51 protein-coding genes (2 of these 51 only partly in view) are annotated in these 57,671 nt (G+C 51.9%); 14 read left to right on the top strand and 37 right to left on the bottom strand.

Annotated features, from left to right (window positions below; genetic code table 11):
- Window positions 1-362, bottom strand: the 5' portion of a protein-coding gene (gene sucC, locus BBD41_RS24785; RefSeq protein WP_077567133.1) for an ADP-forming succinate--CoA ligase subunit beta. 799 nt of this gene lie to the left of the window's left edge; only the first 362 of its 1,161 coding nucleotides appear in the window; the start codon lies at window positions 360-362; its stop codon lies beyond the left edge, outside the window.
- An 841-nt stretch (window positions 363-1,203) separates the two neighbouring features.
- Between sucC and BBD41_RS24780 the strand changes: the two genes are divergently transcribed.
- Complete coding sequence (locus BBD41_RS24780) at window positions 1,204-3,450, top strand: helix-turn-helix domain-containing protein (protein ID WP_099479211.1); 2,247 nt, start codon at window positions 1,204-1,206, stop codon at window positions 3,448-3,450.
- Between the two features lie 20 nt (window positions 3,451-3,470).
- Here BBD41_RS24780 and BBD41_RS24775 read toward each other — a convergent pair whose 3' ends face one another.
- From BBD41_RS24775 to BBD41_RS24765, 3 genes are all read right to left on the bottom strand, one after another.
- The gene (locus BBD41_RS24775) at window positions 3,471-4,334 is read right to left on the bottom strand and encodes a carbohydrate ABC transporter permease (protein ID WP_099479209.1); all 864 of its coding nucleotides are present in this window, start codon (window positions 4,332-4,334) and stop codon (window positions 3,471-3,473) included.
- Between the two features lie 15 nt (window positions 4,335-4,349).
- A complete protein-coding gene (locus tag BBD41_RS24770; protein WP_099479208.1) occupies window positions 4,350-5,273 on the bottom strand; it encodes an ABC transporter permease in 924 nt (307 codons plus the stop codon).
- 151 nt (window positions 5,274-5,424) lie between these two features.
- Window positions 5,425-6,957 carry an ABC transporter substrate-binding protein gene (locus tag BBD41_RS24765; protein WP_099479205.1) on the bottom strand — a complete coding sequence of 511 codons (1,533 nt, stop codon included), beginning with the start codon at window positions 6,955-6,957 and terminating at the stop codon, window positions 5,425-5,427.
- Between the two features lie 396 nt (window positions 6,958-7,353).
- Here BBD41_RS24765 and BBD41_RS24755 point away from each other — a divergent pair, with 396 nt between their 5' ends.
- The 3 genes from BBD41_RS24755 (at window position 7,354) to BBD41_RS24745 (ending at window position 11,997) form a co-directional block, all read left to right on the top strand.
- A complete protein-coding gene (locus BBD41_RS24755; protein ID WP_099479203.1) occupies window positions 7,354-8,961 on the top strand; it encodes a YifB family Mg chelatase-like AAA ATPase in 1,608 nt (535 codons plus the stop codon).
- A 1,577-nt stretch (window positions 8,962-10,538) separates the two neighbouring features.
- Window positions 10,539-11,459, top strand: a complete 921-nt coding sequence (locus BBD41_RS24750) for a matrixin family metalloprotease (RefSeq protein WP_157929335.1) — start codon at window positions 10,539-10,541, stop codon at window positions 11,457-11,459.
- Between the two features lie 184 nt (window positions 11,460-11,643).
- The gene (locus tag BBD41_RS24745; RefSeq protein ID WP_077567141.1) at window positions 11,644-11,997 is read left to right on the top strand and encodes a hypothetical protein; all 354 of its coding nucleotides are present in this window, start codon (window positions 11,644-11,646) and stop codon (window positions 11,995-11,997) included.
- A 658-nt stretch (window positions 11,998-12,655) separates the two neighbouring features.
- On the opposite strand, the gene BBD41_RS24740 is transcribed toward BBD41_RS24745, so the two are convergent.
- The 3 genes from BBD41_RS24740 to BBD41_RS24735 form a co-directional block, all read right to left on the bottom strand.
- Window positions 12,656-13,414, bottom strand: coding sequence for an AIPR family protein (locus BBD41_RS24740; RefSeq protein WP_206098262.1), 759 nt, complete (start codon window positions 13,412-13,414; stop codon window positions 12,656-12,658).
- Window positions 13,323-13,712, bottom strand: a complete 390-nt coding sequence (locus BBD41_RS30720) for an AIPR family protein (RefSeq protein WP_397311288.1) — start codon at window positions 13,710-13,712, stop codon at window positions 13,323-13,325. Before BBD41_RS30720 ends, BBD41_RS24740 begins: the two co-directional genes overlap by 92 nt.
- Window positions 13,713-14,124: 412 nt before the next feature.
- Window positions 14,125-14,673 (bottom strand): hypothetical protein, encoded by a 549-nt coding sequence (locus BBD41_RS24735; protein WP_099479200.1) that lies wholly within the window; start codon window positions 14,671-14,673, stop codon window positions 14,125-14,127.
- A gap of 329 nt (window positions 14,674-15,002) precedes the next feature.
- Between BBD41_RS24735 and BBD41_RS30375 the strand changes: the two genes are divergently transcribed.
- Together BBD41_RS30375 and BBD41_RS24725 are read left to right on the top strand one after the other, a co-directional pair.
- The gene (locus BBD41_RS30375) at window positions 15,003-17,132 is read left to right on the top strand and encodes a winged helix-turn-helix domain-containing protein (protein ID WP_237086910.1); all 2,130 of its coding nucleotides are present in this window, start codon (window positions 15,003-15,005) and stop codon (window positions 17,130-17,132) included.
- A gap of 66 nt (window positions 17,133-17,198) precedes the next feature.
- Window positions 17,199-17,855 carry a DUF4386 domain-containing protein gene (locus tag BBD41_RS24725; protein ID WP_099479198.1) on the top strand — a complete coding sequence of 219 codons (657 nt, stop codon included), beginning with the start codon at window positions 17,199-17,201 and terminating at the stop codon, window positions 17,853-17,855.
- A 216-nt stretch (window positions 17,856-18,071) separates the two neighbouring features.
- Here BBD41_RS24725 and BBD41_RS24720 read toward each other — a convergent pair whose 3' ends face one another.
- From BBD41_RS24720 to BBD41_RS24700, 5 genes are all read right to left on the bottom strand, one after another.
- Window positions 18,072-18,620 (bottom strand): hypothetical protein, encoded by a 549-nt coding sequence (locus tag BBD41_RS24720; RefSeq protein ID WP_099479197.1) that lies wholly within the window; start codon window positions 18,618-18,620, stop codon window positions 18,072-18,074.
- A 396-nt stretch (window positions 18,621-19,016) separates the two neighbouring features.
- Window positions 19,017-19,394, bottom strand: a complete 378-nt coding sequence (locus tag BBD41_RS24715; protein ID WP_099479194.1) for a YraN family protein — start codon at window positions 19,392-19,394, stop codon at window positions 19,017-19,019.
- Window positions 19,394-19,696 carry an EscU/YscU/HrcU family type III secretion system export apparatus switch protein gene (locus BBD41_RS24710; RefSeq protein ID WP_077567149.1) on the bottom strand — a complete coding sequence of 101 codons (303 nt, stop codon included), beginning with the start codon at window positions 19,694-19,696 and terminating at the stop codon, window positions 19,394-19,396. The genes BBD41_RS24715 and BBD41_RS24710 overlap by 1 nt, the downstream gene beginning before the upstream one ends.
- Complete coding sequence (locus BBD41_RS24705; RefSeq protein ID WP_099480782.1) at window positions 19,693-21,744, bottom strand: hypothetical protein; 2,052 nt, start codon at window positions 21,742-21,744, stop codon at window positions 19,693-19,695. Before BBD41_RS24705 ends, BBD41_RS24710 begins: the two co-directional genes overlap by 4 nt.
- Before the next feature lie 85 nt (window positions 21,745-21,829).
- Complete coding sequence (locus BBD41_RS24700; protein ID WP_077567151.1) at window positions 21,830-22,447, bottom strand: ribonuclease HII; 618 nt, start codon at window positions 22,445-22,447, stop codon at window positions 21,830-21,832.
- A 286-nt stretch (window positions 22,448-22,733) separates the two neighbouring features.
- Between BBD41_RS24700 and BBD41_RS30370 the strand changes: the two genes are divergently transcribed.
- Both BBD41_RS30370 and BBD41_RS24695 read left to right on the top strand, forming a co-directional pair.
- Complete coding sequence (locus BBD41_RS30370) at window positions 22,734-22,889, top strand: hypothetical protein (protein WP_237086908.1); 156 nt, start codon at window positions 22,734-22,736, stop codon at window positions 22,887-22,889.
- Complete coding sequence (locus BBD41_RS24695) at window positions 22,886-23,773, top strand: RNA polymerase sigma factor (protein ID WP_237086906.1); 888 nt, start codon at window positions 22,886-22,888, stop codon at window positions 23,771-23,773. Before BBD41_RS30370 ends, BBD41_RS24695 begins: the two co-directional genes overlap by 4 nt.
- 303 nt (window positions 23,774-24,076) lie before the next feature.
- Here the strand turns inward: BBD41_RS24695 and BBD41_RS24690 are convergent, their stop codons facing one another.
- From BBD41_RS24690 to BBD41_RS24660, 7 genes are all read right to left on the bottom strand, one after another.
- Window positions 24,077-24,646, bottom strand: coding sequence for a YdcF family protein (locus tag BBD41_RS24690; RefSeq protein ID WP_077567153.1), 570 nt, complete (start codon window positions 24,644-24,646; stop codon window positions 24,077-24,079).
- Between the two features lie 154 nt (window positions 24,647-24,800).
- Complete coding sequence (locus tag BBD41_RS24685) at window positions 24,801-28,619, bottom strand: GH32 C-terminal domain-containing protein (protein WP_099479192.1); 3,819 nt, start codon at window positions 28,617-28,619, stop codon at window positions 24,801-24,803.
- A 152-nt stretch (window positions 28,620-28,771) separates the two neighbouring features.
- Window positions 28,772-29,662: an ROK family protein gene (locus BBD41_RS24680; protein ID WP_099479190.1), complete on the bottom strand. Its 891-nt coding sequence runs from the start codon at window positions 29,660-29,662 to the stop codon at window positions 28,772-28,774.
- A gap of 38 nt (window positions 29,663-29,700) precedes the next feature.
- The gene (locus BBD41_RS24675) at window positions 29,701-31,164 is read right to left on the bottom strand and encodes a glycoside hydrolase family 32 protein (protein WP_099479188.1); all 1,464 of its coding nucleotides are present in this window, start codon (window positions 31,162-31,164) and stop codon (window positions 29,701-29,703) included.
- 78 nt (window positions 31,165-31,242) lie between these two features.
- Window positions 31,243-32,841, bottom strand: a complete 1,599-nt coding sequence (locus BBD41_RS24670; RefSeq protein WP_099479186.1) for an ABC transporter substrate-binding protein — start codon at window positions 32,839-32,841, stop codon at window positions 31,243-31,245.
- 43 nt (window positions 32,842-32,884) lie between these two features.
- Window positions 32,885-33,766 (bottom strand): carbohydrate ABC transporter permease, encoded by an 882-nt coding sequence (locus tag BBD41_RS24665; protein ID WP_099479184.1) that lies wholly within the window; start codon window positions 33,764-33,766, stop codon window positions 32,885-32,887.
- Between the two features lie 15 nt (window positions 33,767-33,781).
- Window positions 33,782-34,711 (bottom strand): ABC transporter permease, encoded by a 930-nt coding sequence (locus BBD41_RS24660; RefSeq protein WP_099480780.1) that lies wholly within the window; start codon window positions 34,709-34,711, stop codon window positions 33,782-33,784.
- A 490-nt stretch (window positions 34,712-35,201) separates the two neighbouring features.
- Here BBD41_RS24660 and BBD41_RS24655 point away from each other — a divergent pair, with 490 nt between their 5' ends.
- On the top strand, window positions 35,202-36,236 hold the full coding sequence (locus BBD41_RS24655) for a LacI family DNA-binding transcriptional regulator (protein WP_077567159.1): 1,035 nt from the start codon (window positions 35,202-35,204) through the stop codon (window positions 36,234-36,236).
- 116 nt (window positions 36,237-36,352) lie between these two features.
- On the opposite strand, the gene ylqF is transcribed toward BBD41_RS24655, so the two are convergent.
- From ylqF to wecB, 13 genes are all read right to left on the bottom strand, one after another.
- Window positions 36,353-37,219 carry a ribosome biogenesis GTPase YlqF gene (ylqF, locus tag BBD41_RS24650; protein ID WP_077567160.1) on the bottom strand — a complete coding sequence of 289 codons (867 nt, stop codon included), beginning with the start codon at window positions 37,217-37,219 and terminating at the stop codon, window positions 36,353-36,355.
- A 59-nt stretch (window positions 37,220-37,278) separates the two neighbouring features.
- Window positions 37,279-37,890 (bottom strand): signal peptidase I, encoded by a 612-nt coding sequence (lepB, locus tag BBD41_RS24645; protein WP_007132094.1) that lies wholly within the window; start codon window positions 37,888-37,890, stop codon window positions 37,279-37,281.
- Window positions 37,891-37,991: 101 nt separating this feature from the next.
- Window positions 37,992-38,336, bottom strand: a complete 345-nt coding sequence (rplS, locus tag BBD41_RS24640; RefSeq protein ID WP_007132095.1) for a 50S ribosomal protein L19 — start codon at window positions 38,334-38,336, stop codon at window positions 37,992-37,994.
- A gap of 228 nt (window positions 38,337-38,564) precedes the next feature.
- Window positions 38,565-38,708 carry a hypothetical protein gene (locus BBD41_RS30055; RefSeq protein WP_167392991.1) on the bottom strand — a complete coding sequence of 48 codons (144 nt, stop codon included), beginning with the start codon at window positions 38,706-38,708 and terminating at the stop codon, window positions 38,565-38,567.
- Window positions 38,709-38,783: 75 nt separating this feature from the next.
- On the bottom strand, window positions 38,784-40,403 hold the full coding sequence (locus BBD41_RS24635; protein ID WP_099479182.1) for a collagen-like repeat preface domain-containing protein: 1,620 nt from the start codon (window positions 40,401-40,403) through the stop codon (window positions 38,784-38,786).
- A gap of 238 nt (window positions 40,404-40,641) precedes the next feature.
- Window positions 40,642-41,457, bottom strand: coding sequence for a tRNA (guanosine(37)-N1)-methyltransferase TrmD (gene trmD, locus BBD41_RS24630; protein ID WP_077567162.1), 816 nt, complete (start codon window positions 41,455-41,457; stop codon window positions 40,642-40,644).
- A gap of 3 nt (window positions 41,458-41,460) precedes the next feature.
- Window positions 41,461-41,982, bottom strand: a complete 522-nt coding sequence (rimM, locus tag BBD41_RS24625) for a ribosome maturation factor RimM (RefSeq protein ID WP_077567163.1) — start codon at window positions 41,980-41,982, stop codon at window positions 41,461-41,463.
- Between the two features lie 112 nt (window positions 41,983-42,094).
- Window positions 42,095-42,325 carry a KH domain-containing protein gene (locus tag BBD41_RS24620; protein WP_007132100.1) on the bottom strand — a complete coding sequence of 77 codons (231 nt, stop codon included), beginning with the start codon at window positions 42,323-42,325 and terminating at the stop codon, window positions 42,095-42,097.
- Window positions 42,326-42,346: 21 nt separating this feature from the next.
- Window positions 42,347-42,619, bottom strand: a complete 273-nt coding sequence (gene rpsP, locus BBD41_RS24615; RefSeq protein ID WP_007132101.1) for a 30S ribosomal protein S16 — start codon at window positions 42,617-42,619, stop codon at window positions 42,347-42,349.
- 45 nt (window positions 42,620-42,664) lie between these two features.
- Window positions 42,665-44,044: a signal recognition particle protein gene (gene ffh, locus BBD41_RS24610; RefSeq protein ID WP_077567164.1), complete on the bottom strand. Its 1,380-nt coding sequence runs from the start codon at window positions 44,042-44,044 to the stop codon at window positions 42,665-42,667.
- Between the two features lie 21 nt (window positions 44,045-44,065).
- Window positions 44,066-44,422, bottom strand: coding sequence for a putative DNA-binding protein (locus BBD41_RS24605; RefSeq protein ID WP_007132103.1), 357 nt, complete (start codon window positions 44,420-44,422; stop codon window positions 44,066-44,068).
- Window positions 44,423-44,557: 135 nt separating this feature from the next.
- Window positions 44,558-45,205, bottom strand: coding sequence for a PAQR family membrane homeostasis protein TrhA (gene trhA / locus BBD41_RS24600; protein WP_077567165.1), 648 nt, complete (start codon window positions 45,203-45,205; stop codon window positions 44,558-44,560).
- Between the two features lie 81 nt (window positions 45,206-45,286).
- On the bottom strand, window positions 45,287-46,402 hold the full coding sequence (gene wecB, locus BBD41_RS24595; RefSeq protein WP_077567166.1) for a non-hydrolyzing UDP-N-acetylglucosamine 2-epimerase: 1,116 nt from the start codon (window positions 46,400-46,402) through the stop codon (window positions 45,287-45,289).
- Between the two features lie 195 nt (window positions 46,403-46,597).
- Between wecB and BBD41_RS24590 the strand changes: the two genes are divergently transcribed.
- The 5 genes from BBD41_RS24590 to BBD41_RS24570 all read left to right on the top strand — a co-directional run bounded on the left by BBD41_RS24590 (window position 46,598) and on the right by BBD41_RS24570 (window position 50,520).
- Complete coding sequence (locus tag BBD41_RS24590; RefSeq protein ID WP_099479180.1) at window positions 46,598-47,626, top strand: glycosyltransferase family protein; 1,029 nt, start codon at window positions 46,598-46,600, stop codon at window positions 47,624-47,626.
- Window positions 47,623-48,840, top strand: coding sequence for a glycosyltransferase family 2 protein (locus tag BBD41_RS24585; RefSeq protein WP_099479178.1), 1,218 nt, complete (start codon window positions 47,623-47,625; stop codon window positions 48,838-48,840). Before BBD41_RS24590 ends, BBD41_RS24585 begins: the two co-directional genes overlap by 4 nt.
- Before the next feature lie 42 nt (window positions 48,841-48,882).
- A complete protein-coding gene (locus tag BBD41_RS24580; RefSeq protein ID WP_099479176.1) occupies window positions 48,883-49,890 on the top strand; it encodes a polysaccharide pyruvyl transferase family protein in 1,008 nt (335 codons plus the stop codon).
- 18 nt (window positions 49,891-49,908) lie between these two features.
- Entirely contained in the window at window positions 49,909-50,229 is a 321-nt protein-coding gene (locus tag BBD41_RS24575) for a hypothetical protein (RefSeq protein WP_077567170.1), read from the top strand.
- 87 nt (window positions 50,230-50,316) lie between these two features.
- Complete coding sequence (locus BBD41_RS24570; protein ID WP_077567171.1) at window positions 50,317-50,520, top strand: hypothetical protein; 204 nt, start codon at window positions 50,317-50,319, stop codon at window positions 50,518-50,520.
- A 152-nt stretch (window positions 50,521-50,672) separates the two neighbouring features.
- Here BBD41_RS24570 and ftsY read toward each other — a convergent pair whose 3' ends face one another.
- The 5 genes from ftsY to acpP all read right to left on the bottom strand — a co-directional run.
- Window positions 50,673-51,671, bottom strand: a complete 999-nt coding sequence (gene ftsY / locus BBD41_RS24565; protein ID WP_077567172.1) for a signal recognition particle-docking protein FtsY — start codon at window positions 51,669-51,671, stop codon at window positions 50,673-50,675.
- Window positions 51,672-51,700: 29 nt separating this feature from the next.
- On the bottom strand, window positions 51,701-55,270 hold the full coding sequence (gene smc, locus BBD41_RS24560; protein ID WP_099479174.1) for a chromosome segregation protein SMC: 3,570 nt from the start codon (window positions 55,268-55,270) through the stop codon (window positions 51,701-51,703).
- A 210-nt stretch (window positions 55,271-55,480) separates the two neighbouring features.
- Window positions 55,481-56,179, bottom strand: a complete 699-nt coding sequence (rnc, locus tag BBD41_RS24555; protein ID WP_077567174.1) for a ribonuclease III — start codon at window positions 56,177-56,179, stop codon at window positions 55,481-55,483.
- Window positions 56,180-56,191: 12 nt separating this feature from the next.
- Window positions 56,192-57,430: a beta-ketoacyl-ACP synthase II gene (gene fabF / locus BBD41_RS24550; RefSeq protein ID WP_099479172.1), complete on the bottom strand. Its 1,239-nt coding sequence runs from the start codon at window positions 57,428-57,430 to the stop codon at window positions 56,192-56,194.
- A gap of 161 nt (window positions 57,431-57,591) precedes the next feature.
- A protein-coding gene (gene acpP, locus BBD41_RS24545) for an acyl carrier protein (RefSeq protein WP_007132116.1) crosses the window boundary here: on the bottom strand, window positions 57,592-57,671 show its 3' portion. 154 nt of this gene lie beyond the right edge of the window; the window shows 80 of its 234 coding nt (coding positions 155-234); its start codon lies beyond the right edge, outside the window; the stop codon is at window positions 57,592-57,594.

Genomic DNA, 57,671 nt, shown 5'->3' with positions numbered 1-57,671 from the left:
ACACGCCCTGTAGCGCGGTCTACAACGACACCGATGTAATACTCTTTGCGAATATCGCAGCCTTCTTCAATAAGGAGACGTTTGACTTCCTTGCCTTCCGGACCGGTCTGGTGAGTCACCAGCACTTTGCCCAGAATTTCTTCAGCATAGGCGCGAACCTCTTCAAGGCTCTTGGCCACCTTGACGCCGCCGGCTTTACCGCGGCCGCCTGCGTGGATCTGTGCCTTTACAACGGTTACGGGACTTCCCAGGGATTTGGCAGCTTCAACTGCTTCATCCACCGTAAACGCAACCTTGCCGTTCGGAACAGCAACTCCATATTGCTTCAGTACTTGTTTTCCTTGATATTCATGGATATTCATTCTCGAATCCTCCTATCAACATGACTGGAACAAGGCGGGCTGCATGGGAGCGCTTCAATGACGCCGCTGCCCCTGTCAACCTTTTATATAGTAAACCCAAGCTATTGTAACATGTTTTTAAAACGCTTACCTTAAAAATGTTCACAGATTCTCCACTCTATTTGATATAGGTATGATTCCTCCTGGAGAATAATTGGAAATTAAAGGTTAAACAAACCGTTATTTTTTGAAAATGCTTTGAATACTTTGACAGCAACAAATCCGATCACAAATCCGATAACAGCGAGAATCAACAATAGCACAACCAATGTAATGATAATGTTCTCCCACAATATAGTCATAATGACCTCCTATTCAATATTTTTTCCAATCTCATCTAAATATGGATTATAGCATAATCCCCTAAGGGAATCGCTTCCATTTCGCTCTATTCTTTGAATTATTTCACTAACCTATTATAAGCAGTACAAGGGGATTCCTCCTTCTAACTCTCAGTTTGGGGTCTGAAGTTGAATAAGTGGGAGGTTGGGCGTTTTCGGTGGACGATTTGGAGGACTCTTTTCGGCGGCTTTGGAGGTAACTTTTCATTGGCGTTGGGCGCGCACACGTTCCTTTTCGGGTCTGCTCCGGGCTTGGCGCTGTTTTGGGCACTCACACGGCCCTTTTAGGGACTTGCTCTGAGCTTGGAGCTGCTTTTGACGCGCACACGTCCCTTTTCGGGACCTGCTCTGAGCTTGGAGCTGCTTTTGGCTCAAAACTCTTTATCCCGAATGGTTGATCCTGTACAATGGATGACGGTACATAGAAGGTAAGCGGATTCAAACATAAAGGAGATTGCGGCATGCAGTGGTTGACGTCCCGTTTTTCGGTCCATTCTCTATTCTTCAAAATGCTCGTTTATTTTCTGATCGTCATCAGCCTGCTTTCCTCCTACAACATCTGGTCAATGACGTTTTATACGCGGAATGTCCACAACGAGATCGTAAAATACAATTTAACGCTGATCCGGAATACCGTGGACAGCTTCGAGAAGCAGTATACGACTTGGAAGAGCCTGCTCCTCAGCCTTCAGCACGATGAATTCGTAGGAAATATTAGCCGGCAAGCCGACAAAGGCGGCAAGCAAGCGATCGATTACCTGCAGGTGGACTTGGTGATGGATCAAATCCGCACGCTGGTGACGCAGCCGTTTTACCATTTGCAAAACGTGATGATCTATTACCGAAGCCACTCCTTTCTGCTGGAACTCGACGGGATGGTAGATGATGACCGAATGTTTAGGCATTATTACGTCAGCGAAGCGTATCCGTACGAGTTTTGGTTGAAGGAGGCAGACAGGTCCGGCGCTTTCCTGCAGGCCCTTCCGAGCAGCAGCTTCACCATTGAACCCAAAAGCAGCGAGGTGGAACTTCTCCCGCTGGTCAGCCATGTCCCTGGAAGCCCGTGGGAAATCATCGCATTCGTCAATATGAAGAGCTGGTATGAATCCTATAAAGGCATGGCCGGCTCCCGTTTACTGCTGCTTGATCAGGACGGGACGCCATTGTTTCAATCGGATCCTTCCGCTAAGGATGGCCAGCTGCCTGCATGGAATGGAAAATCCGAATGGATTAAGGACAAGGGAACGTACTATTTTTTTGAAAAAGGGGACCGCTCGGGTCTTACATACGTATCCATCATTCCCCATAATGAGCTGAACCGCAGCATCAGCCGCATGAATTGGATCGCGGTGCTCCTGTTTGCCGCGACGCTGCTGATCGGAACGGTGGCATCCTGGTTCTTTACCCGCAACATTAATCAGCCTTTAAAGCGGATGATCACAGGCCTTGGCAAAACCGAACAGCATCTATACGAGGGCACCATTTCCGAATTCAACGCGATCGCCAGCCACCTGCAGGGATTGCATCATGAGCGCAAGGAAATCAAGGCATGGATGGACCAAGTCAAGCCGCTCCTGACAAGCTATCATTATATGGCTCGCTTCAAAAACATCAACATCGACGAAGCCGCCGCAGCGGAGCTGCCGGTAAGCGAGGGCGCCTTTATGATCGTCGTATTCCAGCTAAGGTACAGGCATACTCCCTCGGAACGGCTCGAGGATATGCTGACCAAGGCCACCGGCAAAATCAAAGAGATAATCAGTCTGCAGGTGCAGGAGGCCTTCCCGTTATCCCATACGCTCCAAATGGACAGCAGGGAGATCCTGTCGATCGTATATACGCAAGAGAGGTCGGAGCGTCTGCTTGCCTGCCTGAACGAATTGAAGCGGATTTTCGATCACGACCAAGGCACTTATCTGATCACGATAGCCGTGTCGTCCGTGTTCCAGCACACCTCGCACTTCGATCAGGCCTACGCCGAAGCCATGTCGCTCCTGCTTCAAGCGATGCCGTTGGAAGAAACCCAGATTATATGGGAAAAGGCCCTGCGGGAAGAAGTGAGCGGTTTTACGGCTGAGCAGGAGCATGAATTTTACGTAAACCTGCAGGCGGGCAACGAAAGCAGCTGCCAGGAGCTCCTTGATCGGGCATTCGATTCGCTTCACCGCCGGGGCGCGACAGCGGATCAGCTGCATCAATTCGCCCATGCCGTTCTCAGTCGTATCCGAAAAACGATGGATTTGCTGAACATCGAATCAAGTCCGCTTCAATCCGATCACCAGCCGCTTGCGCACTGCGTCACACCCGAACACTATCAGCAAGCGCTGCTGAGCGAGCTTGCCCGTGCAGCTGAAGCGATCCGACGAAAACGCGAAGAAAATTACGATATCATTCAGTTTATTGCCCAGTTTATGGAAAACCATATTTCCGAGGAAATATCACTGGAGCTATTGGCGGATAAGCTCAACATGTCGCCGACGTATCTGTCCGGCTATATTAAAGAAAAAACCGGCAGCAACTTCAGCGATCATCTACATGCGATCCGCATCCGGAAAGCGAAGGAGCTTCTCGTAACGACAAATATGCCGGTCCAGGAAGTTGGCGCGCAAATCGGGTATCGTAATGTCACATCCTTTATCCGCATGTTCAAAAAATTAACCGGCCAGCCGCCCGGCGATTACCGGAAAACCCATTGGATCCGGAATTAGCAGGCGGCCGTGCCGGCCGTTTAACCTTTAACGGAGCCGATCAACGCTCCTTTTACGAAATATTTCTGGATGAACGGGTATACCAGCAGGATCGGCACGGTGGACACCATGATGGTGGCAAATTTCAGACCATCCTCAACGACGACGATATCGCCGACCACCGGGCCGTCGGTTCCCGTGAATTGCCCGGATAGCACGATGTTTCTCAAGATGACCTGAAGCGGCTGCATATCGGCATCCCGCAGATAAAGCAGCGGGCCCATAAAATTATTCCACATGCCGACGGCGTAATACAATCCGATCGTCGCCAGCACCGGCTTGGAAAGCGGCAGCACGATCCGGAAGAAAATACCGACCTCGGATAAGCCGTCGATTTTGCCCGACTCCTCCAGCTCTTGCGGCATTCCCATGAAGAAGGTTCTCATGATCAGCAGGTTCCAGGTGCCGACGGCCCCTGGCAGAACCATGCCCCACACCGTATTGACAAAGCCGAGCTCTTTGACCACAAGAAACGTCGGGATCATTCCGCCGTTAAAAAACATCGTGAACACGATCATCATAAGAATCGGCTTGCCCATAACCATTTTGGTCTTGGACAATGAGTATGCGCCGAGCGCGGTTACCATCAGGGAAATCGCGGTTCCCAGCACGACATAGATGAAGGTATTTTGGTAACCCTTCAGTACCCTTCCATCTTCAAATACATACCGGTACATATCCAAATTAAAGCCTTTTGGCCACAGCCATACGGTGCCTGACGCAATCGCTGCCGAATCGCTGAGCGAGACGGCCAGCATATAAATGAACGGATACAGACATGCGGTTACTACGCCGAGCAAAATCAATGCGTTTAAGACATCGAACCAGTTCCACTTCCATTTCACATTCCATTCCTCCCTCTACCAGATGCTGCTGCCGCTGACCCTGCGGCTGAACCCGTTGGCTGCAATGATGAAGATAAAGCTGATGATTCCGGTAAACAGATCAATTGCCGTGGCGTAACTGTAATTGCCTTGGGTCAAACCGACGCGATAGACATAGGTGGAAATGATGTCAGCGGTTTCATACGTGGCCGGGGTTGCAAGCAAATATACTTTTTCAAAGCCGATCTCGAGAATTTTTCCGATATCCAGAATCAGAATGATGACGATCGCCGGTGCGATTCCGGGAAGCGTTATGTTCAGCGTCTGCTTCCAGCGATTCGCCCCGTCCATGCGTGCGGCTTCGTATAATTGCGGATCAATCGCCGTCAAGGCCGCCAAATAAATAATGGTCCCCCAGCCGATATGCTGCCACACGTCCGTCGTTACATAGATGGTTCTGAACCAGGAGGCCTCCACCAGAAAATTAATGCGTTCAAGACCCAAGGCGCTCAGAAGCTGGTTCACCATCCCTCCGGTAGGCGACAGGAACATGACCGCGATACCCGCCACCACCACATTGGATATGAAATGGGGAAGATAGCTGACGGTCTGGACGAACCGCTTCATGAAGGATCTTCGTACCTCATTGATCAGCAGGGCCAAAATAATCGGTGCCGGAAACCCGAATAACAGCTTATAGAACCCGAGCAGGAACGTGTTTCTCAGCACGGGCCAAAAGTCGGGGGTATGAAAGAACATACTGAAATACTTGAAGCCGACCCAATCGCTCTCGGTGATGCCCTTGAACAAATTGTAATCCATGAAGGCGATCGAGACGCCGAAGATGGGAACGTATTTAAAAATGACGTAATACAGAACGCATGGGAGCAGCAATAACAGCAAATATTTATCCCGTTTCACTTTGCGCAGAAAGCCCGGGCGGCGGGATGCTTGCAACATGAAATCCTCCTTCGTCACGCTTGATCTAGCTAAGTTGAGCTTGGAAAGCATGGATTCCATGGACCGGGAGGATACCGATAGCGCCTCAAACGCACAGCCGGAACGCCGGCCCAGTGGAAGCTACCCAAGTCGATCCAAAACTTAGGATTTGTTATTTTCCTTCATTCACGAATTTTTGCGTCCGCTCGTAAGCGCTCTTGTGCACATCCAGCACTTGCTGCACGCCCAGCCGGTTCACCTCGGCCACGTAGGCGTCCCATTCGTCCATCTTTTTCTGTCCCAAAATAAATTTTGCTATTTGCTCTTCATGGTACTTCTTGACGGTTTCTCCCACCATGCTAAGCACTTCATTCTCTTCATTGGTATAGGCCAGCCTCGGCTGCGGTTTCGTTTCATGCTCCGGCGCGATTTTCATCGCTGCCTGCATTTTGGGTGAATACATCGATTCAAATGCGCTCATATCCAGCACCGTATGGGCGCCGATGGTGGCAATGCCCGTCTTCGTACGCAAGTCGCCGAATTCTTTGTAGTCGTCTTTAAACTTACGGACGCCGTTCTGGGTCGTGTAGGTTTCCCCTTCTTTCCCCCAGGTAGCCAGCTCGATTCCTTCCGGCGAGTACAGGAAATCCAAATACTGCAGCAGCGTATCCCGCTCCTTCGAATTGGCCGCTACGGCGAACCCGTCGGTCTGGAGTCCTGCAAACACGTTGTGGGATTTACCGTCCGGCGTTCCGACAGGCGGCAACATGTAATCGAGGCTGAATTCGGATGCCTTGTCGCCCAGCATGAGCGGCAGCTCGTCCATAATGCCGATATAATCGCTTGCGATAAACGCTTTATTCTGAAGAAGCAGATCGTTAAACTGCTTGCGCTTATGCGCCATGAAATCCGGTGCGATCAAGCCCTCGGTATAAAACTTGTTCATGTACTCGACCATGATCCGATAATTGTCCTCCGTCGGTCCGTAGCGCCATTCTTCCTTCTCGTAATCGTAATAATAGCTGCTGCTCGTATTAAACGCCGGCGCCATGTTGACCAGTGGGCTTAAACCGTTGAACACGGCGATCGGGAAGCTGTCCGGATACAGCTCTTTCAGTTTTTTGGCAACCGTATAGAGCTCGTCATAGGTCGTAGGCGGGGTCAAATCATGCTTTTTGAAAATATCATCCCGGTACAGCCAGGATCGCCTGGACTGCTGTTCGAGCCCATACAGCGGCATAAAATAGTTTTTTCCCTCCGGAGACAGGATCGCTGCCTTGACCTCCGGGTGATCCTCGAGAAACTTCTTGTAATTCGGCATCTTATCCAAATGCTCGAAATAATCGACGAACGCTCCGCTGGCACCATGGGTATTCGCGGCGTTCAGGCTGTTGACCATCATCAAATCGGGAATTTCGCCGGATGAAATCGCCAGATTCATCGTCGTTGTATAATCGCTCATGACAGGCTGAACTTTAAACGAAATGCCGGTTGCTTCCTTCAAATATTGATAAATCGGCCAATTTTCTTTATAGGGCCAGTTCGTATGGGAGAAGGTCATCATGTCCAGCGTAATCTCCTTCGTCCCCAGCGCTCCTGCATTTCCCTCCTTTCCTGCTTCACCTTTCGCGCAGCCGCTCAGCAATGCACCGGTCAGTACCGCGGCGAGTGCGACCCTCCCCCATTTCCGGTTCCAAAATTTCATGTAACCCTCTCCTTCATTTCATATGATCTGCCACGCTCGCCCCCGCCACCATTTCAGCTTGCAGCTTGGGGCGTTCGTTTACGAGCTTGATTCTATCCGCTGTTTCTCTATTCTGGCTACTTACATTCTTTCCTCTTGTTGCCCGAACCTGCGATTCTGAAAAAGTGGCAATGATCTGAAATCCGGTCAACTCATCGTCGGCAGCCCGCTTCACGACTGGATTCTTTAGACCAATCCGCCTTCATCGAGGAGCTTCTGAATTGACATGTGCCAGGTAAACTTTTACAATACGGACTATACTCGATTGACGAAAATGAGGAAGCACCCTTTTCGTGTGTACATGATGACCGCACATTATCATTTACCTAATACGCGAAAGTGAGGTGCTTCTTATTTATGTATGGAAAGCTGCACAGCGCCTGCCTGCACGGCATCGACGGCGTCGTTATTCAGGTGGAAGTCGATCTGGCCAACGGACTTCCGCAAACCAGCATTATCGGACTTCCGGATTCCTCCATCCGTGAATCGGTGGAACGGGTCCGGGCCGCGATCAAAAACTGCGGGTTCGAATATCCTTTGAAGCGGATCACGATTAATCTCGCTCCGGCTGATCTTCGTAAAGAAGGCTCCTCCTTTGACCTGGCTGTCGCCCTCGGCATATTAATCACTAGTGAACAGCTGGAGTTCAAGGATGCCGCCTCGCTCTTAATCATCGGCGAGCTGGCGCTGGACGGAGCGCTTAGACCCGTAACCGGCGTGCTGCCGATGGTAGAGCAGGCGAAGCGGGACGGCTTCCGCGGCGTTCTCTTACCGATGGAGAACGTGCAAGAAGCCTCCTTAATCGGCGGCATCGAGGTGTACGGCTTGCCGCATTTGAAGGAGCTCGCCGGGGATGATGGGCCAATGCGGTCAAGCCCTTCCCGCGCTTCGAAGCTCCCGATCGCAGCCGTTTCGCTCTCGCGGCTCCGGTATACCGGGCGCTTAGAACACTCGAACGAGGCGGCTGACCGGAGCCGGGAGGAGCCGCTGGAGGATTACAAGGATGTGCTCGGCCACCAGCATATCAAGCGGGCGCTCACCATCGCGGCGGCAGGCATGCACAATATTATGCTGATCGGGCCGCCCGGCACGGGAAAGACAATGCTTATGAAGCGGCTGCCAACCATCCTTCCTCCGTTAGCGGAGGAGGAAGCCCTGACGACTACGAAAATTTTCAGCGCTGCCGGTAAGCTGAAGAAGACTGAGGGCCTCATGACGAAGCGACCGTTTCGCTCTCCCCATCATACGATATCCGCCGCCGGGCTTATCGGAGGCGGAACGATCCCAAAGCCCGGCGAGGTCAGTCTTGCCCACAAAGGCATTCTGTTCCTCGATGAGCTGCCCGAGTTCTCCCGGCATGTGCTGGAGGTTCTCCGCCAGCCGCTCGAGGATCGGGAGGTGACGATCAGCCGGGCACGGGCCGTATTTACCTTTCCCGCGCATTTTATGCTCGCTTGCTCGATGAATCCGTGTCCGTGCGGCTATTACGGCAGCGACCATCCGGCACAGCAATGCACCTGCAGCGTGGCGAGGATCGCCCAATACCGCGCGCGGATATCCGGCCCCTTAATGGACCGGATCGATCTGCAGGTTGACGTGCCAAGGCCCAAAGAATGGCCGGGAAGCACGCCGCCGCTGTCCTCGAAGGCGATGCGCGACCAGGTTTATGCCGCCCAGACCATTCAGCTGGAGCGATACCGCCGCCTTCCGATCCGCTGGAACAGCGAATTGTTCGGCAGCTATTTAAGAACCCACGCTGCACTCGATAAAGCTTCAGCGGAGCTGCTGCAGGTGACGCTCGATTCCCTGGGGCTCAGCATGCGGGCATATGACCGGATATTGAAGCTGGCACGGACGATTGCGGATCTGGAGGCTTCCGCCGACATCCAGAGCCGCCATGTTGCCGAAGCCATTCAATACCGCCAGCTGGATCGGCAGTACATCGTTACGGAGGAGCCGGGCTGAGGGTGTATGACAACCAATTAAAGCTTGGCGAATTATATCCCGTAACGGCATCGATTTGGCTGAGGAAACAACCGACGAGTCGACCGGACTTGCTGAGCACGTGAAGGTCAGGCAACAGCAGTGGCCGGCAAGATAGCTGTACTATCTAAAATAAATCAACCCATAGCAACGCCAATCTGAATAATTTTATTGATGATCGTTTATATCATTTGTGTATCGAGTAGAAGGGGCGATTCCCCCCCGGCCTCTCATACAACCGTACATACGAGTTAACATCCAGCCTGAAGACGTAACTATACAATGAGAAATGTCGCAAAAATCGTGTCACTCCCCTTATTCCGTATAGTAGTACCTGCAAAGCAAGCGGTCCATGATGATCGGGATTCAAAGCAACAGCATCCCGATTCATGGTTTGGGGATTCAACCCGTTGTTCAGCAGTCAAGGGGGCTCTATGTACTAAAACGAAGTCCGATTTTCAACGTCTTATAGATTTGCTACGGTTACGCCTATCACTACACAGGTAGGAGCTCCTTGGTTTTGGCTCTGATTGTAGGCGATTCAAAGCTCAGAGCGTCATCTGTCTACCAATAACCAACGGAGTTTATAGAAGATGTACTTGATTTCTAATGATCTCGCTGTTTTCGGGTTCCTAATCCGCTAGAGTGTTATCGATAGTTGCAAGCAATCCCCTTCCTCGGAACTCTCAACTAGAAATGCCCCCCATGATTGACGTAATAAGGAAAGTCACTTTCTTAGCAGAAAGTGACTTTCCTTATTATTTGATTTCGCTTCACATGCACATTCTAATATAAAAAAACAGTGCAGCAAAAGAGGAATGTACATTCTTTTTAATCGTGAAAATTTTACACTGACCTCGAAAAAAAAAGCTTCATCGAATTATTACAATCCTTCAAAATGATCACACTATGGCTCCAAACTATACCTCATTCATTGCTAAAAACAACGCCCCTCTAAAAGTTAAAAGACGTGTTGTGTCTTGATAAAATATACAAATGATGGATATTAATTCTAATACTAAAGAAGTAAATGATACTTAAACAAAACTTGAAGATCATAATAGCAATCCAGCTGTGAATACAACTAAAGGTGAAATGCAGACGTCACTCGTTATTGTTTTGTATCGTGCTTACAATTCTAGTATATAATTAATATTTTCTTTAAAGCATAATTGAAGTAAAAAAGAATAAATCGAGCATTTCTAGACGGAATACCCGTACTACACCTGCACTCTGTTAAGCAAAACTCATTTTTTATCCTCCAACTTCTCTTGAGATAATATGCATGTGATAGAACTCATTAATTTGTTTCAAAGCTTTAAGACTATTAAGTGCTTATATATATCATCATTCGTTGTTTAGTTATAAGAACTATTTCCTCTGTATCTCCTACGCTGAATATGCTAAGACCTCTTTATTAGGTAAATCGTCGTTTATAGAAAAAGTAATAAAACCAAAAATATTAATAGTTGACAAATCTATCTTGTCACCTTTATACTCATAATATGGAAATTATAACCAATGGAGGGATCATATGAAAAAAAATCAAAAGGATTTTGGTGTTAGGCGGAATAATCGGATTTTTATTCAGCAGTATTCCAACATATGCGACACCTGTAACTGGACATACTTGGTCAAGTAGGAATATAACATATCAAAACAATGGATCTAATGATTTCTATAAAAACATTTGGACTAATGCTAGAGATGAGTGGAACTTATCTACTGACATCTTTCTGCAAGCTGGTACTAATTCTAATTTTACCGCTGGGAATAAAAATGACAGTAGTGTTACATGGGACGGACGGGCAGATTGGACATTTAGTATTATAACTGGATACTATTCCACCATGAAGACATGGGTTAATACTTACTACACAACACAAAGTCATTATAAGACAGCAAATATTGAGGGAATAGCAACACATGAATTTGGTCATGCTCTTGGTTTGGATCATGCTCCTTTTGGTAACCCAACAGTTATGACTCCAAGTACATTTGAAAAAACTTCTTCTGGAGCTTTAATAGACGGTCGACCAAATAAGTCGCCAACTTCATGGGACATTAATACCATTAACGTTCTCTATGACAAAAACTTTGCTAAGGGTCAGAGCCATGAACCAGTGTTAGATGTTCCCGAAAATCTTCTAAAAAAAGCTCAAATTACACAAAAAGACTTGATAATAAAACATTATTCCTGGGCTTACGGCTATAGCACACTCGAAGCTCGTGCAGATGATGCCGATCTTATAGTAAGTGGGACTGTTAAAAATAAACTTAGTCCTCTCGTTAAAAATGATGGAGAAACCGAAGAAGCATTTTTGCAATCAGAGATAGTTATAGAAAAAGTCATCAAAGGAGTTATTTCCGAGGGAAATTTAATTAATCTACTACAAATGGCGGAGAAACAGACACCTCAATTATTTACCATGAGAATTCAACCGAACTCCAAGAAGGTACAGAAGTCTTACTCTATCTAAAAAAGATTGATGATAATGTATACATCCCTATTAATGAGGATGAGAGTATCTTTATTAAACAGGATGAAAAATCTTTTAAAAACCTTTACGATAATAGTCTAGTAACTCTTGAGGAAGCTTCGACTTCTATTAATTAAAAGTTCAAGGCCCCATGTAGGGGCCTTAGTCTATCCGTGGAGGCAATATGAAAAAAAATTGGCTTTTTATACCGATCATTTCTTTGATTATACTTTTGTTTGGGTGCTCATCGTCCTCTGGAAGTTTTCCATCAAATAAAATGATAAAATTAAATAAAGAAATTTACATTACAAGTAACGACTCTATCTCCAAGGATAAATTAGCGGATCAAATAGGTGAGATAGAAGTTTCCTCTACAGATGTAAGTGATCATGATGATGATAGTATAATAAGTTCCAACTCATATGAAGTAGGAACAAAACTATTCAAAATCAAAAATGAAAACAGTACGGATATGATTGCCGTAGAAGACTCTACTGATAAATATCTAATTGCGTATAATAACAAATATAAAAATTGAGTAAGTAGGTAAAAGAAAAAATGAATGCCCCTCTTAAGGATAAATTTCTTTTGCGGGGCAATCTTACTCTCTATGTGCTAAATGGTCATTGTCGAGTCAATTAAATCATACTGACAATGTGTTACATTATGAACGTTATCGAACTGCTGAGATCCTCCATCTGTGAATCGGTAGGATGAGTCGGAGCCCCGATCAACAACAGAGTTACAAATATTCTCTAAAGCCGATCACCATAAATCTCGCACCGGCCGATCTTCGCAATGAGGCTCCTACCTTGACCTGTCTGTCACCCTCGGCATATTAATCACGAGTAAACAGCTGGACTTCAAGGGAGCTGCTTCTCACTTTATTATCGGCGAGCTGGCTGGACGGAGCGCTTAGACCGGCAACCGGGCTTGCTGTCGATGGTGGAGCAGGCGAAGCGGGACGGCTTCCGCGGCGTTCACATATCTATTGAGAACCCTCAGGAAGCCCCCCTGATCGGCAGCATCAAGTTTTACTTCCGCATTTGAGGGGCTTGCCGGGGAATGATGGGATTTTGCGATCGGGTTTATCCCGCTTCTCGAAGCTCCCGGGCGATCCGAACACTCGAAGAGACGGCTGACAGGAGTCAAGGGGAGTCGCAGGAGGATTACCAGAACGTGCTCGGTCACCAGCATTACCCACTTTTATGGCAACCCTCGAGATTAGAATTTGCATCTATTATGATCTCAAGTTCACTTTTTAATTTTTCTAAAAACTCTGACCCTTTTGCTACCTTATCCGTAGCACCTAATCTATCAAATATTCCTCTAGTTAACTCAATACACTGAGTTATAAGGTCATCTGATAAATCTTCAATATCTAGATCGAAAATTTTCTTGTTCGTTGGATAAAGTGTTTCTGTGGCTAACACAAAAACTGCGTAGACCACATAGAATTTTAGATTCGTTACAAGTGATGGAGAAAACCCTTTTTCTTTAAGAGAGATTTCTGCTTTTCTTCCTCCATATGCCAATAAATAATATGTCACAAGATCATTATTCTTATGATATAGCTTCTTATAAGCACTATTGTCTTCCAGCAATGTTGAAGGTCTAGCACGGGCTGAATCAGGTCTTTGCATTAAGACTGACATCAAACATTGAGCTAAGAACGAAACGCTAATAATATCTTTTGGTTTCTTACCCTCATTCTTATAATAATTTTTACGGCGGTCATAATACAAGTCACGTGTCTTTAGATAATCCTCAATCTGCCTATGAATAGGGTCGGTTACGCGTAATGAAGATTTAGGGATAGGAGTTTGACTGTTTGTTGCCTTTATAATTTTATCTCTAGCCTCCTCAGTTTCTGGAACAATTATCCTTACAAGAAGATTTCTTCGTTCTTTCTGTAATCTCTCGGGATTGACTGAAAAGTGGCGGAAAATTTCCATCGATGTTTGACAGACCATTTACTATCTCAGGGTTCGTAATTGTAATCTCTTTCCCTCCAGGTGCCGAGGCTTCTGTTGCAATTATAGTTACTCCGTTATTCAACCACCAAAATTCTTCACTACTTTCACTTTTCTCTAGTGTTTCCTGGATCTCATTATTAACAGTTGTTTTTCCTTGATAATCTCGAACGTTCGATTCGAAAATATATTTTATCAAATTCCGATTTTCATCGGTAATAAATTTATAGTAATCGCCCAAATTCACCAGTGCTATAAAGACTTGACCAGAGGAAGACATTGGGTTCTCTGAGACTTTTAATCTAAACACACTATTGGTTACCCTTTACCTCCTGATTAATGGAAGAATTATAAAAAAAGGAACGTCAGTATTTTAATCACTCATGAAGGGGTTCACCTCAAGGTCTTAAAGCAATAGGTTTAGAACACGCTGGAGTTTCTATTATGAATAAGTAAAAAGAGATCATGGTGAGAATGCTCCTGAACCCGGAATTTCTGGGGTATAAAGGTGTTCTATACGATCATCCGAATCTAACGTAGCTAGCATTTCAGAAATACGTTAAATCAGCTAAGCAAACAGTGCTTGCAGTTCATAAAAGATAACTTTCAAAATCCGGCCGCCTCACGCAGTTTTCGACTACTCGACAACCTCGAATATCCCATCCTGAAACAAGGCCACACTTTTCTATTATTTAATTCATTCTAATCAGTTCGTTAATCCATCTGATCGTTATTTCATCTTTGACTTCTCTGCTTAAATCGGAAGGAAATTGCAAATATTGCTCGTCCTCAGGCATTTTATGCAGCTGACTATGCACAATAGGATCAGCATTACTGTCAGCAGAATAATACTGAGGAAAGCGGTAATCTTGTCCATCTAGTGATCGATAAACATAAAAATTAAACTCGATCCCATCCACTACGCAAAATGCATGGCCTTGAATTCGCGGGTCACACCATACATGAGTCCCTTTTAGCTTTTTCAATGATAGTAAAAAGCCGTTCTTCTGGGCTTCCGTAATATGAAAATCATCCAAATAATACTTTGATGAAATGCGATCAAAGTTCGTATCAATTATCTGGTAGTTTAGAATCACTTCTGCCCCTTTATGAAGAACGGGGTTAAAATAATCCTTCTGGATCCCGCCCTTATATTTTGATAATCGGCTCTTTACCAAGTAATCGATATTACTATGGTCTAAATTACGACCAAACGTTAATAAAAATCGTCGTTTTTCCAATTTTACTCTGACCCCCATTTTGAAGTGAATTATGGTATAAATCAATATTTCCTTTATGGTCGTCCAACTATCTTTTGTATGATAGTGTCACCGAGTATGAATTCTAGATTGGGAAGTTCTGCCTTAAATTAAATGTTCGGGTCTTTGTAAAACATCTAGCCTCAAACTTTCCCCGCCAACTGCCTCAGCTAAGAGACCGAGTGTCCGAATGTTCTCCGGCAGTATCCCGATCACTTGTCTTATTTCTTGAGAGGATTCTGCACGAAACGATTTACCCCATTGATGGTAAAAATCGTTCGGAGTAGTATGAAGCTATGAGTACACCTAATATGACCAAATTTTATATCCCCACGCCCCGGCCGAATGCGGTTCACCGGCGGCGATTGACCGAGAGGCTCAGCAAGGGGTGTTACCGCAAGTTAACCCTGATTTCCGCACCCGCGGGCTATGGCAAAACGACGTTAGTCAGTGAATGGCTCACCAGCTGCGGGCGGGCGGCCGCATGGATGTCGCTCGAAGAAGGGGACAGCGAACTTACACGCTTTTTAAACTGCTGGATCACTTCATTACAGACACTTCAGGAAAATATAGGGGAGGGCATACTTGCTGTGCTTCAAACTCCCCAACCGCCGCCGATCGAGTGGATCCTGACCGCTCTCCTCCATGAAATCTCTGCGATTTCATCTCCGTTCATCCTTGTTCTAGACGATTATCACGCAGTGAAATCGGAGGCAGTCGATGCTGCTTTGCTCTTCATGCTGAACCATTTTCCTTCACAAATGCACCTTGTCATAACCACCCGCGAAGACCCAAACATCCCGCTGGCTCGATTACGGGTTCGGGACCAATTGAACGAGCTGCGTGCAGCCGATTTAAAATTTACGTTCTCCGAATCCGAGGATTTTTTGAACAATGGCATGAGCCTTGAATTATCCGGGGATCAAATAGCCTCATTGGAATCGCGTACCGAAGGCTGGATAGCCGGTCTGCATTTGGCAGCGCTCTCCATCCAGGGAGATCGTGACGCCGTTCGGCTCATCCCGTCTTTTAACGGCCGCCATCATTTCGTCCTCGATTATCTGGTAGAAGAAGTCCTGGATCGGCAGCCGATGGCCGTTCAAGCCTTTTTGCTGCGAACATCCATCCTCGAGCGGCTCTGCGGGTCTTTATGCGACGACGTCATGTTCGATGAGTCGGTTTCCAGTAATGAAACATTATTGGAGCTTGAGCGCAAGAATCTGTTCGTCGTGCCGTTGGATCATGAACGACGATGGTATCGCTATCATCATTTGTTTGCCGATTTACTCCGTAAAAAGCTGCAGGAAAGTCTTGATGAGAGCCATATTGCGGCATTGCATAGACGAGCGAGTGCCTGGTACGAACACAATGGCTACGAAATTGAAGCATTTCGCCACGCCGTGGAATCCAACGACATGGATCGCGCCGCATTGCTGCTCGAAGGCAATGGAATGCCGCTGCATCTTCGCGGGGCTGCGAGCATTTCCTTGAACTGGCTGGCGTCATTGCCTGCTCCCGAATTGAACGCCAGACCTGCATTGTGGGTGATGTATGGTTCAGCGTTGCTGATCACGGGCAAGCTGACAGGCGTTGAGCACAAGCTGGCTGCAGCAGAGGCGGCTTTGGCAGGTGCCGAAGAAGACGTCCGTGTCAGGGATCTGATCGGAGTGATTGCCGCCACTCGAGCGACATTGGCATCATTAGTATTGGTCGGCAGCCCTTCCGATGCGGACAACAAATTAAGGAAAGCCGAAACGGCGATGCAAATTACACGGCCCGACGATAAGACGAATGATCTTGTCGAGCTGATTGCACCCGTAAAGGATGCCGGGGTAAGTGAACATCAAGAAATCGACCATGCAATCGACCAAGTAATTGTTCAGGCACGCCGTGCACTCTCTTATTTGCGACCGGATAATCTTCCCGTGCGGACGGCAGCCGCTTGGATGCTGGGCGTCGCCAGCCAGCGACGCGGAGTTTATTCCGACGCTCGTGACGCCTATAACGAAGTCATAACGAACAGCCGAATGATGGGGCATCGGCTGATGGCAGTAATGGCCATCATGGGACTGGGGCAAATCGAGGAAGCTGAACATCGAACCCGCACAGCGGCGGAATATTACGAAGAAGCTCTGCGACTGGGCGGAGATCTGCCACTTCCCGCTCTTCGTGAAGCGCAGCGTGGACTAGCACGAATGCGCAAAAATGCAGTGACGAGCAGCCTCATTGAGCCGCTCAGTCAGCGGGAGCTCGAAGTGCTTGAGCTCATAGCAAAGGGGCTCTCAAACAAGGAAATCGGCGAAAAACTCTTTTTGGCATTGGACACGGTCAAAGGGCATAATCGCAGAATTTTCGAAAAACTCCAGGTGCAAAGACGAACGGAAGCGATCGCGCGAGCCGCAGAATTGAATCTGCTCCCGAACCACCGAGAACCACACTAAAGTGTCTACAGACACCACCCCCCTTGGAGCTATACTGCATATAAATTTAGCCAAGGGGAGATCAACATGAATAGGATGGCAAAGGTTGCAGGGGCTTTGTTTCTAGTATCGACGTGTGCTTACATGATCGGGAGCGGAATTCTGGATCCTGTGCTGCATCGCCCGGATTTTCTTGCACATCTGTATTCCGACCGAATAAATGTGGTCATGGGTTCGTTGTTGGAATTGATTAACGCCATAGCGGTTATGGGGATTGCCATGCTTCTGTACCCCATTTTAAAGAAGCATAATGGACCGTTTGCGCTCGGATACTTCGGATCCCGAATCGTTGAGTCTGTGCTGCTGATCATAAGCACAATCGCGCCGCTTATACTCATTGCGTTGAGTCATCATTACATTTCGGCAGGTACGGCCATGCATCCTTATTTTGAAATGATAGGCAATGTATTGCTTGAAGCGCATTCTATGCTCTTTCAAATGGCCATGATCGTACTGAGCTTGGGCAGCTTGCTGCTTTGTAATGTCCTCTATCGATCGAGGCTGGTGCCCCGGTTTTTGTCAGTCATCGGTTTCATTGGGTATGCCGCCTTATTGGCCAGCAGCTGTCTGGCGATCGTCGGTCAAGACATCGGACCCGTTCTGTACGTTCCAGGGGCGATATTCGAAATCATGTTTCCCGTTTGGATCATGGTTAAAGGATTTCGTCTTCATGGTGCACATTAGTAATAAAGGGGATCGCGAAGAAAAAAACACATGGAGTTCGTTTAGGAATTTGACTCAGAGACGAGTGCTTTGAGCAAACAAGCAAGGATTGAAATCCCGTTCATCTAGAGTCGTGGACCCCGCCGGTGAAGATTCAACTCCGTAAAAAGAGAAGTCATGCTTGAATAAAGCCCCTGCACTACCGGGAGGTTTTGCAGGGCCTTACTCTTCTACTATTTACTTCATGCTAATCAGTCTGTTAATCCATCGGATCGTTACTTCATCCTTGACCTCGCGACTCCAATCGGAAGGAAACTGCAAGTATTGTTCTTCTTCAGGCAATTTATGCAGTTGACTATGCACAATGGGATCAGCATGACAATCATCACTATAATATTGGGGAAACCGGTATTCTTGTCCTTCCAGTGATCGATAGACATATAAACTATACTCGATTCCTTCTACTACACAAAAGGCATGGCCTTGTACTCTCGGATCACACCATACATGAGTCCCCTTTAGCTTTTTCAGAGAAAGCAGGAACCCGTTCTTCTGCGCTTCCGTAACATGATAGTCATCCAAATAATATTTAGATGAGATTCGGTCAAAGTTCGTATCGATGATCTGGTAATTAAGAATCACGTCGGCCCCCTTATGAAGAATGGGGTTAAAATAATCCCTCTGGATCCCGCCCTTATACTTGGATAATCGGCTCTTTACCAAGTAATCGATATTGCTGTGGTCCAAATTCCGGCCAAAGGTTAATAGAAACCGTCGCTTTTCCATTTTTACTCCAATCCCCACTTTTGGAAGCAAGTTGTATAACCATTCATTTCTACCCATTTTGTGATTACGGCTTTAATTATAACAGGAGCAATCATCTAAACAATAGGTCCATTGGAAGTGGACGCTCACTTTCGTATTCACATGATAACGATAGCGGGAGCACGAAAAAGGTCCATTCCATTTGCAGCTTTTACGTCCCAAAAAAGGGGAATGGTTGAGCCGCATATCGGATCATTCATATGCTCTCCATGCCCTTCAAGTCATCTCCAGGAAAACGCAGATCCCATTCCAGAGGTTGAAGGCTGTTGGGTACAGTGCGTAGATTTGAGCAAGCCAAAAAGGTGATCGGGTTTCCCCACCACCTTCTTTTTTCATTATCTCGTTCGTCACGGTCCCTTAAAACGCATCCGGAATATGTTCCAGCGCATCTACCGTCAAATCGTCCCGAAGCAGGATCGAAATGACATCAAAACGAACCGGAGAGTCATGCAGCCTTTTGGAATGGACATACTGCTGCGCGGTATTTCGAACCTGCACAACTTTACGGGCGTTCACGGACTCGGACGGCGTTCCGAAGCCCGGTGCTCCACTTCGGCTGCGCACTTCAATAAAGATCAGCGCTCCTTCCCATTCGGCAACGATATCCAGCTCTCCGAATCGGCATCGCCAGTTCCGGTCCAGCACCCGATAACCCTTCTCCTGCAGCCAGACGGCCGCGGCTTCCTCCGCGGCTGCTCCCTTTTGCCTTCGGTTGTCCTTTCCCGCCTGCGGCATTATGGCATTTCTCCTTCCCCGGCTTGTCGATCCGCCCGATATACATAGGTCAACACTTCCGCCACCAGCTGATACAGCTCCGGCGGAATCTGCTGGTCCAAATCCAGCTTCGACAAAATTTCAACCAACGCTGCGTCCTCCTGTACCGGCACGCCATGCTCTTTTGCCTTCTCCAGGATCGATTCGGCCAGCTTGCCCTGTCCTTTGGCTACGACAACCGGCGCATCGCTCTCTCCGGGCGCATATTTAAGGGCGACGGCCTTCTTTCTTGCCGTGATAAGCCCATTTTGCTGCTCGTTCATATCCGCATGTCCACCCCTTTGTAGGCCTGCGGCGTATAATCCGCGGCGGTGCCCTGCACGGCCTGTTCGCCGATCGGCGGCGGTTCTTCCGGCATCGGCTCGGTCTTGACGCTCAGCAGCTGATATCCGATCGAAGCGATGCCCGAGGCAAGCTCTTGCTTCATGGCCTGAAACAGCTCAGCGGTCCATTCCTGATTATTCCGGAAGCTCAAGCTGACGATCCGGTCTACAACCTGCACATCAATCAGGGTATGACCCAGATGCTTCATGTCCAGATCAAACAACAGCCGGCAGTTGGTTGCATCCAGCTCACCTTTGCGTCCCCTGCGCGACTGGATATGGACGGAAGCGGTCTGCTCGCCACCCGGCCCGTGCAGCGGAATGAACATCGTGACTTGCGCAAACGGTGCCGTCCTGTCCGTATTCAACAGAAGCTGCTGCCCGGTCAAATGCTGCACGATGTTTTGTGCCGCTTCTTTGAGCGCAGCCGGGGTATCCGGAGTAGCCATTACCTGCAGCAGCACCCCTTTCAGCGAATCCTGCAGAGCCGGTGGCGAATCGCCCGCAGCTCCGGCTGCGACGACCCCGGCTGCAGTCGGCTGCAGCTGTTGGGATGCCTGCACCATGTTAGAGGCCGGCCCCTGGGGGCTCACGCCTGTCGGCGGGGCTTGCGATGCAGCCGGGGGGCTTGCAGGAGCCAAGGCAGCGCCCCCGCCGTCCGGCCGGGCTGCCGGGGGCGCTGCCGCCGCGTTTCCGGCCGCAGGCGCCTGCCCGCCTGAAGCGGCGGCCGTAAGCCCCACGGTGCCGGGGGCCTGCCCGGCACCGGCGCCTGCGGCGGCTTGCCCCGCCTGCCCGGCCGGCGCACCGCCGGCATTGGCGGCGGCATGGCCGGCCGCCCCGGCGAACCCGCCTGCGGCCGGTCCGCCGCTTCCGGGCAGCGCTGCCGCCTGCTGCCCGCCCGGCTGCGCGGCGCTCGCTGCGCGCGCCGCCTCTCCCGCGGGGCTGCTGCCTGCCCCGCGCAAGGCCTGCTGCTCGTGCTCCGCACCGAGCAGCTTCAACAGCCGCCCCACCCACGGCTCCGCGCCAGGGGTGGGCGGCTTTGGCGAAGGGCCTGCGGCCCCTTCGCCCGGCGCTGCCGCCGTTGCCGCAGGCGCGGCGGCATGGCCTGCGGCCGGCGCGCCTGCGGGCTGCGCCGCGTGAGCCGGCAGCTGCGCAAGCTCGCCGCGGAGCTGGTGCAGCAGGCTCTGCAGCTTCGTCAGCATCGCCTGCGGGCCGGCAGTCTGCGCTTGCCCGGCCGGCGCGCCGGTGGCGGCAGCGGCACTTCCCTGGGCGGCCCCGGCTTGCCCGCTCGGCGCTGGCTCCGGCCCTGGAGTATGGCTTGGCATTGCTGCAGGTGAAGCGGCCAGAGAACCGCTTCCTGCTCCGGGAGGCCCCCCGGCTGCTGCTGTTCCCCCCTGCAGAGCATGCGCAAGCTGCCCCTCGAGGCTTTGCAGCAGCTGATGCAGCTGCGGGCCGAATACCGCCTGATGCAGTCCTCTCACACTCTCCGCGGTAACCGGCAGCCCGCGGTGGAACGCAATCGCCGCCGATTCCGCCCATTCCGCGGCGGGCACTTGGGGAGGCTTAGCCATCATCACTTCTTTAAACGATGCGATATGCTCCTTGGTCAATGGGACTCCCGCTTGCTGCATGCTCCGGATCATTTCCCGATTCTCTTTCGTATCCGGGAGTCCGGCGAATTCCAATACCTCCGACATTGACGATGGCGACAACGGCTGGCCTGGCATTTGGGATAACGGTTTGAGAACCGCAGTTCCCCCTTCGCCCGGCGGCTGGACCTGCAGCAGCGCCGTTTCGCCGGCACGCAGCGGCGTTTCCAGCTTGGCCTTGACCTGTACGCCTTGAATTTGCACGACAGCTTCCTGCCCGGCGTCCGATACATTCATTACAACTCCGCGAACGACCTGACCCGGTTTCAGTTCCAGCGCCTTGACGTCTCCCGGCTTCTGCTCTCCCAGCAGCCCGCGAATCAACGATCCGATGTTCACGATGGTTCCTCCAAACGTTCCTTTTCCAATATATATCGGCAGCAGCCCGCCTTTTGACAAGGGCGGGCTGCTTATCGGGCTTAAGTTAGAACAGCGATAATTGCTCGATCTCCATATTTTTCAGAAAGCTTCTTCGGTGCATCGGCGTAGGTCCTTGCAGCTGAAGCTGCTCCCGGTGCGTCTTCGTGGCGTAGCCTTTATGTACGGCAATTCCGTATCCGGGATACTGTGCCTCCCATTCCCCTTCGCACAACCGATCGCGAGTTACTTTGGCGATGATCGAGGCCGCCGCGATCGACTGGCTGTTCGCATCTCCCTTGATGATCGCCTGCTGCGGGATATCGCAATCGACCCGCTCGGCATCCACTAGCAGAAATTCGGGAGTGATAACGAGCTGCTCCAGAGCCAATTTCATGGCGAGCCTGGCGGCCTGCTTAATATTCATACGATCGATCGTCTCCGCATCCACTCTCCCGACGCCTACGGCAAGCGCATGTTCCATAATCTCCTCATAAAGGGCATCCCGCTTCTTCGCGCTCAGCTTCTTCGAATCGTTGATGCCCTCAATCACAAGCCCCTTCGGCAAAATAACGGCCGCGGCGACAACATCCCCGAACAAACAGCCGCGGCCGACCTCATCAATACCTGCAATATGTAAATAACGGGGCCAATACTCCCGTTCGTACATCAATAAATCTGTCATTAGCGATAGCTCCTTCATCTTCTATAAAAAGCATGATCGTTTCACGATACGCTGAGGGTCCACTCTCGAATTCTAGCAGTTTCGAACGTAATGCATCTCCCCTTTTACTAGAGTATCACATCCCTAGGCCCAGCGTAACCCGTCCCATTGGATCGTTCATCCGGGTTTGTCTAGTTTTTCGCCCTTTCCTCTCCGAGGGTACCCGCAATATTTTTTGGGGAGGACCGTGGCTTTTTTGCCCGCCCCGGTGTCTAATTAATTGTAAATCAAGAGGAGGTTCTATAAAATGTCAGGAGCTCAGGACGCCAAGCAGGGCACCAAGTCTGTTTATCCGGATAAGCAGGCTAGCATTACAAGCTTTGAAAGCACGTATGAGCTGTATCGTCATAGAATCCGCACTTACTTTTCAGTGAAATTGAACCCCATGGCCGCGATGATTTGACGCAGCAAGTCTTTTTGAAGGCTGTCGAAAATCTTCACAACTTTAGAGCCGGCTCTAATGTATTCACATGGATCTTCAAGATTGCCCAGAATACGTTAAAAAACGAATATCGGAGACTATCGCGCAAAAAAGAAGCTCCATTCGATATTACGGCTTTCGAATCACAATCGATCTCCCTTGAATTTACGAAATATGTTGATTTTCGGATTGATATTGGAGCCGCGCTTAAAGCATGTAATGAGCTAGACCAAGAAATCATTGCATTACGCTTTTTTGTGGACTGCACGCTGCCTGAAATCGCCAAGATCGTTGGCATGCGTGAAAGCGCGGTGAAGAACAGATTGTACCGCTCTCTGGAAAAACTAAGGAAAGAACTGAAAGAATGGGGGGACATCACCATCATGTCCATTCAAGATTTTATTTCCATTGTCAATAAGGGTGACGGCGAGGGGACGCACCAGCGTCTGAATAAGGTGCATCATGACTTGTTCGTTGAACTCGGGAACCATGTTGAACGAGTCTCGTCGAAATACCATCACGATCCATTGCGAAAAGTAATCATTGAAATATACCCCGATCTGCCAACCTTCCATCGGGCAGTAGGAGAAGCCGATGCGCCGAATTGGTTTATGGGCACTTATGAGGGGAATATTCTTAAAATCGTATCTCCGTTGAACCCGGGACCCGAGCATACGTATCAATCTATTCTGAAAAGTACCGTCCACTTGTTCACCATGTGGTTAATCAGTGAAATCAATCCCTCGGCTCCAAAATGGATACGGCAGGGAATCGGAGGATATGAAGCCAAACAGATGACTGAAGACTTCATCAAAGGGTCGACAGAAGATGCAATCCGCAATTTGGAGATTCCTTCTTTTGATTAAATGAATAACGATACCTGGGATTTCGAAACGATGAAAGGCTTTCAGTTCTCCTATAGGTTCGTGGAATTTGTAATTGAGCAGTATGGAGTTGATACTTTAAACGAGGTGATCCGTAATCCTCATGATTTTAATGGAATCTTCCAATGCTCCGAGGCTGAATTGCATCAGAAGATGGTTGATTATTTAAAAAGATAAACGGTATACGAACACAAAAAGCCCGGGAATGCACCGGGCTTTTTGCCTTCTGGGATGCCCGGAACCGGGCATCCCTTTCCCCTTGACCGTTTGCCGATCGTTGAACTTCTAACTGCCGCTTTGACTCGACCCCAGTCGGTATATAGCCGGTCTGAAATACTTCCCTACTTTTTCAAGCTCGTTCATTACGTATTTTATTTTTTCTTCATCTTGATACCAGTTGTCTTTAGAAGTCCCCGTCTTGTCGATCACTGGGCTTACATAAAAAACCGTCTCGTTTGGAAACACAAACTGATAGGTTAAAAGTGCTCTTCGTGCATGATAGTTTTTACAGACCAGTACAACCCTCCTGGGATGAATGCCATGTTGTTGCAATACTTCCAGTGACAAGCGCGCATTTTCAAAGGTGTTCGTTGCTTTATCTTCTTTCAGGATTGCTTCGGAAGGAACGCCTAGTGAAACTCCAACATTTCTCAGAAACTCCCATTCCGTAGCTTCGACATGCGGCGTGGAGCCGCCAGAAGGCAGGATACATGGAGCGATGCCCTGATGAAATAACATCGCAGCCCTTTCCATAAGTTGAGGATGGCTGGCACCTGGTATTAAAATAACATCGGATTGGCCCAGCTCTGTTTCAAAAAACATGAAGTCACTAATACAGTCGAATGGAAATGGCATCAAAGCCCCTCCTGTCATTGGCTGCGTTATCTCCCCGTTTAGCTTAAAAAGTAAAATCGAAACGGCTCTGATTTAGGTTCGGGTCTAACGGGAAATGAAATAGTGGATACGAGCTCGTTTTCCTTATTCGACGTGCTATCCTCATCTTCCTTGTCTAAGTAAAGGGTAACTCAAGCCTCCACGATTGCCTGCGCAGCCCCGCCGGATCGCCAAGCTGGAGCCGGGTGCCGTCCTCGGACACTTCCAGCGCTTGCCCGTTATGGAGAGAAACAATGGTCACGGTTCCGTCCTGATTGGGCTCAAGCCTCCAGCGCTGGTTGTTGAATCCGAGGTAGCTGTACAGCTGGAGCCGATGTTGTCCCGTATCCAAATCCAGCGCCTTTCCTTCGAGCGTTCGAATCGAATAGATCCCGTTCCCTGCCGGAACGAGCATCCACTGCTGATGCTCTGATCCGTCCGGTGCCTTCACCGTAACCGGCTCGCCGTTCTGGGAACGATCCGCATGCAGCGCTTTGGACAGGGCGGCACTTTCAATCCGGGTCACTTCAAGCTCGGGATTCGACATTTGGCTGGCATAGAGATGCTGGAAAGCCGCCTGGCCGCCGAACACGTGCACGCCGAAGCGGCCTTCGGCAAATGTGCCGTCCTCCAAGTCCGCGAGCGGCTGTCCATCCACCTCTACCCGGATATGCGGCCCGCTCGCCTCGACTTTGATCCGATACGATTTTCCAGACTGGAGAAACGCCGCCTTTCTTGCGAGCACCTGCCGCTCCTCGAACCTCCCCTCCACCTTGTAAAACAGCCGGATCGCCTTGAGATTCGGATCCAGGTTCACATAATATCCGCTGCGACCGTCCCTACTGGCACGGAATAGAAGGGATCCGGCCCCCCCGTTGTCTCCAAGCCGTATTTCTCCCTCATACGTAAAATCCCCTGCGGATATGTCCGACATATATGCGGCATCGCCGGTATGGCTGCCCCGGATGCCGTCCTTGGTCAGCACCCATCGGGATGCGAAGGTGTCCGGCTGCCATCCGGTAAGGTTCGTATGGAGGACGCCGCTGGTGACGATCACGCGCGTGCGGGACGATACTTTTCCGTTCGGCGTCGAGGCCGTAATGAGCGCTGTCCCCTCTTGCTTGGCAGTGATGACCGTGCTCGCATGCCCAGATGTCGTTACCTCTGCAACCTTTGGATCGCTCGATGTCCAAACGATCCGGTCAGCCCCTTTTCCCTGACCATTCTCAAGGGATGCTGAGAGCGATCGGGTCTGTCCCAAGGACAGCTCGAGCTCCCCCGTATCCATCACAATCCTCGGCGCTTTGGCGTCATCCTCCCTCCAAATATGCTGCAATGCATGGACTTGAAGCGACACCACCTTCACCTTCCCGCCCTCACTGTAAAAGCTCATGCCTCTGCTGGCCGGATCCGGGAATATGACATCGGAGAATACGACCCTGCCGTCATTGCCGAACACTTCTATCGAGGATTCATCCACGAATATTCGCAGCTTGATCCGGCTGCCATCAGGCTTGAGCGGGGCTTCATGCAGTGTGGAGAACAAGTCCGAGAAATCCGTCGTGCCGGATGCAGAGCGGTCTACGAATACCTTGCCGCCGTTAGCGCGGTATCCGACAAGCGTCCTCTCCCCGTCGCCTTCGCGCAGACGGAACCCAAATTCGGTGGCGGCTCCGGATGGCGGCAGCTCCAGCTCCGCCTCGATTTCATATGCGCCGAATGCTAGCCCCTTGAGCAGATTTTCGCCGGATGTCCCCACCTCACGGTTGACGATGCGAAGAACTGGGCTTCTGAGCAGGGTGAGCTCTTCAATGGGAGTCTGATGCATCCGGATTCCCTCCTCCGTCTCCTTAAGCGACACCTGTCTCGGAATGCTCAGCTGCCCCTTCCATCCCGTTGTCGGAAAGCTGAACGGATAATCCCAGTTGGTCATCCAGGCCAGCATGATTCTTCGCCCGTCCGGCATATCGGAGAACGACATCGATGCATAGTATTCTTTGCCCCAATCCGTCTTCAGGACAGATCCTGCCGGATTGTCGTTGATGAATTGGCCTTCGGGCGTCAAGTCGCCGATGAAATATTCCGCGTCGGAGCCCTGCGTGTTCGGATTGGCACCGCTGCTGATCATCAGCACCCATTTGCGCTTTTCGGTCCCTTCAACCGGAAGCTGAAACAGGTCCGGACATTCCCATACGCCTCCGCGGATGTAAGCTCCGTATCCGAATTGATCGGTCAAGGTCCAATCCAGCAGATTGGCAGAGGTAAAGAACCGGATATGATCGCCGCCCGAGACGACCATCACCCAGCGATCATTGGCCTCATCCCGGACGACCTTCGGATCGCGGAAATCCCATCCGCCCGGATCCTCGCCGGTCTTTCCCGGATTCTCAATGACAACGGGATGCTCTTCCGAGTATTTCCATGTCCGCCCGCGGTCAGTGCTGTAGGCTAGGCCGATTTTTTGATTGCCGTTATGCCGGTCCGGATTGTAGGAGGTATAGTAGGCGATCAGGCCTTTGCCTCCGGCGTTTCCGAACAAACCCGAAGCGTTTGTTGTATCGGCAACCGCGGAGCCGGACCAAACATGACCGAGATCATTCCAGGGAAGGGCGATGGGCAGCCGTTTCCAATGCATCAAATCCCGGCTGACGGCGTGGGCCCACTGTCCGCCGTCCTGGTGGAAGAGATGGTACTCCCCTTCGAAATAGACCAGCCCGTTCGGATCGCTTGCCGAGCCCCGAATCGGACTGTAATGATAATGCGGCCGATACTTCTCGGTATAGTAGCTGGCATAGGGCGTTATATAAACGTCTTGAAAATAGGCGGTTCCGGAGCTGGCCATAACACCGTGATAACCGCTGGCGAAGGCCGTATCGACTATGTCGATTGCAGCCGGCTCATATCCGTCTACGAATATTTGAATCCGTTCCCCGATCGCTTTTACTTCCAGATGATGCCGGCTTTCCCGTTGACTCGGATAAGTCGCACGGGATTCGTGAAGGATCTCCCCGTCGGCCTTTTTTAAAAAGACCCTTACCCGCTCCCCCTCTCGCTGAAGAACAGCTGCATATCCTTCCGTTCCCTGGGCGTTGCTTCTGAATAATAAGCCGGCCGAGCCTTGCCCGTTCAGGATCAGATCGCCTTCAAGCACAACATCCGCCTCATGGTTCCGGAATACGCTCTTGGCTTCCAGCCCGTCCGCTCCCGTGCCTTTGAGTCCCTTCAAATCCGGCTGCCATAATCCTTGGGTGAAGATGGGCTCCAACGCATTGCCGGACATATCGCTGACTCGGATGTTTTGAAACAGCGCAGAGCCGTTCCAGACGTGCAGCCCGAGGCGGCCCGTCCGGTGCGCAGCAGCTTCCGTATCGATGACCGGTTCATATTGCTGCCCCCAGTAAACCTGAAGCCGGGTTCCTTCCGCTTTGACTTTCAGATGGTATATGTCTCCCGGTTTCGCTTCGACCTTCCGTTCGACATGAAGATCGTCTTCCCCGCCGCTAGCATCCTTCAGGCGGATAACGCCGGCACCGAGGGCGAACTGCAGCATGTACGAGCTCCACCCGTCCTCACCGGAGCGGAACAGAAGGGTGGCATCTGCCTGTGGATCCGTTACCATAACATCGGCCTCATAAACAAAATCGTCGGCGACCGTTTCCGATATGGCCATCACATTCTCTTGGGGGTCCGATGTTAGCCGAAGTCCCTCCCCGGTTTCCTCCATCCGCCCTTTGCCATGCAGCTTCCATCCCGTTACATTCGAGTTGATTTCGCTTTCATGAATCATTGCGCTTTTCCCTTCTGCAGCTTTCGGAGCTGCGCTGTCCAGCTGGGTAACCAAACTGGCATGGGTAACCAAGCTCGCATTTGAAGCGCCGAACGATATTGCTGCGCTTGAAGCAGCCATCACGACAGCCAAGCTTAGAGACAGGATTGATTTTGCGAACGATTTCATCATACTCCCTCCAAATCCAACCTGTTATTTAAAACTTCCCTATTCGCAGCTGATGATCTTGCACTCCTTTTTCGATCCCGCAGCCTTCCCCCCGTCCCTATGACGATAGCTGCCCTGCAGCTGCAGAACAGCTTTCGCATAAGAAATCGCTGCTATACGGCGGAACGGCGGTCTTGAATCGCCTTTAATCCCAGTGCCAGCGCACCATAAAGTCCGGCTTGAGAGCCCAAACCGGGTGGAACGATATATTCCTCGATCCGGTTCATAATTTCATCCGCCTGCACATATCCGTTTAAGATCCGCTGAACTTCGGAACGGACCAGCGGAAACAGATGGGCCTGCTGCATGACGCCGCCGCCCAGAATGATCTTCTCCGGGGAATGCGTCAAAATGATCCCTGCAACGGCCTGTGCGATATAGTAGGCTTCCATAGGCCAGGCCGGGTGGTCTGCCGGCAGCTGATCGCCTTTCACACTCCAGCGCGCTTCGATCGCCGGGCCGGCAGCCATGCCCTCCAAGCAGTCTCCGTGATAAGGACAAGCCCCTGCATATTCATCGTCAGGATGGCGTCTTATCAGGACATGGCCTCCTTCCGGATGAACCAGTCCATGGACGAGCCTGCCCTCTGTGTATACGCCGACCCCTACGCCGGTACCGATCGTTATATAAACGCAGCTGCCCAGGCCTTTAGCCGCTCCCCACACCGTTTCGCCGTAGGCTGCCGCGTTCACGTCCGTATCCCAACCGTATGGCACATCATAATGTTTCTTCAGTTTCCCGAGCACGTCGCAATGCCCCCAGCCCTGCTTCGGCGTCGTTGTTACGAACCCGTATGTTGTGCTGCGGGGCCTCAAATCGATCGGGCCGAATGAGCCGATGCCGATCGCATCCACATGTTTATCGCTGAAATAGGAAATGACGCGGGACAGCGTAACATCCGGATGCTCCGTCGGAAAATGGACGACATCCTCCATGATCCCAAGTTCATTCCCGACGCCGCAGAGAAACTTGGTGCCTCCTGCCTCAATTGCTCCGATACGCATACCTTCATGCTCCTAACCTGGCTATATATTTTTGCGCGTTACACCGACAATTCGTAGAGATGAAGAGATTGGATCACTTCGGCATGCTCGCTGCCGTTCGCTTCTATATGCAAGCCCGTCGATGCTTTATCCGGATAGATCAGGTCCGTGAAGACGACCTGACCGCCGCCTGCAAACACCTCGACGGAGGAACGGTCGACCAATATCCGAAGCTCCACATGCTCATCCTTAGTTTTCAATGGCGCTGCGTGTCTTCCGGGAAACGCGGGGTGGAAATCCGAGATGCCGGACCTGGATCGATCCACATATACCTCGGTAGCCGGGCCGCTGTATCCGATGACCGTCTCCTGCTCCGGCCCGGTTCTTATTTTAAACGCCAGGGTGCTGTCAGCTTTGATGACCGCATGGATCTCATAGCTGTCCAGCCGGAGCTTCGACAGCTTTGCGGCCGCGGTAGCTGCGTCTGCCCGCTCAATGGACACAACCGCTCTCCGGTAACGCTCCAGCTCACGCGCCGGCTGCTGAATCAGTTCCGCCATGCCGTCGCGTTCTTCCAGCTTCAGCTCGCGTACCGTGGTCATGGCCCCCCGATAGCCGGAAGTCGGTGTCTGGTTTGCATACTTCCAGTTGCTCATCCAACCGATAAATAAACGCCTGCCATCGGCTTCCGGGATATCCGACCAGCTGACGCCGGCATAATTATCCCGTCCGTGATCGAGCCAGCGGATCCGGCTAGCCGACGCTTCATCGGGCTTAAAGCACGCTCCGTCGAACTCACCGGTAAAAAACTGCGTTCGGGAGCCTTCGGCATATGCCGGATTGTCGCCGATGCTAACGAGCATTACCCACTTCGTCTTCCCTTCGCCGACCGGCAGCGGGAACAGGTCCGGACACTCCCATACCCCGTCGTGGGATCCAATCCCCTCTCCGAACTCGCTTCCGAAAGTCCAATCCTTCAAATCCGGGGACGTAAAGATGCAGACCGTCTGTCCGCATGCCACGATCATGACCCATTTCTTCGTCTCTTCATGCCAGAAAACCTTGGGATCGCGAAAGTCTACGTAAGTCTCATGCTTCAGGACCGGATTCCCTTCATATTTAATCCACGTTCTGCCGTTATCTTTGCTGTAGGCCAGGCTTTGGTACTGCTTGACTTCCGTGCCTTCGGCTCCGTCGACATGATGCGTAAAGATGGCGACCAGTCCCGGTTCATCATCGAAGAACCCGGTCGTATTGCGCCAATCGACAACGGCGCTCCCGGAAAAAATCATGCCGTGCTCATCCGGCAAGAGCGCGATCGGAAGCTCTTCCCATGTAACCAAATCCTTGCTGACCGCATGCCCCCAATGCATCGGTCCCCAAGTCGTACCAAACGGATGGTGCTGATAAAATAAATGGTACTCCCCTTTGAAATAAACCATCCCGTTCGGATCGTTCATCCAATTCTGCTTCGGAGAAAAATGATATATGCCCCGGTAGTCATCGTGTGTAATTGTTGACATGATCTGTGCTCCTTTAGTTGTAATCAGATAAAAGAGCAGCCGTGAGCCATATTCGGAAACTGCACGGCTGCCGAGTCCTTATTTCGTGCTGCGGTCATATCCGGCCTGTTTGATGGACAGCCATTCCTGCAGTCCAAGACGGTCCAGCTCCTTCAGATAGGCATCCCATTCCTGATCGATTTTTCCGTTCTGGTACCATTCGGTGCGCATTCTCTCCAGGTACGGGAATAAATCCGTTTCGATGGTGGACAACCGGTCCAGCTCCTCGATGGAGAAGAACACCTTCGGATACGTATTCTCCGCTTTCATATGCGGTACCATAACGTCTTTCATCAGCTTCAGCCTCCATGCCGCGTCATCCGGCATCGTCGTATATTTGCCGTAATATTCGTCGAGGATTGCGAGCGGTCCCGCAATGCTCGTTTTTTGACGCAGTTCGACCGGGGCGGTTCCTTCAAGCGGAAGATGCTTCAGCATTCCCTTCTCTTCGTCCAGCTCGAAGATATTCTGCTGCGTATCGTCTCCGTATGTCCCCCAGTTGTTCTGTACCGACTGCAGCGGCTCATACAGCTGATCGACCCATTTTGCGGTCTCTTCCAGATGCTTATTGCTGCTTGTAATGACCATTCGGCCGCGGTCAAGACCGATTCCGTTCGTTCGGGTGACATTAATCTCCCCACTCGGGCCGGCAAGCGGCGGCATCAGATCATACGCATCGTTCATGCCGGTAATGTTCGCTTTATCCCAAGTGAAGTACAAGCCGTAGCGATGATCTTTGCCTTTGGCGAGATAAGTGTTCCAATCCTGCTGGAACGCTTCGATATCGATAAGTCCTTCCTCGTACAGCTCATTCACAAACTTCACGGCATCTTTATAGCCTTCTTCCGCTGAGGTGAAGACGACCTTGCCATCGTCGGTGACCACCGTGTGGTCCCAGTTCTCCCCTAATCCGAATGAGGCAAAGAGAAAGGTCAGATCCTCGCCGCCCGGCTTGTTGATGAAGGACAGCGGGATTTCATCCGCTTGCCCGTTTCCGTTCGGGTCCTGGGTCTTAAACGCGATCAGCACCTCTTTCAACTCCTCGGTCGTCGTTGGCATCTCAAGCCCGAGCTTGTTCAGCCACTCGACATTGATCCACGGGAAGTTATCGACCGATTGAATGCGCTCCTTGCCGGATCCCAGCTCTTCGATCCACGGAAACGAATATATATGTCCATCCGGTGCCGTAATCAAACTTCGGTATTCAGGGGCTTGCTCCAGCACCTTTTTGAAATTCGGCATGTGCTGGTCAATCAAGTCCTCGACAGGGATGATGACCCCGTCCTTGGCCAGCTTCAGCAGATCGTAGTCGCCGTATCCGGCGTCAAAGATCGCGTCCGGGAGATCGCCGCTGGCTACGGCCAAATTCCGTTTCTCGGCAAAGACGTCGCTGGTGTAATTTTTCCAGTTGATATGAATGCCGGTCTTCTCCTCCAGTCGCTTATTGATCAGCTTGTCGTTCGGGTCGGCCGGCGCAAGCGGCGAGCTTTGCGTCAGGAAGTTGAGCGTTACCTTCCCGTCCGGCGATTCGCTCTCCGCCTTGCCGCCCCCGCCGCAGCCGGAAAGGAGCAGCAGCGCTGTGAGCGCCGATATCGATATGACCTTGCCTGCGGTTCTTTGGGTTCTTGTCTTTTTCATTCGAATGACCTCCATATCATTGCTATTTATGCTCAGGGGGTGCCTATTTCAAGGAACCGACCATGACGCCTTTCTCGAAGTATTTCTGGAAGAACGGGTACATGACGAGCAGCGGAAGGCTCGAGATGACAATCGCAGAATACTTGATCATCTCGGACAGTCGCTTCAGCTCTGCCATGGCAAGCTGGTCGTTGATCATGCCCGGAGCCGCCTGATTCTGGATCAGGATCGACCGGAGCACCAGCTGCAGCGGGTGCAGCTTCGGATCCTCCAGATAGATCATGGCATCGAAGAATGCGTTCCACTGGCCGACAAACGCATACAGGGCAAGGACAAAAATGATCGGCTTCGATAAAGGCAGCACGATTCCGAAGAAAATTCGCATATCCGATGCTCCATCCACATTGGCCGCCTCTTTCAGCTCGTTCGGGATGCCTTTGAAGAAGGTTCTGGACAAAATGATATTCCACACATTGACGGCTCCGGGAATGATGACGGCCCATACCGTATTCAGCATGCCAAGCTCCCTCACCAGCAGGTATGTAGGAATCAGCCCTCCGCCGAAGAACATCGTGATGATAAACAAGGTCATGAATACGTGCCGGCCGGCGAGCCTATTTTCGGAAAGGGCATATCCGGCGCAGACCGATACGGTTACGGTCACAAAGGCAAAGGCTGCCGAATAAAACACGGCGTTTCCGAACCCTCGAACCATCGCAGGATTGGACAGAATTTTTCTGTAGCCTTCGAGGCTCCAATCCGACAAGTTAAACGAGAGTCCCTTGCTCAGCAGCACCGTCGGATCCATGAACGAAGCCACGATAATGTAAACCAGCGGCACGACGACGATGAGGACGGCCAGAGTAAGAAAAATTCCGATTAGCGTTAACAGAAAACGGTCGAACCGCGAATGCTTGACGGCCATACAATGAACTCCTTCCTAGTAGAGGCCTTCTCCCTCATTTAGTTTCTTGACGATGAAGTTTACCGAGATCAGCAGGATGACGTTAATGACCGAGTTGAAGAGTCCCACCGCGGCGGAATAGGCATAGTCACCCGATTGCAAGCCGACCTTGTATACATAGGTTGCGATAATTTCGGAAGCCGGAAGGTTCATCGAGGTCTGCATCAGGTAGGCCTTCTCAAACCCGATCGACATGATGCCGCCGGCCGCCAGAATGAATACGATGGCCATGATCGGCCGGATCGTCGGAAGATCGATGTTGCGGATTCGCTGGAGCAGATTGGCCCCGTCCAGGCTAGCGGCGTTATGCAGCTCCGGATCGACGTTCGCGAGTGCCGCCACATAAATGATCGATGCCCATCCGGCTCCCTGCCATATATCCGATAATATATAGATCCATCGGAAATACTCCGGCTTTGACATGAACATGAGAGGCTCGCCCGTGATCCAGATCACGAACTGGTTAATCGGACCGGTCGGCGACAGGAAGATGAAGAGCATCCCGACAATGACGACGACCGAAATAAAGTTGGGGGCGTACAGGAAGAGCTGAATATTTTTCTTCACGGACGCTCTTCGGACCTGATTCAGCATCAGCGCTAAAATGATCGGCACCGGAAAGCTGAAAATAAGACCGAAAAAGCTTAATTTAAGCGTATTCATTAATATGACATCGAAATTAGGCGAAGATAGAAACTTCTCAAAATGCTTCAGCCCCACCCATTCGCTCCCCAAAATCCCTTTGATCGGGCTGAAGTCCTTGAAGGCAATGATCGCGCCGTACATCGGCACATATTTGAAAATAAGGGTCAGTATAAGCGCCGGAGCAAGCAGGATGTACAGAAAGTAGTTTTTTCTCAGGAATTCGAGCCCCTTCCCCGCGGATCGCCTCTCTCTGTGCACCATAGACTGTTGATCGATTTCTGCCGAGCTTTCCAAACCTTCTACCTCCGTTTCTACTCAAAAAAGTTTACAGTAAGGGTTTTCATTTTCTCACTGCGGTTGTTCATCGCTTTTACAATTTAACAAAGGATGCCCAATCAGTCAATAACTTTTGTAAATTTTTTATTGTGCATTTGATAATAAATAATTGTTCATTATGCTCTTCGTTTATTCTAAAACGTCTGTGAAGTGATAAACCAAAGCCTACAGCGCTCGGAAATTCGCCGATATCCCCTGTTAGGAGAAATGAAACGAGAATTTCAGATCGTCTCTCCTTCTTAATATAACGAAATGGCAGTGTGTAAATGTAAATAAAGTTGTGCATTTGTAAAGTATAAGTTGCTATTTTGTCTGATCTATTATACATTGGACATAAGGTAATCAAGCCGCAAGTCCTTAACGGCCGCGCTGCGGACTTTAGGTGTGAATTTGAATTCGAGGTGAACTCCCGTACATGGCAAAAGAGAAAGTCACAATCCAGGACATCGCCGATGCGCTCGGCATTTCTAGGAACACGGCGTCCAAGGCGCTGAACGGCAGCGCCACCATCCCGGACGAGACCCGCAATAAGGTCATTAAGAAAGCGATCGAGCTTAAATATAAGCAGTTTGCGTACATGGAATCGGACAGTCTAATATCAAAACAACCGGGCAATATCGCATTGCTCACCGCAAATATGCCGAGCAACTCCCACTTCGGGTCGCGGCTCATCAGCGGCTTGGAGAAGCGGATCAGCGACGAAGGCTATAATTTATCCATTCATATCGTCAGGGACATCGACAGGTCCTCGCTCATGCTGCCCAACAATTTCGAGGCCTCCAAGGTGGACGGGATCATCTGCATTGAGCTGTTTGATTTGGAGTACAGCAAGAAGATTACAAGCCTCGGCGTGCCGACCATCTTCATCGACTGCGCGGCTGACCTGTTCTACCCTGATTTGGAGGCCGACCTGCTGCTGATGGAGAACGAGCACAGCACGTACCGATTAACGAAGCAGCTGATCGATAAAGGGTGCAGAACCTTAGGATTTATCGGGGATTATCATCATTGCAAAAGCTTTCATGAGCGCTGGGCGGGCTTTACACGCGCATTGAACGAGAAGGGCATTCCCCTCGACCTTGACCAGTGCGTCCTGAACCCGGATCGGGAATTTTTCTCCGATGCCGACTGGATGGACAAGCGGCTGGGCGAGATGAAGCAGCTGCCTTCCGGCTTCGTATGCGCCAATGATTTTATTGCGGTGAATGTCATGAAAGCGCTCAAAAACAAAGACCTTCACATTCCGGAGGACATCGTCGTCACCGGATTTGACAACGCCAATGAATCGCGCATCGTTGAGCCTCATTTGACGACGGTCCACATTTACAGCAATGAAATGGGGATTACGGCAGCAAACATGCTGTTATCCCGGATTAAAGAGCCTTCGCAGCCTTATCAAGTCACCCACATCCAGACAAAGCCAATCTTACGCGAATCGACAGGCGACTAACGTACGCTCTTCAGCATTCCTCAGGCACAAAAAAACCGCCCTGCGGCTAACGCCGAAGGACGGTTTTTGCTCTTTATGCCCGCAGCTTCTGCATGCGTACGGGTATGATGAACGGCTTAATATGGGGCCTCCATGGAGTAGCGGCCCAGCTTCCCGGCACGCAGCTCCCGCAGGAAGATGCTGGATGCCTTCTCCAGATCGACTCTTCCTCCGCTGACGATGCATCCCCGCTTTCGGCCGATGGCCTCCATGACGGACACGATCTCATCCGGATTCTCGAAATCGCTCGGACGCTCCTTCAGATCGAAGCGCTCGCTCATCGCATCCCAATAGTACTTGGAGAAATATTTGATTGCAAAAAACGCAATATCCTCCACATTCAGAATTTCCTCTTTGATCGCTCCGGTCACGGCCAACCGGTAACCGACATTCTGATCCTCGAATTTCGGCCACAGGATACCGGGGGTGTCCAGCAGCTCCATCTCGCCGCCGGTAACCTTGATCCATTGCTGTCCCTTAGTGACTCCAGGGCGATCTCCCGTCTCCGCAATGTTCCGGCCGGCTAGCCGGTTGATCAGGGTAGATTTGCCCACATTCGGTATGCCCACGATCAGGACACGCATCGCGCGCGGGTTCATACCCTTGGCGATCTGCTTGTCGATCTTCTCCTTGAGCAGCAGCTTGATCTGGCCGGGAATCTCCTTGACTCCCGTGCCGGTGGATGCGTCAACCGGGAAGGCCGGCTGTCCTTGCTCTTTGAAATAAGCAATCCACTGCCGCGTAACTTCGGGGTCTGCCAAATCGGCTTTATTCATCAGCATCAGCCGCGGCTTGCCCTGCAGAATTTCATCAACCATCGGGTTTCGGCTGGAGAGCGGAAGCCTCGCATCAATCAGCTCGATGACCGCATCGATGAGCTTCAGCTTCTCCTGAATTTGGCGGCGCGCTTTGGTCATATGTCCGGGGAACCATTGTATTGTCAAACGTCGTCACCTCACTATACTCTGAAAACAACTTGCGATTTTAAACTAGATCGAAACCGTTAATGATTGACGATCCCAATATCTTTCAGCGGCCAAAAAACCAAATCGGCCCGACCAATAATATCCCCCAAAGGGACATATCCAATCATCCGGCTGTCGGTGCTGTTCGACCGGTTATCTCCCATCACAAATACATGCCCTTCAGGCACGACCCCTTCAGTGACGAAGGAGTTCGGGAAATCCGTATTGTTGTATAATCTGCCTTCCGCATGGGCCTGATCAATTGCTTCCTGTATGTAGGTTTCATTGATTTGCTCTCCATTGACAAACACCTTATCGCCTTCCACTTTGACAGTGTCTCCCGCAACGGCGATGACGCGCTTAATGAAGTCCCTGCCTTCGTCCGGTACATGGAACACAATGACTTCCCCCCGCTCCGGTTTGCGGAAATCGTACAGGATCTCATTTACGATCAGCTTTTGATTGGATACGAAGTTAGGCTCCATAGATGGACCTTGTACGATAAACGGTTTGAAGAGAAGCCAGCGAATCAGAACAACGAGTACCAGGGCGATGAGAAGTGCCTTCAGCCATTCCAATAATTCATTCTTTGCCTTCTTGGCCGGTTTCTCCACACCAGGATCCATTGCTCCCTCATGATTTTTCTGCATAATCCACCGTCCTTCTCTAACGATTACGTCGTTCTATCGCAAATTTTGGATATACAAAAGGGGCTTGTATATACGCACAAGCCCCCTTTACCGCCTTGTAATTAACGACGAATTTCTTTAATTCTCGCTGCTTTACCGCGCAGTTCACGAAGATAATAAAGCTTCGCACGACGCACTTTACCACGGCGAGCCACTTCGATTTTCTCGATTTTTGGCGAGTTGATTGGGAAAGTTCTTTCCACACCAACACCGTAAGAAATTTTACGAACCGTAAAAGTCTCACTGATTCCGCCACCGCGACGTTTAATTACTACACCTTCGAACAGCTGGATACGCTCACGAGATCCCTCGATAACCTTAACGTGCACTTTCAAAGTGTCACCAGGACGAAAGCTCGGAATATCCTTGCGCAGTTGTTCTTGAGTAATCGCTTGTACGATATTCATCTAGGACTCCCTCCTCTCACACAGGCGTTCTTGCATCTTCCGGAAATCATCATTCGTTTCCTTCATTATCCGCAGCGGACCACCGTACTCACAACAAAAGAAATATTAACATATTTTATGGGCTGAATCAAGTAAAATTGTTGATCCGTCTGTTCGTTAAGCCAGATCTTGGCGTATTCCAATGAAAAAACCACCTGCGGTTACAAGCCGAAGGTGGTTCGGGAGCGGTTAGTTCACGGATTCTTTTGCATCCTGGATGCCTTTATGACGCTTGCCGTAATATTCGAGGATATCGTCCACTGTGCGGAACTGGACATCGGTATTGTCGTTTTTTTCGTTGCTGGATTCGTAATGGTTGGTATGTTCAGTCATTTCCGTATACCTCCTAGACCTTCTCGTTGTTCACAAGTACATATTACCCATCAATTAGAACGATGCACCAACAAACTAATTTCTGATTTTGGATATGGATAGTTGGGAGGCTTTTATCGATACTGACGCCTGCGAATGATTATAAAGCGCCAGCGTATTGCCAACACTACAGTTCAAGACGGCGGATCCCGACACTAAGGCTTTGCCTTGACTCGTATGAAGGCCGGCTGTGCCGCTCGTATTTCCATCCTGGACGATTCCGAAAGCGCTAGGGACGGATTGAACGGACGGGAGTGATATCCTCCATTCCAGATAGTAGAACCCCGCTGACGTAATCGTTAATGCATCGGTGCCGTTAAACGACACCCCCTGCACCGTGCTAGCCGTAAAAACGACAGGTGATTGGGGTTTGACAAGCTGGGTTCCGCTTTCCCCCGTATACAGCAAGGTGCCTCCGATCACCGGCTCGGATAGACCCGGTCCTGGCGGTCCGCTCGCTTGGATACGGGCGGCATCGGCTTGATCCCTTTCGTTCTCCGGGCCATGCGGTACCCTTGAGCTGATCGCTCCTGCAGTTTCTGCAGCCTCCATCGCTTCAGAGGCCCCTGAGGGCTTGTGCAAGCCGGCCGGCCCGATACTTCCGGTTGGACGACCTCCGTCTTCTCCGGAGGCTCTGGCTAGTTCCTGAGGTGCAAGTGAGACTGTCTCTGTTGTTCCCGCTGTCTCTTCCCCCGATCCCTCCTCCAGTTCTGTTGGAGCTATCGGTAATGTCTTCCCTTCTGGAACGGCCGGTCCCGACATTTCTATTGCATCTGTGCGCCCCTGGCCATCAGCGGCACCCGGCTCGTGCTGGGACCTTCGCTGCAAGCCTTCCGGGTCCTGCTGGACGGTATCCTCCCGAGCAACCTCTGAACTTGTCCTTGCCGCAGGCGGTAAGGCGTGCGATGCCGTTTCCGGCTCAAGAGCAGGCATTTCCTGCTCAGCGACCTCCACCAAATGCGCGTGTGCACCGCTCTTCAGCTGTTGATCGAAAGGCTCCGATAACGCTTCCGTCCCGCTGGACGGCAGGAGCGTAAGCATCTCTCCCGTTGACTCCCGGGGCTGTGCACGCTGCCGAGACGTATCTTCGAAGCGGCTTGGCTGTACGTTTACCTCCTGCACAAACGCGCTAAGATGCACTCTCGTCCCTTGCCCGGGATCCTTATCAGCTCCCGTTCGGTCAAGCAGTGACGGGTTGGTCGGATTCACCGGATCTTCTGGGTCAGCACCGGGGCTTTTGGTTCCCGGAACCTCCTCCTGTAAACCGGTTATGACCTGAACGATTGCCTCCTCGACTCCGATCCGCTCACCGTAAGACCGAATCAGACCCAGCGCGGCATCGATCCTGGTCCATATCTGAGGCAAGTTATTCGTATTCGGAATCGTAGCTACCTGCTGTACCGTCTGCCGGAATGCCCGCCGCTCCCGTGCCGTAAATCCCATCTTGGAGACAACCTCATTCAAGCTTTGCAGCGTCGCTTTGATTCTGGTAAAATCCTCGTATTCCGGTTGCCGCGCGAAGGTGCTGAGCAATTCCGCTATTTGCTGTGTCAACGTGATATACTGCGTCGAGTGCGCCTTCCTTACTCGAATCGTGCCTGATCCAGCTTCCCGAATCCCTGCTCTCGGCCGCCCGCCGTTTCTTCTCCCCCGCATAAGTCCCTCTCACCCCTTACGCTCTGTCGTCGATCCCCCATACAACGAGTAATTAATGCACTGCGCTTCATTCTTATCGATTATGCCGGCAACTGAAGCAGCCGTTACCGCATACACCGCACGAATCGGATGGCCCTCTTAATAATTCAGATTATCACTACTTTATGTAAGGCACGGCCTTTGTATTATGAGAAAAACGAAAAAAAGGCCCGGATGCTTCAGGCCTCTTCCCTTATTGCTATGATTCGGTATGTTCTTCGGTTTGACGGCGCAGCTTATCGAGAAAGGCTTGATCCGTCTTGGACAGCTCGAGCCGCTCCAGCAATTCGGGACGCCGCTGCCATGTGCGCAGGAGCGCCTGCTCACGCCGCCATCGATCGATATTGGCGTGATGCCCGCTGAGCAGAATATCCGGGACCTTCCAGCCGCGGAATTCAGCGGGTCTTGTATAATGCGGATATTCAAGCAGTCCGGTGCTGAACGAGTCCGTTACAGCTGACGTCTCATTGCCCAGCACGCCAGGCAGAAGCCTGACAACGGAATCGATGATCACCATGGCCGGCAGCTCCCCGCCGGTAAGAACATAATCTCCGATGGACAGCTCATCGGTTACAAGATGCTCCCGAATTCGCTCGTCATAGCCCTCATAATGACCGCAGATGAAGATGAGATGCTCCTCCAGCGACAGCTCCTCCGCTTTGCTCTGGGTAAACGTCTCCCCTTGCGGACACATCAGAATAACCCGAGGCCGCTTCCGCCCTACCGATTCATTGGAAGGATCATCGTTCGCTTCAGTCGAGCCCAGCCCCTCTGGAAGCTCTGTCTTTGACAAGATATCCTCCACCGCCGCGAAGATCGGGTCCGGCTTCAGCACCATTCCGCCTCCGCCGCCGTACGGAGTATCATCCACTGTACCGTGCTTATTGCCCGCATATGGACGGAAGTTGATGGCGTTCAGCTTCACAATCTCCTTCTCGGCAGCCTTGCCCAGAATACTCGAATGAAACACGCCATCGAACATTTCCGGGAACAGCGTCAACACATCGATCTTCATCGTTTATAACAGCCCTTCCATCAGATGAACACGGATCAGCTTGGCTTCTTTATCCACATCGAGCACCACATCAGGGATCGCCGGGAGCAAAATCTGTTTGCCCTTCGGCGTCTTCACGACCCAGACATCGTTGGCGCCCGGGGTCAAAATTTCGGAGATGACGCCGAGCTCCTCGGCCGGCTCCTCATCCGTGACGACACGGCATCCGATGATCTCATGGAAGTAATATTCGTTCTCCGGAAGCTCCTCTTGAAGATCGGCCGTAATTTTCAAGAGAGCTCCCTTGAATTTCTCGACCTCGTTAATGCCGTGAAGCTCCTTGAATTTCACAATATACATATTCTTATGAAAGCGGGATGTCTCCACCGTAACCTCAACCGGGCTTCCCTTCTCCGGAACGATGTGCAGCCTGCTCTTGCTCGCAAAGCGCTGGTCTGCAAAATCCGAATACGGCATGACCTTGACTTCGCCGCGAATGCCGTGCGTGTTTACGATTTTACCTACCGTTAATAACTTCTCTGACATGGTGTTCCTCCTGCACACAAAATGAATGATCGCTGACATGAGAGTAACCCCGATTTCTTCAGCATGTACGAAAAAGGGCTAGGACATGCATCCTAACCCCCTTTCGTATATTTTAAGAAATGATATCAACGGTCACCCGTTTATCCATTTTGACTGCCGCTGATGTTACGACTGTACGCAGTGATTTGGCGATACGCCCCTGCTTGCCTATGACCTTCCCGACATCGTCAGGATGCACGTGCAGCTCATATACAATCAGGTGCTCCTTCTCAACTGTCTTAACAGTCACATCTTCTGGATGATCCACTAAAGCCTTAGCAATAACGCGAACTAATTCTTCCATAGATAACCCTCGCGATCAGTCTTATTTCTGATGCTTCAGCTCATGGAACTTCTTCATAACGCCCGCTTTGCTCAGCAAGTTGCGAACGGTATCGGATGCTTGCGCACCGTTTTGAAGCCACTGAAGAGCTTTTTCCTCATCGATCTTAACTTCAACCGGTTGTGCAACCGGATTGTAATAACCGATTTCCTCGATAAAACGACCATCACGCGGGGAACGGGAATCGGAAACCACCACGCGGTAGAAAGGAGCCTTGTGAGCACCCATGCGTTTCAGACGAATACGTACTGCCATTTCAACATTCACCTCCTTCAACAGATGTCCTTGCATCTATCCTTCTTAACGGAAAGGAAACTTCATTCCTTTGCCGGTTAATCCTTTAAGCTGTTTCAACGCCTTGTTCTTGCCGCCCTTAGGGCCCATCATATCCGAGAACTGCTTCATGACGCGCCGCATTTCATCGAATTGCTTGATGAGGCGGTTCACCTCGGCGAGCGATGTTCCGCTGCCTGCGGCAATCCGCTTGCGGCGGTTATGGTTGATGATATCAGGCTGCTGCTTCTCTTCGGTCGTCATCGAGTGCACAATCGCTTCGATGCGTCCCATCTGCTTCTCGTCCACCTTGAGATCCTTCGCCTGCTTCATCTTGCCCATGCCGGGGATCATATCCATCAGCTGATCGAGCGGTCCGAGCTTCTTCACCTGCTCCATCTGCTCCAGGAAATCCTCGAACGTAAACTCCGCGTTGCGCATTTTACGTTCCATTTCCTTCGCTTTGTCGGCATCGATGTTCGATTGCGCCTTCTCGATCAAGGAGAGCATATCGCCCATGCCGAGAATCCGGGAAGCCATCCGTTCCGGATGGAAGGGCTCAAGCGCATCGATCTTCTCGCCGAGCGCGGCGAACTTGATCGGACATCCGGTTACGGCCTTGACCGACAATGCCGCGCCGCCGCGGGTATCGCCGTCGAGCTTGGTCAGCACGACGCCGGTCAGTGTCAGCTGCTGATTGAAGCTCTCAGCCACATTCACCGCGTCCTGACCTGTCATGGCATCCACCACGAGCAGAACCTCATCGGGGTTCACCGCGCTGTGAATTTGCTTCAGCTCCTCCATCAGCTCTTCATCGACATGAAGGCGTCCGGCGGTATCGATAATGACATAATCATGGCCGTTGTCCTTGGCATGCTGCAAGCCCTGCTTTGCAATCTCCACCGGGCTTGTCTTGTCTCCGAGCGAGAACACCGGCACTTTAATCTGTTCGCCAAGCACCTGAAGCTGCTTGATCGCAGCCGGACGGTAAATATCGCCTGCAACGAGCAGCGGGCGGCTGTTCTGCTTCTGCAGCAGCTTCGCCAGCTTGCCCGAGGTCGTCGTCTTACCTGCACCTTGCAGACCCGCCATCATGATCACCGTAGGCGGCTTGCTGCTCTTGGCCAGCTTCGACTGGGTTCCCCCCATCAGCTCGGTCAATTCTTTATTAACGATATCGATGATGACCATGCCGGGCGTGAAGCTGTCCATCACTTCTTTCCCGATGGCCTTCTCCTTCACCTTGGCCACAAAATCCTTAACCACTTTGAAGTTAACATCGGCTTCCAATAGCGCGAGCCGAACCTCACGCATGGCGGCTGTTACATCTTCCTCGGATACCTTGCCCTTGCCGCGAAGCTTGCTGAATACGTTCTGCAGTCTGCTGGTCAATCCTTCAAACGCCATATCCGCCACCTCCGTTCGTACTTAATCCCATATCTTCAATCGTTCAACCATGTCGGTCATCACGTGTTTCTCTTCATCATTCAATCCGCTGACCGCGAGCCGTTCCTGAAGCTTATCCAGCTCACGGATCCGCGCGTCGTGCTTCTTCAGAAGCCCCAGCTTCTCTTCATAGGACTCCAGCACCTGCTCCGCGCGTTTAATATGCTCGTAAACGGCCTGACGGCTGATTTCAAATTCTCCTGCGATTTCCCCCAGGGAGAAATCATCCAGAAAGTAATATTTCAGAAAGGTCCGCTGCTTCTCTGTCAGCAGCTGCTCATAGAAATCGAACAACAGATTGATCCGATTCGTCTTCTCGAGCCGATTCTCCTGACTCATGCAGGGCACCCCCTCGTCAAGGAAAAACACTTTACAGTTCACTTAACGAAACTTATCATACATAAAACAAAGAAGGATGTCAAGATATTTCCCTTGTCATCCTTCAATTTGGTGATCAACGGTGTATGCAGCCCTTCATCCGATCGGAAGAAGGTATATCAAAATCGCAAAGAAATGAAGGACCGAACCGGCCAGCACGAACAAATGCCAGATGGCATGGTGATACGGGAAGCCGCGCCATACATAGAAAATCGTGCCCAGCGTGTACAGAAGGCCTCCAAGTACAAGCAGGTTAATGCCTTGGGGCGCAACCACGGCGGTCAGCGGATTCCAGGCGATCACGATCAGCCAGCCCATTGCAATGTAAAAGATGGTCGACAGAAACAGAAACTTTTTCACAAAGAACGCTTTAAATATGCAGCCTGCAATCGCAATTCCCCATACCACGCCGAACAGGCTCCAGCCAAGCGTGCCGCGGACGGCGACGAGCAGAAACGGCGTATAGGTCCCGGCAATGAACAAGTAGATGGAGGAATGGTCCATGAACTCGAAGAAGTCCTTCGCCTTCCCCTCCTTGAGGCTGTGCACGAGCGTGGAATTCAAATACAGCAGCAGCATCGTCGTACCGTAAATCGTGAAGCTCACCACATGCCATGCCGTGCCTTTCAGACTGGAAAACACGATCAGGAGCACCAGCGCGGCCACGCTGAGCGCCGCCCCTATGCCATGGGTAATGGCATTAGCGATTTCCTCCCTGCGCGGATAAACGTGCGTATTTGCCATAACTAAAAATCCTTTCGCTTTAGATCTTATCTTCTATTATAAACCTTTGCGGGAGGCAAAATCCAGCGAGCCGCAAAGCACCTATCTATCAGTTGAGTCAAAATAATCGCGGATTGCGCTTACGATTTGGGCAGAGGCGGTGCCGTCCCCGAACGGATTGGCCGCCTTGGCCATGGCCGCGTATGCCTTCGCATCGAATAGCAGCTCCTTGATTCCCTTTACGACGGCTTCCGTCTCTGTCCCAACGCATTTCAAAGTTCCCGCGATCACGCCTTCCGGCCTCTCCGTCTTGTCGCGCAGAACAAGCACCGGCTTGCCAAGAGAAGGAGCCTCCTCCTGAATGCCGCCGGAATCGGTGAGCACCATGTACGAGCGCTTCATGATATGGTGCAGATCCACGACATCCAGCGGTGCAGTCAGGTGCACCCGATCCTCTCCCGCCAATCCATCCGATACCGCCTTCTGAATCGCAGGATTCGGATGCACCGGATAGATCACCTCGATGTCCGGAATTTCCCGGACCAGCTGTTTGATCGCTTGAAACACATGGTTCATCGGCTCGCCCCAGTTCTCTCTGCGATGCATGGTCATCAGAATCCAGCGCGTATCCTTTCTGAGCTTGCGCTGCAGCGGATGCGTAAACGGCGCACTCAGCGTCCATTTCATCGCATCGATCCCCGTGTTTCCCGTTACGTAGATATGCCGGGTCCGATTCTCCTCCAATAGATGCTCCGCCGCCAGCTTCGTCGGGGCAAAATGCATGTCCGCAACCCGCCCGATCCACTCCCGGTTCATTTCCTCGGGAAAAGGCGCGTACTTGTCATAGGTTCTAAGACCCGCCTCGACATGGCCGATCGGCACCTTCGCATAATATGCCGCCAAGGCTCCGATGAAAGCCGTCGTCGTGTCGCCATGGACCAGCACCATATCATATTTATTCTTCTGCAGGACCTCCTCCATCCCCCGGAGCAGATCCGCGCTCAAGCTGTACAGGCTCTGTCCTTCCTTCATCAACTTCAAATCCATGTCAGCATGAATATCAAAAAATTGGAGCACCTGATCGAGCATCTCCCGATGCTGCCCGGTGACACAGACGACCGGCGTAAAGCCCGGGGTCTGCTCCAGCTCCTTGACCAAGGGAGCCATTTTGATGGCTTCCGGTCGCGTCCCGAAGACGACAAGCACCTTTTTATCCACAACTCTCACTCTCCTCACCCGGTAATGGATATCTTCATCCCCAGCATTATATGAAAGATTGGTAGAATCGTTCCGATTCCGTTGCCGTCCCTAGCATCATAATCAACCATTTTGGCTCTTCCTGTTCAATCGTCCAATCTTAAAAGCTATCAATGCATATAGTAACCCTAGAACCAAAGAAAGGAGGAAAACCTCTTGGCTGTTATCATTTATCCGAGAACGATGAACTGGTCGTATATGAAGCAAAGACCGCAGCAGCTTATGACTCAATTAGGCGCACTAGGTCATCAGGTTTTCTTCGAAAACCTGGCACCGCTGGATTCAGAGTTTACAGAGATCGAAGAGAATGTCTATCTATTTACGGATACGAAGGCGTTTCTGTACAAGAAGCTCCCCGCTCTTCGCAAGGAACACCCGGTTGTCGTCTGGACGACCTGGTCCAAGCTCCGGACCCGCATTGAGACGCTGTTCAAGCCGGACATTACGATCTATGACTGCTGTGACGAATTTCCGCACTGGGCGAAATACGAGCCGAAGATGATCGAATCGGCAGACCATGTGGTGTGCACGGCCGAAGTTATTCACACCCGTCTTTCGCTTGCGTATCCGGATAAACCACTAACCTTGATTCCGAACGGAGCAGATCCTTCCTTTTTTCATATCCCGGCATCCGACCGTCCCGCCGACCTGCCGGAGGGTCCCGTTGCCGCTTATATCGGGGCTTGGGCGTATTGGGTGGATCATGAGCTGTTCGCTAAGGCGGCGGCCGCCTTTCCCCACGTCCATTTCGTATCGATCGGCGCTCCTTACGGCAGCTCGGGAGATTATTCGCAGCTTCCCAATGTGCATATTCTCGGTGAAAAGCCCCACTATGAGCTCAAGCGCTATCTCCGCCATATCGATGTTGCCTTAATCCCGTTTCAATATCATCCGATTACGCTTGCAACCAATCCGGTAAAAGCTTATGAGTATATGGCCGCAGGCGTCCGCGTACTATCGACCGCCCTGCCGGAGTGCATCGCCATGGAGCCGCATGTCAAAACCGCGACCACCCACGAGGATTTCATCTCGAAGCTTGGCTACCTTCTAAAGCACCCGGACACGGAGGAGAGCAAGCAGGCCCGAATCGCCTATGCGCACAGCAACCGCTGGATCGAGCGCGGAAAGGCGGCGGATCAGGTCATCGCGGAAACGCTTCGCCTCAGAGGGCTCGGCGGAATATGAAGCCGTTTGATATCCTTCAGGCCCGGCCCTTCGGCTTCACCAGGGACGAGACAGCCGCATACCGCGACCGAATTCTCGAGGATGTACGCTGGGCTTCCAGCGGGTGGATAATGTCAAGCAGCTTGAGTCTTCCTGCCCATAGGCAATGGCTCCGATCCTTTGACTGGACTTCCGAGATCCCCCGGGAAGCTGTCTGTATATGCGTGGACGGGATCCCCTGCTTATGGCGGAGAGAATGGCTCCGGGACCAGCTGTCGGAATGGAACAGCCGGCTACCGGCAGCACGCTTTCTTCAGGATGATCTGATGCCTAATGACGCAAACCAATTCTTTCGGATGGAAATGCCTGCCTCGGCAGGCTCGGGCATGGGAGGCTCCGGAAGCCGGAACATCACCAGCCGAATGCCGCTTTCCCAGCTCCATGACCGTGAATGTATCGTCCCGCTCATAGCCGCCACTAAGCAGAAGCCGCCCCATATGCATGACCCATCACAACAAACAGCATCTTCTGTTACCCGAGTGAAGCCGGCAGTTTCGATTCTCATGAGCGTACACAATATGAGAGACACCATGGGCTGGAGCATCCGATCGGTGCTGGCGCAGTCCAGCGAGGATTGGGAGCTGATCATCGGCGATGACGCCTCGGATGACGACTCCCTTGAAGAAGCGTGCTTTTATTCCGACCCCCGCATTAAGATCCTCCTTCATTCGCGAAATCGCGGCAAGGCGGTCATGATGAACCGGCTGCTTGAGGAAGCAAGAGGCCGCTATATTCTGGAGCTGGACGGCGATGATTGGCTTGCTCCCGATACGGTGCGGCTGCTGTCCGAAGCCCTTGACCAGGCACCGGAAGCCGGGATGGCTACAGCCTTGTATGGGTGGTGGATCCGTACGAGACAAATGGGACCGGTCTGGAAAGGCACCATCAGCAGCGCGAACCCGCCGGAGCAGACCCGTTCTTCGCGGCATTTCGCCCAAGCCCATCCCCTCGTGCCCCGGATGTACCGAGCAGCATCGCTGAAGGCGGTCGGAGGATGGTGGGACCGGGAGGACCGCTTCGGCCGGATATTTGAAGATATCGACCTTACCTCCCGCTTGCTTGAGCATCACCTTCTCGTTCAGGTTCCGGCCGTGTTATATCACCGCGTAATTTACGGGAGCAGCATCAGCCAGCGCAGCGGGGATCTGTTCCCGGCCTGGCAAAAATCCCGTTAACGCCTATGCGATCGGGCGTGACTATAAAGGAGGTGAAACGTTATGAAAATTGCCGCTTCCGGATATTACGGAATGGGAAATTTCGGGGACGATCTGTTCCTTCATACCCTCCGCCAGATTTTTGACAATCATCACGTCTACCCTTGGAATTCCCGGCTGGACCCGAATCAGACCGATGCGTTCATCATCGGCGGAGGCGATCTGATCACGCCTTATTCCTTCAACAATTATTATTTCCCTGCCCAGCTCAAGGGAAGGCCCACCTGGGTCTATGGCGTCGGCATTGTGGACGCTTATCCCGAGCACACCTGGCCGGAGGATCAGGTATCCGCTTATCGGGATATGATCTCGGCGGCCCAGCGTGCGGTGTTCCGGGATGAGAGGTCCCAAGCGATTGCGCAGCGGGCAAGGTTTCACCGAAATGTCGAGGTCGCTCCGGATATCGTGTTCGGATACCGGCAGCCGGCCATTCCCGTCAAGCGTTTCTCGAGACGTCCGGTTATTGGCGTAGTGGTGTTCTCGTATTCTTCCTTCCCGATGGACAACATGACGAAGCTGCTTTCGCATTTGAACCGAAAGGGGTACCACCTGGCGCTCATACCGGTCATCCATCATCCGGGCAATGCCTATTCCGACTACAGCACTTGCTTGCAGCTGCAGCAGAAGGTGAAGGAGCTGTCGCCGCACGCATCGATCGAAACGCTTCCTTTTCTGATGGATCTTGAACTGACGTACAGCTTTATTCAATCCGTCGATTATTTAATTTCCTTCAAGCTTCATCCATCCCTTGCAGCCCTTCGGGGTGGTAAGCCGGTGCTTGCCTTCAGCACGATGGGCAAAGTGCACAGCCTTCTGTGCTCCTTCGGCCTTGGACAGTACGTGGTCGATTACCGGCAGCCGCTGGACGAATGGGTTGAACGCACTGAGCGCTTTTTGAAATACGGGCCCGGCCACGTGCACGGCGCATTGCCGCTCATCCGGGACACCGAGCAGCGAAGCCTGGCTTCCCTGCTCGAGCTAAAGTCTGATATTGAACAATACAAACGATGACAGAAAGGAGAATGACCCATGTGCTGCATCCTGTTCGGCAGACGACTTGCTGCCAAAGTAAAGGCGTTATCGCGCCAAGTTGAGCTTCTCAGCCGGCAAACCGAACATTTAACCGAACGGGTAGAATCGCTGGAGGACCAGGTTCGAACCGGATTAATCATCATTCCGGAGCTTATTGAATATTTCGGTGCCCGGATCGGTCAGAGGGTACGTGTGGGCACGACCTTCGTTACCCTGGAAGGCGTCGTTCTGGCTACGGCCGACGACGGCGTTCAGCTCCGGGAGGCTTCAGGCGATCTTGTTCTGATTCCTTTTACCAATATCACGTCCGTGCAGTAACCTGTTTATCGAATACGTCCGGTCTGATTTACGCTTAATGATTTATAAATACGCTTAATGATTCAAAAAAAAAGGAGGCGACCCCCTATGCGTTTTGTAGATTGGCTCCAAGGCTTTATCGGATCCGAAACCGAGGTGGCGGTGTCCGGCGATATCATTATCGGAACGCTAACCGCGGTCGAAGAAAGCACCGTCACGTTAAAGGTGCCTCCGATCATTTACGGCCCTCCGACCGATACGGCTATCATTCCGCTCCGGTCGATCGAATTCGTACGCATCGTTTCGTCCTGATCGGATTCCTGGAACTTAGCGACGGGCAGAAGGATATGGCACGTTTCTCGTGCCTTGCCGAATAGCAAAGAGGCGGTCCCAGGTCACCAGACCTTGAGGCTCGCCTCTTTGTTGTGTTTCGATGTATGCCCAAACGGATTCGCGAACATGGATCAATTCGGGTCCGCCGGGTTCTCGTCTTCCTTGATCATCCCGGCAAACAGCGCGTGCACGAATTGCTCGGAATCGAAGGTCTGCAGATCCTCCATCTTCTCCCCGAGGCCAACGAGCTTCACCGGCAGGTTCAGCTCCTGGCGGATAGCGATGACGATGCCGCCCTTTGCCGTTCCATCCAGCTTCGTCAGGACAAGACCGGTTACGCCGCTCTTCTCGCCGAACAGCTTCGCCTGACTCAGCGCATTCTGGCCTGTCGTAGCATCCAGCACCATCAGCACTTCATGCGGCGCACTCGGAATCTCACGCTGGATCACGCGGAAGATCTTGTTAAGCTCTTCCATCAGATTCGTCTTGTTCTGGAGACGTCCAGCCGTATCGCAGAGCAGAACATCCGCTTGCCGCTGCTTGGCGGCTTGTACGGCGTCAAACATGACAGCCGCCGGGTCGGATCCCGCCTGCTGCTTGATGACTTCAACGCCAACCCGCTCGCCCCAAACCTCCAGCTGCTCGATCGCACCGGCACGGAAGGTATCGCCTGCCGCAAGCAGCACTTTCTTGCCCTGCTGCTTGTAACGGTGAGCCAGCTTGCCGATCGTTGTGGTCTTGCCGACGCCGTTGACGCCGACAAACAGAATCACCGTAATGCCGTCCGGATTTTCGCGGAGCTCGTTGCTGCTGTCATCGCGAAGCAGCTCCATCAGCTTCTCGGACAATACCGGCTGCAGATCTGCCGCATCCTCGATCCGGCGCTTTTTGACCTCCGCCCGGAGGTCGTCCATCAGATCCATCACCGTGTTGACGCCTACATCGGCACCGATCAGGATCTCCTCCAGCTCCTCATAGAACTCCTCGTCTATTTTTTTGCGCCGGGTCACGAGATCCGATACCTTCTCGATGAATCCCTTCCGCGTTTTTTCGAGTCCGTCGCGGAACTGCTTCGTTACATTCTCGGTCTTGCTAGAAATGCTCTCTTTCAGTCTCTTAAAAAAGCTCATAGTTCCCTCCACACATGTTAAATGTTCTATCAGGCAATTTCCGCTTCTTCATTCTCCAGCTTGACGGACACGAGCTTCGAAACGCCGCCTTCCTCCATCGTGACCCCGTACAGCACGTCCGCTTCTTCCATCGTTCCTTTGCGGTGAGTGACTACGATAAATTGCGTCTGCTCGGAAAATTCGCGCAAATATTGCGCAAAGCGCACAACGTTCGCTTCATCGAGTGCCGCTTCGACCTCATCCAGTACGCAGAACGGCACCGGCTTCACATGCAGGATGGCGAATAGAAGCGCCATGGCGGTCAGCGCCCGTTCTCCCCCCGACAGCAGCTGCAGATTTTGCAGCTTCTTGCCCGGCGGCTGGGCGACGATATCGATACCCGTCTCCAATAGACGATCCGGATCGATCAGCACAAGGTCTGCGCGACCGCCCCCGAACAGCTTCGTAAACACGGTTCCGAATTCGCGGCGGATCGCGTCAAAGGTCTGCTTAAAGCGCCGGGACATCTCATCATCCATTTCCTTGATGACTTGATACAGCGTCGTTTTCGCCTCAACCAGGTCTGCCTTCTGTTCGCTGAGGAACTGATAGCGTTCATTGACGCGTTGAAATTCCTCAATCGCGCCGAGGTTTACGTCCCCGAGCGCTGCGATGGAGCGTTTCAAATCCCGCACTTCGTGCTGCGCGGACGTTACGTCCTCCGGTACGGGGTAGCGCTGCTTGGCAAGCTCGTAACTGAGCTCGTAATCCTCGCTCAATTTCTTCAGGATGTTCTCCAGCTCCACGTCGAGCCGGTTAACGCCGATTTCGGTCTCGCGGAGCTTATCCTCCACCGCTTTCAGCTGGATGCGCTGCTCCTTTGTCTCGCTCTCCGCGAGCTCCAGCTTCCGGCCAAGAGCCGTGCGCGCCGCCCGCTTGAACTCGAGCTGCTGCGCCGCCTCTTCCTTCTTCAGCTTGTACTCGTTCAAATTCTCGATCTGCTTGACGCTTTCGCGCTCGTTCTGCTCGAGGTCAGCTTGCACCGAGGCCAGCATCGTGCGGTTTTGCTTTTGTTGTTTCTCATGATTATCGACATCGGACTGCAGCCGCTTCAGCTGCTCCTCCAATGAGAAGGTCTCCTGATCCAGCTTGCCCTCCCGAACCTTGAGCAGCGTAAGCTGGCTCTGCAGCTCTTCCTTGGCCGATTCATTCGCCTTACGGGCAAACTCCGCGGCTTGAATGGCCTGATGCGTCGCCTTCTCTTCTTCTTCCAGCTGCTGCAGGAGCTTCTCTGCGCGGGCTCTCGCCTCCTGAATCTGCTTCGCCTCCTGCTCCTGGCTGCTCTTCTCCTCGCCGGCAAGCTCAGCCTGCTCCAGCACGTGACGCAGCTCATGCTCCAGCTGCTTCCGGTCTCCAGCCGCCTGCTGCTCTTCAATGCGCTTGTCGTCCCCTGCTTTGCGCAGCGAATCCAGCTTATCTTGAGATTCCAGCATTTGCGTGCGTACGCCTTCCATGCCTTGGCGAAGCTTGTCCAGCTGGCGCTCGGTTTCCATGATCTCCTGGTCCAGCTGTTCCAGCTGGCGCTTGCGGCCCAGCAGGCTGTTCGTTTTCTTATGATGGCTTCCGCCGGTCATCGAACCGCCCGCATTAACGACATCCCCTTCCAGTGTAACGACACGGAAGCGGTAGGAGAACCGCGCAGCAATCTTGTTGGCCTGCTCGAGCGTCTCGGCAATGACGACATTGCCGAGCAAGCTGCCGACGATGTTGCTGTAACGGGGATCGTACTGCACGAGCTCGGAGCCGAAGCCGACGAACCCGGGCTCCCCTTCGGCCAGCGACCGGTCCGACCCGGATACGTTCCGCGGCCGGATGACGTCCAGCGGCAGAAACGTCGCCCGTCCTAGCTGCCGCTGCTTCAGGAACGAGATCGCTTGCCTGGATACCGCTTCATTATCCATGACGATATGCTGCACCGATGCTCCGAGCGCCGTCTCCATGGCAAGCTCCAGCCTTTCCGGTACGCGGATCAGCTCCGCCACCGCACCATGGACACCCTGGAGCACCGATTTGCGCGAAGCCTTCAGCACTTCCTTAACGCCCAGCATGAAGCCGTCAAAGTCATCCTGCAGCTCTTTCATCGTATCCCGGCGGGCAATCTGAGCCTCGCGCTTTTGCTCCCATTTCCGGAGGGCGCCCTGCGTCTCATCGAGCAGCTTTTGCAGCGACTGGTAACGCTCGCTCTCGCTGATATACCCGCTGCGCAGATCGGCAATTTCCTTGCCGAAGCGTTCGATGCTGCGGTCAATGCTCTCCTTGCGGCGAAGCAAATCCTCTTTCAAGGCCTCCCATTTGCCGGATTCCTCCTGAGCGCGATTCATCCGGCGCTCCAGCGCTTCCTGCTGCTGGTCCGCATACCGGATTTCATTGCGCGCTTGGGCCATCCGGTTCATCAGCTCGAGCAAATTGCCCTTCAGGCTCTCCTCCTGCTCCTGGCTGATCCCGCCGGTGACGCCGACCAGCTTGGCTTCTTCCGCCGATAGCTGATCCCGAACCTGAATCAATTCCTGCTTCAGCTCCGACAGCTTGCTCTTCATGCGCTCAAGCTCTTCTACCCGCTCGGCAAGATGGGTATCCCCCGAATGGAGGCTGTCCTCCAGCTGCTCCCGCGTGCGCTCCAGGTTCCGGCGGCGCTCCTTGAGCACTTCCCCGTACCCCTCGCTCTTCTCGAACAGCTCGCTGTATTGCAGAAGCTGGCTCTGAATGTCCTCCACTTCCTGCTCCAGCTGCCGCAGCGCCGATCGGTCGCTCTCAAGCTTGGCATCATGCGCGGAAACGACCGTTGACAGGGCAAGCTGCTCTTCCTTCAGCTGCTCGAGCTTTGCATTCGCTTCGCTCCATGCGTTATGAATCTGCTCAATTTGGTATACGTACAGCGATATTTCCTTATGCTTCAGCTCCTCGCGGAGCTCCTTGTAACGGATCGCTTTCTCGGACTGCTCCTTCAGCGGTCCGATCTGATCCTCAAGCTCTGTGACAAGATCGTGGATGCGCAGCAGATTCTGCTCCGTCTCATCCAGCTTGCGCACGGATTCTTTTTTTCGCGATTTATATTTAACAATACCGGAAGCTTCCTCAAATATGCCCCTGCGGTCTTCCGATCTTGTGCTTAAAATCTCTTCGATACGCCCCTGTCCAATGATGGAATAGGCCTCCTTGCCGATCCCCGTGTCCATGAACAGCTCCGTAATATCCTTGAGCCGGCAGGACTGCCTGTTGATGAAATATTCGCTGTCGCCGCTTCGGTGCACCCGTCTGGTCACCGTTACCTCATGAAAATCAAGCGGAAGCACATGATCCTCATTGTCCAGCGTAAGCGATACTTCGCCATAGTTGACCGCCTTACGCGCATCGCTGCCGGCAAAAATAATGTCCTCCATCTTTCCGCCGCGAAGCGATTTGGCGCTCTGCTCCCCAAGGACCCAGCGGATCCCGTCGGAAATATTGCTCTTGCCGCTGCCGTTCGGCCCGACGACAGCCGTAATGCCGCGTACGAATTCCATCTCCGTTTTATCGGCAAACGACTTAAAGCCTGCTAGCTCAATCCGTTTCAAAAACATATACGACCCATCACCTCTTTACGCTATTGTACCACAAGCAGAATCGGCTTTTCCGCTGTCTATGCACGGAGCGGTTCTTCCAAAAAAAGTCGACTCTCCTAATCGGATGGCTGGACAACGAAAAGAGCAAAAAACAGTCATTTCATCCGGATCCGGTTATCTGCCTGACTGCTCTTTGCTCTTTGTTTGTCCTATTCCTAAAGCGAAGCATCAGGCGTCCGAGCGCTTCAGCTGCTTGAGCGCTACCGCCGCCGCTTGCTGCTCGGCTTCCTTCTTGGATCTTCCGCTTCCGCGTCCAAGACATTTGCTTCCCATGTATACCTCTGAGACAAACTCCCGCTCATGTGCCGGCCCTCGCTCCTCAACGATGCGATATTCCAGGGCACCCATGCTGTGATGCTGCGTCAGTTCTTGAAGCTCGGTCTTATAATCGCTCATCTGCGGACGGCCATTGACGGTGATGGAAGGAAATACATGATCGTGCAAAAATTGACGCACCGCCTCCAGTCCTTGATCCAGATAAAGCGCCCCCACAAACGATTCGAATACATCAGCCAGAAGAGCCGGGCGGGTACGTCCGCCCGTCATTTCCTCTCCCTTGCCGAGCAATACGTACCGTCCGAAATCCAGGCTCAGGGCGAACTGCACAAGCGAAGGCTCGCATACGATGGAAGCCCGCAGCTTGGTCAGCTCTCCTTCCGGCCGGTCCGGATACAGATTGTATAAGAACTCGCTGACGGTCAGCTCCAGAACGGCATCGCCCAAAAATTCGAGGCGCTCATTGTCCTGGTTCTGACTGAAGCGGTGTTCGTTTACATAAGATGCGTGGGTAAAGGCCTGCTTCAGCAGCATTGCATTTCGAAATTGAATATGGAGTTTATGCTGTAACTGCTTCAGATCTCCACTCAACACACTATCTCCTTACTCGGCGTATTTTTTCAGGATAATCGTTGCATTATGACCGCCGAACCCGAAGGAATTGGACATCACGACATCCAAATCGGCTTCGCGCGGATGATTAGGTACATAATCGAGATCGCACTCTGGATCCTGATCCTCCAGATTGATCGTCGGCGCGATGCGCTGATGCTTCAGGCTAAGTCCGCAAATCACCGCTTCAACGCCGCCGGCGGCTCCCAGCAAATGGCCTGTCATCGATTTGGTGGAGCTTACCGCCACTTTATAAGCATGATCGCCGAGTGCAAGCTTAACCGCTTGGGTCTCGGACCGGTCACCGACCGGTGTCGACGTTCCGTGGGCATTAATGTAGTCCACTTCCTCCGCCGAGATGCCCGCATCGCGGATCGCCATCTTCATGCAGCGTGCCGCCCCGTCAGGATCGGGCTCCGTAATGTGGTGAGCGTCTGCGCTCAGGCCGTAACCAATGACCTCGGCGTAGATTTTCGCTCCGCGCGCCTGAGCATGCTCCAGCGATTCGAGCACAAGCACCCCTGCGCCTTCGCCCATAACAAATCCGTCGCGGCCCGTATCGAACGGCCGGCTTGCCTTCTCCGGCTCATCGTTGCGGGTCGACATCGCGCGCATCGCGCAGAAGCCCGCCATGCCGGTCGGACGGATTGTAGCCTCCGCTCCGCCGCAGATCATGACGTCCGCATCGCCGCGCTGGATCAGACGGAACGAATCCCCGATCGAGTGCGTCCCGGTTGCGCAAGCCGTAACCTGCGTCGTATTCGGGCCTTTGGCTCCAAGATTAATGGACATTTGGCCGGAGGCCATGTTCGCGATCATCATCGGAATGAAGAACGGGCTGACGCGCTTCGGTCCCTTCTCCAGCAAAATATTGTGCTGGTCTTCCCAGGTACCGAGTCCGCCGATGCCCGATCCGATCGACACGCCGACACGCTCGGCATCCACATTGCTTCCGATCTCGAGTCCGCTGTCCTCCAGCGCCTTCGAGCCTGCTGCAACGGCGAACTGAACGAAACGGTCCATTTTGCGGGCTTCTTTCCGGTCCATGTAATCCTCCGGATTGAAGTCCTTCATCGACGCGGCAATCTGCGTGGTGTATTCACTTACATCAAAGGATTCAATGCGGGATACACCCGATTTCCCTTCCATCAGGCTGTTCCAAAATGTGTCCAAGTCCTGACCGAGAGCGGTCATGACTCCCATTCCTGTTACAACGACTCTACGTTTCATCAAGCTCACCTCTATATGGACTGCTTGTCCCTCCCTTTCATCCGGTCAAGGATTCAACGGGACAGGACAATGCAGCAATAATCTATCATTGGTTGCATGAATACGGGGATTGAATGAGGAGAAGTCCCGCCTGGCTAAAGAACGGGACTTAACTTTAAGACTTAGGTATGAGATTGTATGTAGTTTACAACTTCACCTACGGTCGTAATTTTCTCCGCATCTTCATCAGAGATCTCCATAT

Source organism: Paenibacillus ihbetae, assembly GCF_002741055.1.
In the GTDB taxonomy this organism is placed as follows: Bacteria; Bacillota; Bacilli; order Paenibacillales; family Paenibacillaceae; genus Paenibacillus_AQ; species Paenibacillus_AQ ihbetae.
The sequence above is the reverse complement of the archived record's forward strand: the minus strand, read 5'-3'. Positions and strand labels throughout refer to the sequence as shown.

Bases quoted from the DNA above. Each gene is read 5' to 3' on its own strand.
- BBD41_RS24780 (WP_099479211.1), top strand. From the start codon at position 1,204: ATGCAGTGGTTGACGTCCCGTTTTTCGGTCCATTCTCTATTCTTCAAA.
- BBD41_RS24770 (WP_099479208.1), bottom strand. From the start codon at position 5,273: ATGTTGCAAGCATCCCGCCGCCCGGGCTTTCTGCGCAAAGTGAAACGG.
- BBD41_RS24765 (WP_099479205.1), bottom strand. From the start codon at position 6,957: ATGAAATTTTGGAACCGGAAATGGGGGAGGGTCGCACTCGCCGCGGTA.
- BBD41_RS24755 (WP_099479203.1), top strand. From the start codon at position 7,354: ATGTATGGAAAGCTGCACAGCGCCTGCCTGCACGGCATCGACGGCGTC.
- BBD41_RS24745 (WP_077567141.1), top strand. From the start codon at position 11,644: ATGAAAAAAAATTGGCTTTTTATACCGATCATTTCTTTGATTATACTT.
- BBD41_RS24740 (WP_206098262.1), bottom strand. From the start codon at position 13,414: ATGGAAATTTTCCGCCACTTTTCAGTCAATCCCGAGAGATTACAGAAA.
- BBD41_RS30720 (WP_397311288.1), bottom strand. From the start codon at position 13,712: ATGTCTTCCTCTGGTCAAGTCTTTATAGCACTGGTGAATTTGGGCGAT.
- BBD41_RS30375 (WP_237086910.1), top strand. From the start codon at position 15,003: ATGACCAAATTTTATATCCCCACGCCCCGGCCGAATGCGGTTCACCGG.
- BBD41_RS24725 (WP_099479198.1), top strand. From the start codon at position 17,199: ATGAATAGGATGGCAAAGGTTGCAGGGGCTTTGTTTCTAGTATCGACG.
- BBD41_RS24720 (WP_099479197.1), bottom strand. From the start codon at position 18,620: ATGGAAAAGCGACGGTTTCTATTAACCTTTGGCCGGAATTTGGACCAC.
- BBD41_RS24715 (WP_099479194.1), bottom strand. From the start codon at position 19,394: ATGCCGCAGGCGGGAAAGGACAACCGAAGGCAAAAGGGAGCAGCCGCG.
- BBD41_RS24710 (WP_077567149.1), bottom strand. From the start codon at position 19,696: ATGAACGAGCAGCAAAATGGGCTTATCACGGCAAGAAAGAAGGCCGTC.
- BBD41_RS24700 (WP_077567151.1), bottom strand. From the start codon at position 22,447: ATGACAGATTTATTGATGTACGAACGGGAGTATTGGCCCCGTTATTTA.
- BBD41_RS30370 (WP_237086908.1), top strand. From the start codon at position 22,734: ATGTCAGGAGCTCAGGACGCCAAGCAGGGCACCAAGTCTGTTTATCCG.
- BBD41_RS24690 (WP_077567153.1), bottom strand. From the start codon at position 24,646: ATGCCATTTCCATTCGACTGTATTAGTGACTTCATGTTTTTTGAAACA.
- BBD41_RS24685 (WP_099479192.1), bottom strand. From the start codon at position 28,619: ATGAAATCGTTCGCAAAATCAATCCTGTCTCTAAGCTTGGCTGTCGTG.
- BBD41_RS24680 (WP_099479190.1), bottom strand. From the start codon at position 29,662: ATGCGTATCGGAGCAATTGAGGCAGGAGGCACCAAGTTTCTCTGCGGC.
- BBD41_RS24675 (WP_099479188.1), bottom strand. From the start codon at position 31,164: ATGTCAACAATTACACACGATGACTACCGGGGCATATATCATTTTTCT.
- BBD41_RS24670 (WP_099479186.1), bottom strand. From the start codon at position 32,841: ATGAAAAAGACAAGAACCCAAAGAACCGCAGGCAAGGTCATATCGATA.
- BBD41_RS24665 (WP_099479184.1), bottom strand. From the start codon at position 33,766: ATGGCCGTCAAGCATTCGCGGTTCGACCGTTTTCTGTTAACGCTAATC.
- BBD41_RS24660 (WP_099480780.1), bottom strand. From the start codon at position 34,711: ATGGTGCACAGAGAGAGGCGATCCGCGGGGAAGGGGCTCGAATTCCTG.
- BBD41_RS24655 (WP_077567159.1), top strand. From the start codon at position 35,202: ATGGCAAAAGAGAAAGTCACAATCCAGGACATCGCCGATGCGCTCGGC.
- lepB (WP_007132094.1), bottom strand. From the start codon at position 37,890: ATGCAGAAAAATCATGAGGGAGCAATGGATCCTGGTGTGGAGAAACCG.
- rplS (WP_007132095.1), bottom strand. From the start codon at position 38,336: ATGAATATCGTACAAGCGATTACTCAAGAACAACTGCGCAAGGATATT.
- BBD41_RS30055 (WP_167392991.1), bottom strand. From the start codon at position 38,708: ATGACTGAACATACCAACCATTACGAATCCAGCAACGAAAAAAACGAC.
- BBD41_RS24635 (WP_099479182.1), bottom strand. From the start codon at position 40,403: ATGCGGGGGAGAAGAAACGGCGGGCGGCCGAGAGCAGGGATTCGGGAA.
- trmD (WP_077567162.1), bottom strand. From the start codon at position 41,457: ATGAAGATCGATGTGTTGACGCTGTTCCCGGAAATGTTCGATGGCGTG.
- rimM (WP_077567163.1), bottom strand. From the start codon at position 41,982: ATGTCAGAGAAGTTATTAACGGTAGGTAAAATCGTAAACACGCACGGC.
- BBD41_RS24620 (WP_007132100.1), bottom strand. From the start codon at position 42,325: ATGGAAGAATTAGTTCGCGTTATTGCTAAGGCTTTAGTGGATCATCCA.
- rpsP (WP_007132101.1), bottom strand. From the start codon at position 42,619: ATGGCAGTACGTATTCGTCTGAAACGCATGGGTGCTCACAAGGCTCCT.
- ffh (WP_077567164.1), bottom strand. From the start codon at position 44,044: ATGGCGTTTGAAGGATTGACCAGCAGACTGCAGAACGTATTCAGCAAG.
- BBD41_RS24605 (WP_007132103.1), bottom strand. From the start codon at position 44,422: ATGAGTCAGGAGAATCGGCTCGAGAAGACGAATCGGATCAATCTGTTG.
- trhA (WP_077567165.1), bottom strand. From the start codon at position 45,205: ATGGCAAATACGCACGTTTATCCGCGCAGGGAGGAAATCGCTAATGCC.
- BBD41_RS24585 (WP_099479178.1), top strand. From the start codon at position 47,623: ATGAAGCCGTTTGATATCCTTCAGGCCCGGCCCTTCGGCTTCACCAGG.
- BBD41_RS24580 (WP_099479176.1), top strand. From the start codon at position 48,883: ATGAAAATTGCCGCTTCCGGATATTACGGAATGGGAAATTTCGGGGAC.
- BBD41_RS24575 (WP_077567170.1), top strand. From the start codon at position 49,909: ATGTGCTGCATCCTGTTCGGCAGACGACTTGCTGCCAAAGTAAAGGCG.
- BBD41_RS24570 (WP_077567171.1), top strand. From the start codon at position 50,317: ATGCGTTTTGTAGATTGGCTCCAAGGCTTTATCGGATCCGAAACCGAG.
- ftsY (WP_077567172.1), bottom strand. From the start codon at position 51,671: ATGAGCTTTTTTAAGAGACTGAAAGAGAGCATTTCTAGCAAGACCGAG.
- smc (WP_099479174.1), bottom strand. From the start codon at position 55,270: ATGTTTTTGAAACGGATTGAGCTAGCAGGCTTTAAGTCGTTTGCCGAT.
- fabF (WP_099479172.1), bottom strand. From the start codon at position 57,430: ATGAAACGTAGAGTCGTTGTAACAGGAATGGGAGTCATGACCGCTCTC.